Source organism: Polynucleobacter sp. (genome assembly GCF_040400325.1).
Taxonomy (GTDB): Bacteria; Pseudomonadota; Gammaproteobacteria; order Burkholderiales; family Burkholderiaceae; genus Polynucleobacter.
In genome coordinates this window covers 55,542-112,184 of sequence record NZ_JBBAQK010000007.1, presented here as the reverse complement: position 1 = coordinate 112,184, position 56,643 = coordinate 55,542, and the positions used below count along the sequence as shown (strand labels likewise).

Below are 56,643 nucleotides of genomic sequence, written 5' to 3'. Positions count from 1 at the left end.
TTGACGCCAGCGTCTGCTCCTGAAAACAAAAACACTCTAGTTTAGTAAAAAACTCTGTGGCACTCTTAGGTGCATAACTTGGAATTGCTTGCGCCCGTATTGGGCGATTGAGATTATTGGTTACTTCATAAACAATCTCAATCATTTCACCAGGATGTACTTCTAAAAAGTTCTTGACTGGCTTGAACGTAAAAGGCCCACGACTATTGGAATCAAATTCGATCGTTACTGTACGTGCATAGTTAACCTGAGTATTGCCAACCTTATTGGGGCTAAAAGCCCTGATACCGTAATTATTCTTGCTGGTAATCACATTAATTCCGGTGACCTCACACAATGCCTTATACAAAGGAACCAAAGCGTAGCCAAAGCCAAACATCATTACTGCTGCAATTAATAGCTTAAATAAAATTTGACGATTAAGCGCTTGAGTAGTAATCATCTCGATCCTTGGGATTAACCCAAAAAGCTCCGTTTGATCATAATGCCAATAAAAAAGACCAGCACAACACTCAAAAGAATAAAGCCCGTCCTGCGATTATTCGCAGAGAGGGCTTGTTTCTCGGAGGAATTAAATTCCTGCTTCACGTACTTGCTCTTTACTTGGTGGAGTTTCAAAAGTGTGATGTGGCGCTGGCGAAGGTATTGTCCACTCTAAGCCTTTAGCACCATCCCAAGGCTTCATCGCTGCCTTTTCTCCCTCACCGCGATACGCTGGCATGACAACAAAGAGTAAGAAATAAACTTGCGACAAACCAAAACCTAATGCCCCAATCGATGCAAAAGCATTGAAGTCGGCAAACTGAGTTGGATAGTCAGCATAGCGACGTGGCATACCCGCTAAACCCAAGAAGTGCATTGGGAAGAAGGTAATGTTAAAGAAAATCATTGATGACCAAAAGTGGATTTTTCCGCGAGTTTCATTCGCCATGTAACCAGTCCACTTTGGACACCAGTAATAAAACCCAGCAAACATCGCAAACAAGGATCCCGCTACTAATACATAGTGGAAATGTGCAACAACATAATAAGTATCTTGCACGCCAATGTCGATTGGCGCCAATGCCAGGATCAAACCAGTAAAGCCACCCATGGTAAAGACGAAGATAAAGCCGATCGCCCACAACATTGGGGTTTCAAAGGTCATGGAACCCTTCCACATTGTTGCAACCCAGTTAAAAATCTTCACGCCTGTAGGTACGGCAATCAACATCGTTGCATACATAAAGAAGAGTTGACCGGTTACTGGCATGCCAGTTGTAAACATGTGATGAGCCCAAACTATGAATGACAAGATTGCAATTGATGATGTTGCGTACACCATCGAGCTGTAGCCAAACAAAGTTTTTCTGGAGAATGTTGGAATGATTTCACTAACGATTCCAAATGCTGGAAGAATCATGATGTAAACCTCTGGGTGTCCAAAGAACCAGAAAATATGCTGGAACATCACTGGGTCACCGCCACCTACAGCAGAGAAGAAAGAGGTTCCAAAGTGGCGGTCAGTCAACACCATGGTAATTGCACCAGCTAAAACTGGCATTACGGCAATCAATAGATAAGCTGTAATTAACCAAGTCCAGCAGAACATCGGCATCTTCATCAAGCTCATGCAAGGAGCGCGCATATTCAAAATGGTGACGATGATATTGATTGATCCCATGATGGAAGAAGCACCCAATAAATGGAGAGCAAAAATTGCCATATCCATTCCAGGACCCATCTGTATACTCAATGGCGCGTAAAGTGTCCAACCGCCCGAAGGTGCTCCACCAGGAACCAAGAAGGTAGCAAACAATAACGATGCAGCAACCGGCAAGATCCAGAAGCTGAAATTGTTCATACGGGCAAACGCCATATCAGATGCGCCAATTTGCAAAGGCACCATCCAGTTAGCAAAACCAACAAAAGCCGGCATGATCGCACCGAACACCATGATCAGACCATGCATGGTAGTCAATTGATTAAAGAACTCTGGGCGCAAGAATTGCAAACCTGGTTGGAATAATTCCAAACGAATGCCCAAGGCCATCACGCCACCAGCTAATAAGCTGACAAAAGAGAAGATCAAATACATCGTACCGATGTCTTTGTGATTAGTTGCGAACAACCAACGACGCCATCCATGTGGCGTGTGATCATCGTGCGCATGATCGTGTGCGTGGTCAATGGTAGTAGAGACTGTGCTCATGGATTACTCCGGTTTCGTTTTATCTGTATTGATGAATGGATTACTTGCCGCCCCGTGCGGTAATAATTTCTTGGGTCTGAGTGACATCACCTGTTTTATTACCCCATGAATTACGGGTATAGGTCATGACTGCAGCGATATCGCCATCAGAGATTACGCCAGCCCATTTTGGCATTGCGCCCTTACCATTAATAAGAATATTGTATTGGGCGTCCTTTGGTCCTAAAACAAGTTTGCTACCATCTAACGCTGGGAATGCTCCAGCGCCTTTGCCATTTGGCTGATGGCAAGCAGCGCAGTTTGATGCATACACTTTAGCGCCACGCTCTTTTTGATCGTCAAGGGTATATACCATTGTAGGATCATCACTAGCTGCACTCATTTCCTTCTTCTTCTCATCTACCCACTTGGTGTAGTCTTCTTGCGAAACTACTCTCACAACGATAGGCATAAAAGCATGCTGAGCACCGCATAATTCTGAACACTGGCCACGAAAAGTTCCAATAGTCTCAGCCTTGAACCAAGTATCTCGAACAAACCCAGGAATGGCATCTTGCTTGACGCCAAAGGCAGGAATCGTCCAAGCATGAATAACGTCATTAGCAGTGGTGATCAAACGAATTTTTTTGCCAACTGGCACAACCATTTCGTTATCAACTTCCATCAAATAAGTATTTGATTTAGGCGCTAAGTTATTGATTGCTTCACGTGAAGTAGATAGCGTAGATAAAAAGCTGATGCCCTCACCCTCACCTTTGATGTAGTCGTATCCCCATTTCCACTGATAACCAGTAGTCTTAATGGTGATATCTGAATTTGTAGTGTCTTTCATTGCTACAACAGTTTTCGTTGCAGGCAATGCCATACCAATCACGATCAACAAGGGAATCACAGTCCAAATAATTTCAACTGTGGTGCTCTCGTGGAAAGAAGCAGACTTATGACCCAAAGATTTACGGTGCTTCAAAATGGCATAGAACATAACACCGAATACACCGACAAAAATCACCGCACAAAGTATCAACATCATCCAATGAAGCCAGTGGATTTCTTGCATAATTTTTGTTGCAGGTGCAGCAAAATTAAGTTGATTAACTGCAGGGCCCCCTGGCATGTTTTCAGCAGCATGTGCCAAAGCAGTGCCAAAGGCGGCAGCTATATAGAGCGAAGCCCCTGTGACTTTTCCAAATAAATTCATCATATTCTCTGTTTATTGTGGCGAGCAGATTAGCAAAAAAACTACCTAAATGCTCAAAATGCGGTGTCAAGCCAATACTTATTACCGTAATTATAGGGTTAATTGGGTTCAAGAACAAACCGCACGAACTCAGCCTCATTCAATCTTGGCAATGCTTAAAATGATAGTAAACACTTACTCTTAGGCAGAATCTCACCTAGACTTGCGTCCAATTTGATTAACATCAATATAGGCAACCTTATCCTGTACCCTAGCGAGCTGCTTTCCAATCGCCCAGGCGTGCCCATAAACCACCTCTAAAGTCAGTTTTTGAGGCAAAAGACCCTTTTCAAGCGTTTTTGTTGGAGCACTTTCAATTAACTTTAGTGCTCCTGCATCTGCTAGTAAAAGTACGTCTGATTCATAGCCCAGATTAAGGAACTCCATATCCATTACAGGATCTGAAAAGCGCTCACCCAATAAAGCGTCACCCATATCGTGCATATCCCATGGACTTAATAGATTTTTCAATTTGAGTATGTCCGCATCAACACTTCGTAATTCTTTTCCGGTATCAGGCCCTAAATAACTAAAACTAAACAAGCCGCCTTCTTTTAAGACGCGCCAGCACTCCTGAAGAAAATGGCGCGGGTCCGATAAATCCTGCAATAAAAGATCACTAAAAATGAAGTCCACCGAATTATCTGGGAGAGCTAACTTCCCAGACTTGAAATAGTCCTCTAAGGAGCAGTTCTGCGCACCATTGAATACACGTCGACGAAATAAAGATGCCTTAAAACTGAAAGAGCTTATGCCGGATAAATCCTCTTCATAAACACTATCAATCCGCACACCAGGAAAGCGTTTTGTAATGGCAGATAAATACTTTCCGGGAAATGCTGGGACTAGTAATGCGGCCTTTACATCTAACTTCACGATATCTAACTTTTGCAGCATGCGATCTGCAATTTCATCCTGTAACCATCTGATTGCTTGGGTCATTTGCTGAGTATACTCAGCGCCCCATGCAATTTCTAAAAAATATCTTTCAATCTTTTTGCTCGTATGCGCTTCCGACGGCATGTATTGTGTGTGAGCAATATCAAGGGGCTAGAGTTTGTGACTCTTGTATGAAAATTTGCATGAATGAAGCTTTATGTAACTACGAATGCTGCTTTCAATGTGGGATTCCAGTCACAAGCCCTGAGATGATTGGCCAGCAATGTAAGCTTTGTTTGGAAGATATGCCTTATTTTGATGAAACCTATTGTCTAGGGTTTTATAACGGCAAATTACAAAACGCTCTTCATCAACTGAAGTATCAAAAACGCCTATCCTATGCCCATGGACTCACTAGCATCTGGAATGATGTCATGCCTGAACATTTAAATGTATTACAAGCAGATTACTTGTTACCTGTTCCGCTGAGCGCGGAGAAACTCTGGCTGCGAGGATTTAATCAGAGCTGGGAGCTGGCAAGACGCATTAAGTGCAAGGACTCCATACACAAAATGCCTTACATCCTGAAACGACGGCACCATCAGAAACCGCAAGCGGGAAGCTCACTAAGCATAAGGCAATCTAATATTCGTGGGGCTTTCTACCTTGAAAAGGATGCGCTTGCACTTTTAAAAAATAAATCTGTCATTGTTTTTGATGATGTGATGACTAGTGGTGCTACCTTAGATGAAATTGCACGTATTCTGAAGGACAATGGAGTTTCGCGTGTAACCAATTGGGTATTGCTGCGAACAAGCAAAACATCCGTCAGATAATCAAAGAGCACAGCATGTTTAACATCGTTTTATTCGAACCTGAGATACCACCTAATACGGGAAACATTATTCGCCTATGTGCCAATACGGGGGCTAAATTACACCTCATTGAGCCTTTAGGTTTTCCAATGGAAGATGCTAAATTGCGCAGAGCAGGGCTGGACTATCATGAATTTGCAAAGGTGAAAGTGCATTCCAGTTGGGCAGATTTTTTAAAAGATGAAAAGCCAAGCCCACAACATCTTTTTGCTTTAACCACCAAGGGCAGCGGAAAATTTCATGAAGGTCAATATACGCCTAATGATTATTTTATTTTTGGGTCAGAGACTAAAGGTATTACTGATGAAGTCAGAAACTCAATCCCCCTTGCCAATCAAATGCGCTTAGCGATGCAAGATAGTTCTCGCAGTCTTAATCTATCCAATACCGTTGCGATTGTGGTGTACGAGGCCTGGCGTCAAAATGGCCTAACAGGCGGTAAATAATCCTAGGCTTCTATTTTGGGATCACGGCCCATCAGTTTTCTTATAGCATCTTGTACTGCCAACTTGCCAGATAACACTTCGCCCATCATTTCAGTAATAGGCATTTCAACCTTTAAGCGCTTTGCTAATTCGCCAATGGCTGATGCGCATAGCACCCCTTCAGCCACATGACCTAGGCTGCTTAATATCTCAGGCAGTGGCTTGCCAGCAGCAAGTTCAAGGCCTACACGTCGATTGCGCGACAAATCGCCCGTCGCAGTCAAAATTAAATCGCCTACACCCGTTAAACCCATACAGGTTTCTGATCGACCACCAGCTGCTTTTACTAAACGCATCATCTCTGCCAAACCGCGCGTCAAGACTGCAGCACGCGCATTCAAACCTAAGTGCAAACCATCCCCGATACCTGCTGCAATAGCCAGCACATTCTTTACGGCACCGCCTAATTCAACACCAATCAAATCATCACTGGAATAGATGCGCATATTACCGTGATGAAAAGCAGCTTGAATAATAGCGCACAGATCATTTGAGGTACTGGCAACAGTTAATGCGCAAGGCATTTCAGACGCTACTTCGCGAGCAAAGCTAGGTCCAGATAGGACGCCAAAGGAATGGCTTAAACCATGGCTGTGTAATTTGTTTTCACGCTCTGCAACTTGGTGTGGCAAAAAAGAAGTTTGAGGTTCTAAACCTTTGCACAACCAAATAATGTTGAGAGGGTGCTCTGCTTCTTTTAGAGCCAGTGTAATCGTTTCTGAAAGACCAGACATCGGTGTTGCCACTACTAATAAATCATTTTTTGATAATCTCTTAATAGCCTTAGAAAAATCACTCTCTAATTTCAAGCCCTGAGGCAAGGCAATACCAGGCAAGTAGAGGATATTCTCTCTATGCTCTTGCATCTGCGCCAACTGAGAAGCGTTACGAGACCATAAGCAGACATCATCCTGTTGCAGATGATGGGCCGCTTGAGCAGCCATCGCAGTTCCCCAAGCCCCAGCACCAAGCAGCGTCACCTTCATGATCTGTGGGCCTCTCCTGAGCTTTAGTTAGTAAGAGTTCCCTTGCTTTCCTCAGCAGCTGCTTGTTGAGCTTGCATCATACGATGCTCATACATGCCGTGGAAATTAATCTCGTTCAAATGAATCGGTTGAAAGCCTGCACGACTAATCATGTCGGCAATATTAGAACGAAGATAAGGGTACAAAATCGTTGGACAAGCAATTCCCAACATCGGATCAATTTGCTCAACAGGAATGTTGCTGAATTCAAAAATACCGGCTTGCTTAGCTTCTATTAAGAATAAAACCTTGGTATCTACTTTTGCAGTGATAGTAGAACTTAAAGCCACCTCAAAAATACCCTCTCTTAATGGCATTACTGCAATATCAACTTCCACCTGTATTTGAGGCTCGGAAGGGACCATCAGTATCTGTGGCGCATTAGGCTGCTCTAAGGATAAATCTTTCAGATAAATCCTCTGAATCCGAAACCCTGGCTCATTTGAGCCATCGATTCCACCTTGAGGTGCAGAAGATTGTTCAGTCATCAAAAACTTTCTTTTCTTTAAGTATTAAGACATTACATCAGCAAAGGATCTAACTTACCAGCACGATCCAAGGTCACTAAATCGTCATATCCACCAACGTGCGTCTCCCCAATATAGATTTGCGGAACAGTACTACGTCCAGTGCGAGTCATCATCAATTCGCGTTGTGCCGGGTCGCGATCAATTAAGATTTTTTCTAAATTAGATACGCCCTTTTTAAGTAATAGCTTTTCTGCCATCACGCAATATGGGCAAACCTGCGTGCTATACATTGTTACTTGAGGCATTACTTCTCCTACTTGATCAATGGAAGGGCCGACTCTTTCCACGCCTGAACGCCGCCATCGAGCGCGGCTACCTCTGCAAAACCTAACTTTTGCATTTCGGTTGCAGATTTACGAGAAAGAGTACCCGTTTCGCAAACTAATACCACTGGGTTTTTACGGTCTAACTTTAACTTTTCAACACTCGCTGAAAATCCAGCGGCATCGATGTGTTTTGCACCAGGCAAATGGCCCGCTTTATAAGCATCTAAAGGACGTAAGTCCAAGACGGCTGCCTTACGTCGATTAATCCAAATAGTGGCTTCGGTAGGCGACAAGCCTTTTCCGCCAATAAGCGTAGATAATGTGGGTAGGAAAAGTGCAGTGCCCGAAACCACTAAAAGGGCAATTAGCGCTAAATTATCAATTTGCGTGAGAAAGTTCATCATCAGATTATAGAATGCCTCTATGAAACAACTTGTCCTTATTCGTCATGGTGAATCTGCTTGGAACCTAGAAAACCGCTTCACTGGCTGGGCGGACGTTGACTTAACCCCCAAGGGTATGGATCAGGCCGTCATTGCAGGAGAAAGCCTTAAAAAAGGGGGGTATGAGTTCGATGTAGCCTATACCTCGGTTCTAAGGCGAGCCATTCGTACACTTTGGCACGTTCAAGATGCCATGAATCTGATGTGGATTCCAGTCGTTCATAGCTGGAGATTAAATGAGCGACATTACGGCGCCTTAACAGGGCTTAATAAAGCTGAGACAGCTGCTAAGTATGGGGATCAGCAGGTGCATATCTGGCGTCGTTCATATGATGTACGCCCCCCGCTTTTAGAGATCCATGATGAGCGTAACCCCCAAAAAGATCCCCGCTACTCCAAGCTGAGCTCTACGGATATTCCTCTGGGTGAGTGTCTTAAAGACAATGTTGAACGCGTTCTACCTTTATGGAATGAATCCATTGCTCCAGCCCTAAAAGCAAATAAACGTGTACTCTTAGTGGCACATGGCAATAGCATTCGTTCCTTAATTAAATATTTGGATCAAATGTCTAATGAAGCCATTATGGAAGTTAATATACCGAACGGCGTACCACTTGTTTATGAGTTGGATGACAACCTTAAACCCATTCAACATTTTTATTTGGACTAGGACATAAAGTATCTATGCGTCAATTTCTAAAAAACTTTGGTCTGATTACGGTCGGCTTAATTGCTGGGGTGGCTGCCACCATTCAGTTTTCAGCTAGCGCTCAACAAGGGAGCGTACTTCCATTAGATGAGCTTCGCACCTTATCCAATGTCTTTGCTCAAATCAAACGTGAGTACGTTGAGCCTATCGAAGATAAGCAATTACTAACAGATGCCGTTAAAGGCATGGTAAGTAGCCTAGATCCTCACTCTACCTACTTGGATAAAAAAGATTTTTCGGAAATGCAAGAACAAACTTCCGGAAAATTTGCAGGCCTTGGAATTGAGATTACCTCCGAAGATGGTCTTGTTAAAGTACTGAATTCAATTGAAGATAGTCCAGCTGCACGTGCTGGCCTACAAGCAGGTGATCTCATCACCCGCCTAGATGACAAACCGGTAAGAGGCATGTCACTTGATAAAGCAGTGCGTACCATGCGCGGCACACCAGGCACCAAAATTACCTTAACGATATTTCGTAAAAGTGAAGAGCGCAGCTTTCCAGTTACCATCACTCGCGCAGAAATTAAAGTTCAATCGGTTAAAACCAAAATCTTAGATAACGATATCGCCTGGGTTAGGATTACCAGCTTTCAAGAACGTACCATTCCAGATCTTGCTAAAAAACTGACTGAAATTGCAACCCAGAATCCTAAGCTAAAAGGGTTCATTCTGGATTTAAGAAATAACGGGGGCGGCCTTTTACAAGGCGCAGTTGGTGTGGCAGCAGCCTTCCTGCCTCCTGATGTAGTGATTGTAAGCACTAAGGGCCAAGCCCAGGATTCTAAGCAAGTATTTAATGCCTCGCCAGCAATGTATCGTCTTAGTGATCCTGGGGATCCATTGGCTGGAGTACCAGCCATGTTTAAGAAACTACCAATGGTAGTTTTGGTCAATGCTTACTCAGCATCAGCATCAGAAATTGTTGCCGGAGCATTGCAAGACTACAAGCGTGCCACCATTATTGGTAAGACAACGTTTGGTAAGGGCTCTGTACAAACCGTTCGGCCACTCACAAATGATTCAGCTCTAAAAATTACTACCGCTTACTACTACACACCAAGTGGAAAATCGATTCAGGCATTTGGTGTCAAACCCGATATACCGGTTGATCAAAATAAAGATGGTGATCCAGACGATGTATTAATTACTCGCGAGATAGACAGCGAAAAACATCTACGTAATAAGCAATCTGCTGAAGACAAGCTGATTAAAGATCGTGAGCAGCGTCGTCTTGAAGAGTTACAGCGCATAGAAGAGAAGAATGCGAAGAAAACTCCTGAGGATAAAGAGAAAGAAAAGAACAAGAAGCCGCCAGAACTAGGAAGTGCAAATGACTTCATGCTTTCTCAGGCAGTTGCCTTTATTAATGGTCAACCGGTGCAGCGCTCTTCGTCCAAGCTCGAGTAACTTCTAATAGATCTTGAACCTGCAGATGAATGACAAGCAGTTACTTCGTTACTCGAGACACCTACTGCTTGAAGAGATTGACGTAGCAGGTCAAGAAAAGCTGCTACAGTCGCATGCTCTAGTCATAGGAGCAGGTGGGCTAGGTAGCGCAGCAGCGCCATATCTAGCGGCTACTGGGCTAGGCTTCATTACTCTGATGGATCACGATCAAGTAGAGCTTACCAATCTACAGCGTCAAATCATGCATGCTGAAAATGGTATTGGCAAAAGCAAAGTGGCCTCTGGAAAAGAATTTTTGCAGAGACTGAACTCTAGCATTCAAATTGACACTATTGAAGCTAGAGCGACAACGCAACTACTTGATGAGCTTTTACCTAGTATTGATATTGTTTTGGATTGCACTGATAATTTTTCTACGCGTCATTTAATTAATGCAAGCTGTGTAAGACACTTGACCCCGCTAGTATCTGGTTCTGCTTTACGTTTCGATGGTCAAATTAGCGTGTTTGATCCCCGCAAACCAGCCTCGCCTTGCTACGCCTGTATTTTTTCTCCCGAAGAATCTTATGAAGAAGTCAGTTGTGCCAGCATGGGCATATTTTCTCCCCTTGTAGGAATCATAGGAGCGATGCAAGCCGCTCAAGCTTTACAAGTATTAATCGGCTTTGGGGAGCCTCTCGTCGGCCGTATGCTACTTTGGAATGGGCGCAATACCCAAATTGACGAAATCCATATTTCCCGCAACCCAGATTGTCTAGTATGCGGAAAAAGTCACTAAACTTTCAGGAGAGTAAGCGCTCTAGCGCTTTTGCTTGGTCCTCTGGTTCATAAGCCTTTAGCACTCTAGAGATACGCGCCTTTAAAAGGCCTACGTTTGCCTTCAATATCTCGCGTTTAACCAATAATAATTGACTGAAGTGCATAGAAAAATCAGTCAAACCTAAAGCCAATAAGAGCTTTGTCAGTGCGGGATCCCCAGCCATCTCACCACAAACAGCAATCGGAATATTAGCGCGTTTAGCTTGGCTAATAATACTATCGAGCAAAAACAAAATAGCCGGATGAAGCGGATCATATAAGTGAGCTACAGCATGATCTGAGCGGTCAATTGCTAGAGTGTACTGAATCAAATCGTTGGTGCCAATGGAGAGAAAATCAAAGCGATTAATGAATAATGGCAATACCAAAGCAGCCGCAGGAATTTCAATCATCGCGCCCACTTGAATATTGGGATTAAATGCTTGGCCACGTTGATGTAATTGCTGCTTTGCTTTTTCTATTAAGCGAAAAGTTTCATCAATCTCTTTAGCGTGCGCCAACATCGGAATCATGATGCGCGCCTGCCCATACGCTGATGCCCTCAAGATTGCCCGCAACTGGGTCAAGAAAATTTCTGGCTCCGTCAAAGACCAGCGAATCGCGCGTAATCCTAAAGGTGAAGTGCCGGTTTGAGAGAGATCAGCACCAGCACCTAGAGCTTTATCCGCACCTACATCAATCGTTCTAATATTGATTGGTAAGCCATGCATTAAATCAACCACTCGACGATATTCTACGTATTGTTGATCCTCATTTGGCATGGCTTGTTTACGATCCATAAATAAGAACTCAGACCTAAACAGCCCCACTCCAACTGCACCAAGCGCTACTGCCTGATTGGCATCTTCAGGTAATTCAATATTGGCAAATAATTCAATCTCAACACCGTCAGCAGTGGCTGTCCTAGAGTGCTTAAGCTGCTGAAGCTTGCGCGTCTCTTTGCTGGCTTGAGTTTGTAGTTTTCGATACTCTGCTAATAATTGCTCGTCAGGAGAAACGACCACCACTCCATGCTCACCATCTAACACCAACCAATCACCATGACGAATCATCTCGCTTGCATGGCGTACGCCCACTACTGCAGGAATTTCCATACTGCGAGCCACAATTGCGGTATGGGAAGTCTTGCCCCCAAGATCAGTTACGAACCCAGTGAAGGCATGCTCCTTAAAGCGCAACATATCGTGTGGTGCAATATCGTGGGCAACGATGATGGATTCAACACCCATATCACTTGGAGATAAAAGAGTCGCATTCTCTAAGACATCCTTCTTTTGAGCATTGAGAGCCTTAATGACTCTCTCTGCTACCTGACGAATATCGTGAGCGCGCTCTTTTAAATAGGGATCTTCAATTTCAGAGAATTGCTCGAGTAGATCATTTAGCTCTGTAGTTAATGCCCATGCTGCATTTAATCTTTGTGTACGGATCAGATGAATTGGCTTCTCAGCTAAGGCTGGATCAGCCAAAATCATACTGTGTACATCTAAAAATGCCGCCATTTCTGGAGGCGCATCTTTTGGCAATCCCAATCGTAATTGTTCGAGCTCCTGACGAACTTGATCAAAGGCATCTAATAATTTTTGCGCTTCGACTGCTTCTTTGCCAGACTCAACTAAATAATGACTTACCTCTAAAGCTGCACGCGAAATCAGTACCGCCTTGCCAATGGCAATGCCTTTCGATACTGGAATTCCATGCAAAGAGAAAGTCATCTTTACTCGCCTTCGCCAAAGCGGTTATTAATCAAATCAGTCAATGCCGTCATGGCCTCATCCGCTTGATCACCAACGGTCTCAAGCGTTACTTTGCTACCAATTCCAGCAGCCAACATCATCACACCCATAATGCTCTTAGCGTTGATTTGACGCCCGTTCCGTGACAACAATATTTCACATGGGTATTGAGCGGCAAGTTGGGAAAGCTTAGCTGAAGCTCGCGCGTGCAGACCTAATTTATTAATAATTTCTATTTCTGTAACGGGCATAGGTATTTATTTCATTCATTTTTTTCACTTACTTTGCTTCCAAGCCGCAAAATTCCATTCTGGCCACCTTGAAGCGCTTTGGCTGCTAATTGTTCAAGACCCTCGCCGCGATGCGTAATACAGCGCATCAACATTGGTAGATTAAGACCCGTTAATACAATGACACTACCCAATTCGGCAGCAAGTCCAGGAACATCTAATTTTGATGCTACGTTTGCGGGAGTTGCCCCCATTACATCAGTTAAAACTAATATTCCATTGCCACTATTAACCCCTTTAGCTGCCTCAAGAACGCGCTCAAAGCTTACTTTAATATCTTCATAGGGAGGAATATCGACTGCGCGAACACGTTCAGGCAAAACACCAAAAGCATGCTCGGCAAATCCAAGCATTGCACTGGCAACAGGTATATGGGCAACGATTAAGATACCGGTCATCTTATGACAATGCCTTCTCAAGCTGATTAAGCCAAAACTGAGGAACATCAAATCCGCTTTGATCAGTAATTTCTACAAAACAAGTGGGGCTCGTGACATTGATTTCAGTAAGATAAGCACCGATCAAGTCTAGTCCAACCAAGAATAGTCCGCGTGCATTGAGTATTGGCGCAAGATTTTGTGCGATCTTATTCTCCGCATCACTTAAGGGCATGGCAACACCCTTACCGCCCGCCGCCAAATTACCCCTAATCTCGGTGCCTTGAGGAATTCGGGCTAAGGCAAAAGGTACCACTTCGCCACCGATTAACAGCACCCGCTTATCACCTTTAGCAATCTCTGGTAGAAACTGTTGCGCCATCAGAGTTCTAGAGCCATTCTGGCCCAGGGTTTCAACAATGCTGGCCAAATTAAGTCCATCAGACCCCACCCTAAAAACACCCATACCGCCCATACCATCCAAGGGTTTAATCACAATATCTCGATGCTGCTTATGAAACTCTTCTATAGCACTTAATTCACGTGTAATCAAAGTAGGTGGAATTAAGTTTGAAAATTCAGTAATGGAAATTTTTTCAGAGTGATCGCGAACTGCTGCTGGATTGTTAAATACTTTTGCGCCCTGACGCTCTGCTGCAGATAAAAGCCAAGTGCTATTAAGATACTCAATATCAAATGGTGGGTCAGTACGCATTATGACTGCGGTAAAAGTGTTTACAGCACGACTCTCAAGATTTCCCAACTCAAACCAAGATGTTGAACTAGGCTTAATCATCAGCGTCTGGCAATCCGCAATCACCAGATGATCTTTCCACAAAAGATTGCGGCTCTGACAAAACCATAAGCGATGACCAGCACCCTGTGCAACCCGCATCATCAAAAGTGTTGAGTCCTTATGAATCTTAAATGATTCCAGAGGATCAGCAATGAATAAAAAATCCATAAGGACCTATTGAAAAATATACTCTAAATTAGGCGGATTCGGCATTAGGATCAGTACGCTCAAGCTCTAGAGATGAAGCTAATAGTGCTAGGCGGGCAACAACGCCATACAAATAAAAACGGTTTGGTGCCGCACTGCCAGGCTTGGCGCTTAAATCGGGCATAGAGTTCTGCTCAAAAGCCAAGGGTACAAAATGCATACCAGGAGCATTTAGATTTTCATCGGGACCACGATCAGTGTGCACTCGATAAAAACCGCCAATCACATAACGATCAATCATGTACACAACTGGCTCAGCAACTGCCTCATTTACCTTTTCAAAGGTATAGACTCCTTCTTGAATCAGAACATCGCTTACTTCTAAGCCCTCCTTCACTACGCTCATCTTATTGCGGTCTCTACGATTCAAGTCTTTCAGTTGCGAAGGATCACTAACTACCATGATGCCCATGCCATAGGTTCCAGCATCAGCTTTGACTACAACATAAGGCTTATCTTTAATTCCATACTCACGATATTTCTTGGCGGTCTTCTTTAAGATTTGCTCAACTGCAGCCTGAAGCTCATCCTCGCCCTTGCGCTCATGAAAATTCACATTTGAGCAGTGGGTGAAGTAAGGGTTAATCATCCACGGATCAATATCGACTACCTTAGCAAACTTCTTAGCGACCTCTTCATAAGCAGCAAAGTGATTAGACTTACGGCGCATATGCCAGCCAGCGTGTAATCCTGGCAATAAATATTGCTCATGAATATTTTCCAAAATAGGAGGAATGCCGGCAGATAAATCGTTATTCAATAAAATAGAGCAAGGATCGAAATCTTTTAATCCTAAACGCTGCTTTTTCAAACCGAGACGAGATAAAGGCTCTAGTAACAGTCGATTGCCTTCAGGTAATTCAACCCAAGTAGGCTTTTTGATTTCCTCAGAAAAAGTGCCAAGGCGAACATTCAAACCAGCTTGACGCAAGATTGAAGCCAAGCGCGCAATATTTTGTAAATAAAAAGTATTACGCGTATGTCGCTCAGGTATCAGTAATAAATTTTTTGCTTCGGGACAAATCTTCTCAATTGCAGCCATTGCAGCTTGTACAGCCAACGGTAGCATTAGGGGGGAAAGATTGTTAAAGCCCCCGGGGAATAAATTGGTGTCTACAGGGGCTAGCTTAAATCCAGAATTTCGGAGGTCAACCGAGCAATAAAAGGGCGGGGTGTGCTCTTGCCACTCCAGCCGAAACCAGCGTTCGATTGTGGGGGTTGCTTCTAGTACCTTGGACTCTAATTCGAGCAAGGGGCCACTAAGGGCTGTGATGAGATGTGGGACCATTTCACCATTGTAAGATTATTAAAAGAAAGACGCGGAATCCAGGGATCCCGCCCTAGAAACCAGGCAGCCCAATAAAGCCGCCTGGTGAGGGGAAAATTGACTAATTAAGACTCGTATGCAGACTCACCATGTGAGCTGATATCCAAGCCCTCGCGCTCATCATCTTCCTTAACCCGCAAACCAATCACCATATCGATCAATTTAAAGGCAATGAAGGAAACTACGCCAGACCAGATCAAGGTAGTGATAACGCCTTGAGCCTGAATCCACAATTGGCCGCCCATAGAGTACTCAGGGTTGGCTGCATTGCTTACGTAATCCCAGATACCTGTGCCGCCCAAAGCTGGATCAGCGAATATACCCGTCAATAGCGCACCTAAAATACCGCCTACGCCGTGAATACCGAAGACATCCAAACTGTCGTCTGAGCCTAAGAGTCTCTTGAGACCTGTTACACCCCACAAGCAAACAATACCAGCAGCAATACCGATTGCAAGAGCCCCCATTGGACCAACAAAACCAGCGGCAGGAGTAATTGCAACCAAGCCTGCTACACAACCTGATGCTGCACCCAACATAGATGGCTTGCCCTTCAGTACCCATTCTGCAAATGACCAACCCAAAACAGCAGCTGAAGTTGCGAGAAGAGTGTTGACGAATGCCAAGGCGGCACTACCATTTGCCTCAAGAGCGGAGCCGGCATTGAAACCAAACCAACCAAACCACAAGAGTGATGCACCAATCATGACAAACACAAGGTTGTGTGGCTTCATCGCTTCTTTACCATAGCCAACCCGCTTACCAACAACATAAGAGCCAACTAAACCAGCGATCGCTGCGTTGATATGAACAACGGTACCGCCAGCAAAGTCGAGAACGCCCTTCTGCCATAACCACCCAGCACGAGCAGTAATTGCATCAAGTGATGCGGCATCTTTGATGTCATCAGGACCAGGCCAGAACCAAACCATATGAGCAATTGGTAAGTAGCTAAATGTGAACCACAAAATAATGAATAACAAAATTGCAGAAAATTTAGCGCGCTCAGCAAATGATCCAATAATCAAACAACAAGTAATCGTGGCAAATGCGGCCTGGAATGCCATAAAGACATATTCAGGAATCACAACACCTTTACTGAAGGTTGCTGCTACTGAATCCGGTGTCATACCTGCCAAGAACAATCGATCAAGACCTCCAATAAATGCCCCTCCTTCAGTGAATGCAAAGCTATAGCCATATATCGACCAAAGCACTGTAATCAAAGAAAAGACGACCATACATTGAACTAGCACTGATAAGATATTTTTGCTACGCGTTAAACCGCCGTAGAACAAAGCCAAACCAGGCAGTATCATCAAAATGACCAAAGCTGTACAAACTAATAGCCAAGCAGTGTCGGCTTTATTAGCAACGGCGACAGGTGCCGCAGGAGCTGCAGCAGCAGCCATGGCTACTGCTGGGGCAGTAGCGACTGGCTTTGCTTCATCCGCCGCAAAAGCTGGTGAAGCTTCCATAACACTGGTTGAACCAATGGCCAAGGCCATTGCTCCGCCAGCAAGGAGTTGTCTCATCCAAGTTAACATTTTGAACCTCTCTTTAAAGTGCTGACGCACCGGTTTCACCGGTACGAATACGAATGACGTGTTCAATTGATGAGACAAAAATCTTGCCATCGCCAATCTTTCCGGTACGTGCTGATTTTTCAATTGCTTCAATCGCACGCTCTAAAATGCCATCTTCAACAGCAGCTTCAATTTTTACTTTAGGTAAAAAATCAACAACATACTCAGCGCCGCGATACAACTCGGTATGGCCTTTTTGACGACCAAAGCCTTTAACTTCAGTGACGGTAATGCCCGAAACCCCCACTTCCGAGAGAGCTTCGCGCACTTCGTCAAGCTTAAATGGCTTGATGATTGCGGTAATTAATTTCATACGTTTCTCCGTTCAGAGGTGGAAATTAGAAAGTTTTGGTGAGTGAAATTAAACCTGTAGCACCGCCCAAGTTTTTGCCTGATGGGCTGACATATGCATAGCTGCTACCAACAGTTTTAGCATTAGTGTCAACATATGAAACTGCACCAGATAAACCGCCGCCAAAGTCCTTAGTTACACCAATCTTCCAGTCTGTATAGCTATAAAGACTTGAGTTTGAAGTTGAACTACCATTTGGAGTTCCAGCAATGTACTGATATCCAACGTGTGCATTCAGTGTTAAGCCCCAAATTCCAGTATCGTAATTAAGAGTCAGATCTGGATAGTAAGAACCGCTAGAGTTTGCAAATCCGAAGGTATTTGTTGCTGAATATGAAAACTTAGCAAAGCCTGTCACAGGGCCAAAAGTAAAGTTTTGGGCTGCGTAGATCTCCGTTGTATTTGGATTGGTTGCGCTACTTGGCAAGCCTGAAGTTGGATAGTAGTACTGCAATACTCCAAGGTCAGATGCAAAACCTGCGCCGATCAACTCTTTCTTAATACCAGCATAGAAATCCATCTCAATTGGAGCGGAAACATTATTAGCACCGCCTTGACTTGCTGCATCAGAGATCCAGCTAATGGAGCTATTCCAGTTGCCGATGTAGAAACCACTCTCGTGAGCGTAATCAAAACCGCCTTGAATGGCTGGCTTAAAGTTTGATTGAGAAATACCACGATAGCGGTAATCATTAATCACTGTAACGTTTGCAGTGATTGGGCTGACTTCAGGGGCCTCTGGAGCGGCAGCAGGCGCTGTCTGCGCAAAGGCTGCTGTAGCGAACATGCCAGATGCTGCGAGAGCTATGGCTGATTTGTGTAGTGTTTTCATTTGCAACTCCTTGCTGTTTTGAAATAAAAGGGGTGAATGCTTAATGCATGGAGTGATCATGAAGGTCGGGTCATGGTGGATTTCTATGTAATTCCCCTTATTGATGCTGATGCACCTATTTGGTGCTTATTATTGCCCCATGAATGTGAATCTTTAGCCTTTTTCCCCATTTTTAGCTGATTCCCCCCTGTTTTCCTTGCCCAACATAAAATATCAGATATATCTTTTATGCACCTTCACACAGAAATACGGAACCCTATCATGCAAAAACCAGGCGAAATCCTCGAGCAAATTCAGCGCATCGCAAACGATATGCAAAATAAGGTTGGGGATGCCATCCGCAACTCACCGGCTCAAGAAATTGAGAAAAATGTGCGCGCCATGATGAACCAAGGATTTCAGAAGATGGACTTGGTAACCAGGGAAGAATTCGAATTGCAATCAAAGGTACTGGCAAAAACGAGGGAAAAATTAGAAGCCCTTGAGTCTAAAGTTGCGGCCCTTGAAAAGTCTAATTAATTTTTAGACTTTATTCTGGATAGAACTCATCAAAAAAATTTGCATAGTCTTCTTTTGATAGAAAAGTTTTTGCATTATTTGGTATAGCCTTGGTATGCAATACCGATATTTGATAAATCCAAATACTTCCATCTGTAGCAAATCGAGTGATCCACCGAACACGCATCCACTGCTCATTCGTTCCACTAGATTTAAATTGAATTAAATAATCTTTACTAACCTGCTTTTGTCGTGCGCTAGTTTGATAAACAACATCTTCAATTATTACCTGGCCACCGGTATCTTTTGCCCTGCTTAATAAATTAGCCTGTAATTGTGACAATAATTTTGGGAGCAATGCAGATTGGGCCATAGGTAATTGAGTGGCGCTAATGGAGTAAATATCATCTTCGATTTTCAAGGCCTCAAGCGTTTGTAATAACTCTTGATCTTGATATGCAATGCGTCTCTGAATTTTCTCTGGCTTACCTGGAAAAAGAGCCGTATATCTCTCTTGCGGAGACTGAACAACGCGCCAATCTAATTTAGGACTACAAGCAGCCAGAAAAAAAATGGCTGCAAAGGAAACGGAGCAGCCTTGTAAAGTTTTTTTAAAGAATGCCGGCGTCATGTGCCTGTTGATCAGCGTGATAACTAGAGCGAACCATTGCCCCTACAGCAGCATGGGAGAAGCCCATTGCATATGCCTCTTCCTCGAAATACTTAAAAACGTCTGGGTGAACATAACGCCGAACAGGCAAGTGATGGCCAGAAGGTGCAAGGTACTGTCCGATGGTAAGCATGTCGATATTGTGCTCGCGCATATCACGCATGACTTCTAAAATTTCTTGATCAGTTTCACCAAGCCCTACCATCAACCCACTTTTTGTAGGGATATGAGGAAAGCGCTCTTTGAAATCTTTCAATAATTTCAAAGAGTGTGCATAGTCTGCGCCTGGGCGTGCCCCTTTATACAAACGAGGGACTGTTTCAAGATTATGGTTCATGACATCTGGCAAGCCATTAGGTGCATGCTCAGCAAAGACATTCAGCGCTTTATCTAAACGCCCTCGGAAATCTGGTACTAATACTTCAATCCGAGTGCTAGGTGATGATGTACGTGACTGAGATATGCAGTCAACGAAATGCATCGCACCACCATCGCGAAGATCATCACGATCAACGCTCGTGATCACAACGTAATTTAATTTCAGCGCAGCAATCGTTCGCGCTAAGTTGGCTGGTTCTTTTTCGTCCAAAGGGTCTGGTCTTCCGTGCCCTACATCACAAAAGGGGCAACGACGAGTGCATTTATCGCCCATGATCATGAAAGTGGCCGTCCCCTTACCAAAGCACTCTCCGATATTGGGACAACTTGCTTCTTCACATACGGTGACCAATTCATTTTCACGCAAAATCTTTTTGATTTCGGAAAAACGAGAATTGACAGAGGCTGCCTTAACGCGAATCCAATCAGGCTTCTTGAGTATCTCCTGAAGTGGCACGATTTTGATCGGAATACGCGCAGTTTTTTCACTCGACTTTTGCTTACGTGTAGCGTCGTAATGAAGGTCTTGGCGAGCCTGACTAGGCTTTTCTGTATCGGTCTTGTTTATGGTCATGGTGACATCAGTTGCTTTTGTAAATGCTCCAAAAGCTTTTGGCTAATGATATCTATATTGTCCTTGATCCCAAGAGTTTGCATATCAACCGTCCTTAAACCCTCATAACCACAAGGGTGGATCCGATCAAATGCCGCCAAATCAGTTGCTACATTCAATGCTAGGCCATGATAAGAGCAACTTTTACTCACTTTAAGGCCTAAAGCAGCTACCTTGGCACCAAACCATTCTTCAGCAACGCCAGGCTGATTTGCAATATAGATTCCCGGTGCGCCTTTGAGTCTTTGAGCCTGCAAACCATAACCCCCCAAAGTATCAATGACTGCTTGCTCAATGTGCAACACCAGCTCTTTAACAAAAATTTTCAGGCGCTTGAGATCAAGCAAAAGATAAACCACGATTTGCCCAGGGCCATGATAAGTAATCTCACCCCCACGATCGACTTGGATTAGTGGGATTTGCTGACTCGGTGAATGTAAATGACTAGCATCTCCTGCAAGACCTAAAGTAAATACGGGCCGATGCTGCAATACCCAAACTTCATCGGGGGTATTGGCATCACGCTGTTTGGTAAAAGTGCGCATTGCCTCATAAGTGGCTACATAATCCACTAGCCCAAGATGCTTCACTAAGAATGGCATGTGATTTGAATCAAAGAACGATACTTACCAAGGGATGTGTAGAGAGAGTTCTATATAGCTCATCTAGCTGTTCACGACTGGTAGCCGTTATGGGTAAAGTGATTCCTAAATAATTTCCATCTTTAGAGGGTCGTTGCTCAACCTGGCTTTCATCAAACGTCGGGTCAAACTGTTTTGCAATATGAATGATGGCTGGTAAATATTCAGGGTTTGCCTTTCCCATTACCTTAATTGGAAACTGGGAAGGGTATTCAATCAGCGATTTTTCTTCAGTCGTCATTTTGAAAAAGACCTTTTAAGAGTTACGGTGGTCTGGCATACCCAACCAAGCGCCAGTGATGATGTTGCGTATGCAATGCAATCTACGGTGGAAAAAATGATCCGCTCCAGGCACCACTTGAACCGTTAGCTCTTGAGGACGTGCCCAATCAAATACATCTACTAAAGGAATAGTCTCATCTACTTCACCATGAATCACAATGGTATCAGCAGCGACTGTAGCTAAGTCCCACTTCCCTGCTGCACTCCCGACCATGACTAAACGTTCTGCTGGGCGACCTAATTCAGCCAATTTTTGCACTAAATGACTTCCTACATAGCTGCCAAATGAAAAGCCAGAAACGACCAAGGGAAGGGTATTTGCATTTGCCATCCAAGCTTGATGAGCGGTAATTTCACTTTGACTCCAGCTTGAAGGTGTCCTCATCCAATCGGTGATATGCAACAAATCGTCTAACTCACCGACGCCATCATCGTGCACCCCCTCGGTACCTCCCACCCCGCGAAAGTTTGGGCGCACACTCACATAACCCAGCTGATTAAAAGCGCGTGCCATCGTCTGAGCCACCTTGTTATCCATCGCCCCCCCCATTAATGGATGTGGATGGGCAACCAAAGCTAAGCCACGCACTACATATGACGGGTCACTTTTTAGCTCATCAGGTAGATCAATAGACATCTCTATCAAACCAACGATGCCATTAATTTGAATTACTTTGCTACGACTATTCATGAAAAACTTTCAACTAAGACTAAGTCAACTGCAAGCGTTCAACAGGGAGACCTTTAATTAAGTGGGACTGAATAATTTCTTCTACGTCTTCGGTATCTATTAAGGTATACCAAACGCCATCTGGATAAACCACCATGACTGGGCCATCAGCACAGCGATCTAAGCAACCCGCCTTATTGACACGCACTTTTCCAGGCCCTGAAAGCCCGAGCTGTTTGACCCTGCTCTTGGCATATTCAAACAAAGCAAATGCGTTATGGCGATCACAACAGTCTTCGCCATTGCTACGTTGATTTAAGCAAAAAAATAAGTGGTGAGAAAAGCTCATAAAAAAATTATCTTCATTAATCCTTGGGTTTAAATTCTAAGGCACTACGAATCATCCAAATCAAAGCTAATGGCAACCATACCACTGAAACCCACTGCATTAATTCATTAAAGTGCAATAAGCGTCCTTGATGCCAATGTCTCAGCGTAAGAATGAAATAAGGATTATCCGGCAAGACATTGATCGCTATCGTTGCGCAGATCAAGCAACATAAAGCTAAGGAAAACTTCGTTATTTGGCTTAAGCGCAATGCCCATCTCAATAATAGGCTGCCTAAAAGCATGCCCCAAAAAGCTCCTGCGGTTAACCATAAGAGCCCGAGATCACTTCCAAATTGAAGTGCTGTAAACACCGTTTTAATCACAATGGTAAAACAGAGTAGCCCATTCAAAATACGCCATTGCGGGGCCTTAGTTCGCATACCCAAAGAAAGTAATAAGGCAACGCCCAGCCAGCAAAGTACCGTAATAATGGTTTCCTGGGCAACATGATTGATGACGATGGTTCCCCAATCAATCGAAGCAAAAATGGCATGCCCCCAGACCCCAGTGCCAAGCCAAGAGCTTTGTGGATAAATCTGTGACCAAGGAAATAATAAAAATAGGGCGCAAGCGGCCCAGTTCAAACCAAACCATTGATCAAAGCGGCGGCGAATAGCGCTTCCTGACAGCCATTGAGGGCCCAAAGGAATGGCCAAAAGCGCGCCTAGTAAGCCACCCAGAACATTGGCCCCCCAGTCTATTTGGCTTGGAATTCTGGTAGGAAGCCATGATTGCAGGGTCTCAACGCTCAATGCCAGTAGGCCACATAAAGCGAGAGCAATTCCCAAGGCCACAAAATTGCGCCATCGAGGATAGGCGGCAAACACAATCAAAAATCCAAAAGGGATATAGGCCAGAATGTTGACTAATACATCAAACAGCGTAATAAAACGGGGAGTTGGTGCATCCAACCAAGCCCATAGAGCAATGCCGTTATGAAAGTCAAAATCAAAGGGATTCAGGCTGACATAGACAATCAGAAGGGCGTAACTTAAGCCCATGGCTCTTGCCAATGGCATGGCCTGTAGTGGCCATGCCAATTTACGGGGGCGCAGTTCTTCTTGATGCATTCCACAATTCTAGGTCAGACCTTTCTACAATGGTGAAATGACTGCCAATTGCATCCTTGAACGTGTTGCCGAAACCAAATCGACCAATGATGATCTTTTAGCTCGCTGGAGAGCGGGTGAACTGATTGATCCTGTTGCTCGAATCGCCCACAATCAAACGGCTGGCAAAGGCCGGTCAGGCAGAAAATGGCTAGCAAAACCTAAAGATTCGATCTGCTTTTCCCTCGCCTTTCCATTTCGTAGAGGCCCTGCAGAATTAAGCGGCCTGAGCTTATTAGTTGGTCTAGCCGTTATTTCGGGAATTGCACAGGCCTGCAGTCTCAATGAGGCTTCCCTTCACTCACTTGGCCTTCGTCTCAAATGGCCTAATGACTTACTACTCAATAACACTAAATTGGGCGGCATCTTGATTGAAGGAGGGCAAACAAAAGTGGGTGAGCCAACCTGGATGGTGATTGGTATTGGCATCAACTTACGCAATGCCAAATCATTTGAAATAGATTTGGGTGTTGATGCTATGCAAAAAGTAGGTTCGCTAGACCAACTCATTCCTCCATCATCCTCACTGCCAGATAAGGACTTTATTTGGCTCAAACTGATCGAATCCTTAGAGCGTTATCTTGCTGACTTTGACCAATCTGGATTTGCCCGCTACCAACACCAGTGGGCGCATTGGGATGCTTATAGCGAGCAGCATGTGTGCATTAGTGGTGCGAACAAAGATCCTATTGATGGAATCACAAAAGGAATTGATGAATATGGCGCCTTACTCTTGCAGCAAGATCATCAAACGATTGCCATTCATGCGGGCGATGTTTCTTTACGGGTTCAAGCATGAGTCTTTATCTGCTCTTTGACGTAGGCAATACTCGCCTAAAATGGGCGGCGGTTGAATCCTCTTTGCACCCATCCGATCGTCAAAAAAAATTGTGGGCTTATTCAGGATCTATCAGCAGTAAAGCTTTGGAGTCTGCAGAGGCACGAACCGAGCTAGCAGATTACATCGCTAAAACTTTACCAAAACCTGATGCTATTGCTTTTACCTGTGTTGCAGGCTCACAGGCCATGAGTAATGTTCAATCCCTTTTTCCACAATGGAGTGATCTCACATGGAAACAGCTGAATGGAGATAGTTCATACACGGGTGTTCGCACCCTGTATCAAGATCCTAGTAAGCTAGGGGCAGATCGCTGGGCAGCAGTCATTGGTGCTCGCGCCCTATCTAAGACTAATACTCTGATTATCAATGCTGGCACTGCCACCACGATTGATCTATTGGGCGCAAATGGAGTGCATTATGGTGGCTGGATTGTGCCGGGCCTTAGCCTTATGCAGCAAAGCCTCCAAAAACATACTGCACAACTGCCTTTAGCAGAGCGACAAGATACTCCGTTGGGCTTTGGTATTAATACGAATGATGCAATAGTTAATGGATGTGATGCCGCACAAATCGGTGCAATCACACAAGCTATTCAACTCGCAAAAAAGATGAATAGCCCTGTAGAAAAAATTTGGCTTGATGGCGGGAATGCCAAAGTTTTAGCCAAGATCATGACGCAATTTGATATTCAATCTACCGTGTCAGTTGAAACGATCGAAGGGCTTGTGCTACGTGGCTCATGGGCGTGGTTGCTAGAGAATCTCTAAGAACGAATTTTTTCCAGCAGGCTTGTTGTTGAGCGCTCGTATAAAAATGGGATCGCTATCGCTTTACCGCCCCAACTGTTGACTGCCTTAGTTTCTGCCAAGACATCAATTTCATAATCGCCACCCTTAACGTAAATATCGGGGCGGATTTTTTCAATCAGGCTTACTGGAGTTTGCTCAGTAAACAAGATCGTCATATCGACACTTTCTAAAGCAGCTAATAAAGCCTGTCGATCTGCTTCAGAATTAATTGGCCTGTCATCACCCTTACCCAGCATCTTGACTGAGGCATCCGAATTCACGCCAATAACCAAGCTTGCACCTAAGGCGCGTGCCTGAGCCAAATAACTGGCATGGCCCCGATGAAGAATATCGAATACGCCATTGGTGAAAACAAGTGGCCTTGGAAGATTGGCAATGCGAGCGGCCAGCTGCTCTGGGGAGCAAACCTTAGACTCAAAAGAAGGGGGTGGCAAATTTGACATAGCTCAATCTTAATAGCAATGGATCGGAGCCTGTGATATTACCTAGAATGTCTTAAACTTGTGGACTACTGACCCCGTTATATAAGGCGCAAAATGATTCGCTCGTCGTTTGTATGGCTTTTGACCCTGTTTGCTTTTGCAATGGGCGCTCACACTGTCAATGCCGCCACTAGTTGCAGCCCCTTGCTATCTCAAACCTTTCCGCGCCTGCAAGACGAAGCGCCACAAAGCCTATGCCAGTACCAAGGAAAGGTCATTTTGGTAGTCAATACAGCTAGCTACTGTGGGTTTACTAGCCAATATGATGGCCTTGAAAAGGTTTATGCCAAATATAAAGATAAAGGGTTGGTGGTATTGGGCTTTCCTTCAAATGACTTTGGCCAGCAAGAACCTGGTAGCAATAAAGAAATTGCTGACTTTTGCAAAAATACTTATGACGTCAAATTCCCAATGTTTGCCAAGAGCGCAGTTTCTGGCAGTACGCCTAACCCCCTCTTTAAGGCATTGATTGCCAAAACAGGAACTACTCCAAAATGGAATTTCTACAAGTATCTGATTGACCGAAATGGCAATGTAGTGGACTCCTTCAACAGCATGACTAAACCTACCAGCAACAGTATCACCAATGAGATTGAGAAACTCCTGAAGGAGAAGGTGTAGTGAGTAAAAAAAGAATTGCCATTATTGGTGCTGGCATTTCTGGCCTAGGATGCGCTTATGCCCTGAGGCAACGCCGAGATTTAGACATAACAGTTTATGAGGGTGGCGCCCACATCGGCGGCCACAGTAATACAGTCAATTTCAAGCATAAGGTAGGTAAGGAAGAAATTGTGCATGGGGTTGATACAGGCTTCTTAGTATTCAATCGCAAAACATATCCACGACTAGTAAGGCTTTTTGAAGAAATTCAAGTGCCCATTGCGCTCTCGGAAATGTCATTCTCAGTTTCGATAGATGCCTCAGAAAAATCTCATAAACCTAAAACAATTGAATGGGCAGGTAATGATCTCAACTCCTTCTTTGGTCAAAGATCGAACCTCTTATCTTTCTCTTTTTGGAGGATGGCTTTTGATATTCTGCGTTTCAATCGTCTGGCTACTCAATTAGCAAATGACCAAATTGAAGCTGGCCACCTTTACGCCGAACCAGATGAATCCATTGCCAATTTTCTAGATCGCAATCGGTTTTGCCAAAGCTTTAAAGAAAATTATTTTTTACCGATGATTGGTGCAATCTGGTCTTGCTCTGTCGAGCAGATGCTGGAATTTCCGATTCAGACAATGGTGCGGTTTTGCCATAACCATGGCTTACTACAAATCCAAAATCGCCCTCAATGGCTAACTATTCAAGGTGGGTCACGTGAGTATGTAAAACGGCTTGTAGCAGCTCTGGAAAAACATCATGTCGACATTGAACGTAAAACGGTTCTACGAGTCAATGCTAGCAATGACAGCACCGTGCAATCTGAAGTTATCACAGAGTCTGGATCAGCCTGGTTTGATGAAGTAGTGATGGCCTGTCATAGCGACCAATCTCTCGAGCTATTGCATGGTATACATCAGGATGCCAAAAATATTCTTGCCGCCATCCCCTATCAAAAAAATCGGGCGATCCTACATACAGATATCCGGTTTTTACCCTCGGTAAAGCGTTGTTGGGCTGCCTGGAATTACACCGCTAAATCGGGCGCAATGCCCTCAGCAAAACAGCATGTCAGCGTAAACTATCTCATTAATCGTTTGCAGCCTCTTCCTCCTGAATTGAAAGATCTACAAATCATTGTCAGCCTCAATCCATTAACCGATCCTGATCCAAAGTTAGTACATCAAGAAATTCGTTATGCTCACCCCGTATTTGATATGGGCGCTATTCAAGCGCAAAAAGAGTTGCCCCTGATACAAGGGAACTCATCTATTTGGTTTTGTGGCGCTTGGACTGGATTTGGATTTCATGAGGATGGATTGCGTTCGGGCGAGTTGGTTGCTGAGGCCCTATTAGAAAGTCTACGCTCACCAGTGAAACATAGCCACAAACAAGATGCTCAATAAATGAATCAGCCAAAGATTAATTTTGGGGTAGTAAAGCATAGCCGCTTTCGTCCTGCGCGCAATGCCTTTGGATACGGTGTATTCACCGTCTCAATTCCTATGCGGGCTAGAAGTGTAAATCCTAGCCTACTCAGCGATTGCGGCCTCAAGGATAACCGCCGAGGATTAATCTCCTTCTTTGACAAAGATCATGGTCAGGGAAAAACAAATAGTCTTGCGTGGATTGAAAACCTTTTGCATGAAAATCAGGTGCCCAATGTTGATGGAGAAATTTGGTTACAAACCTTTCCCAGAGTTTTAGGCTACGTATTTAATCCTGTCAGCTTTTGGATCTCTACTCGCACCAATGGACAGGTACAAGCAGTACTTGCAGAGGTGAATAATACTTTTGGAGAACGGCATTGTTATTTACTATATAAGGATTCCGGTGAGGCCCTGCATTCTGGAGAGACACTGACCAGCAAAAAAGTATTTCATGTTTCTCCTTTCTGCGAGATCCGCGGGGAATACCACTTCCGCTTCCTATTTCCCAATGAAAGTAACTCTGGCCGCCACTCTGTTTACCGTATTGAACTCCATGAAGATGGACGCCCCTTGATCAACACCAGCATTAGTGGGCAAAGCCGCCCGCTTAGTCGTGCTAATCTCTATTTAGCTTTTATCAGGTATCCCTTAATGAGCTTGGGTGTAATTTTCCGTATCCACTGGCAGGCATTGAAACTGTGGTTCAAAGGTGTACCCTTCATCTCGAAACCTAAACCTCCTGAATTTGAAATTAGCCGATGAATCGCCCCGGACAATCATTACTCTCTCGTTTAAATTTTGCTCGACCAAAAGCAAAGTCATCCAAACAATACCGATTTAGCGTTCAAGCTCTATTGAAATTACTGTCACAGTTGCGTAGCGGCCATCTGAAAATCATCTTGCCAAATAACGAAAGAAAAGAGTTCGGCAACCCTTCCGATGCTCTACATGCAGAAATTCAGATTATAGATTGGTCAGTATTTAAGCAAGTCATGTCTCATGGCGATATCGGCTTTGCTGAAAGCTATATCCGCGGGCAATGGAATACTCCCGACCTGAAGGCTCTCCTAGAGCTCGCAATTCGCAATCGGACTATTCTAGAAAAAGCCATTTATGGAAACTGGTATGGCTCGATTTTCTATCGCCTCAAACATTGGCTGCGAGATAACACCAAATCGGGTAGCCGCAAGAATATTCAAGCACACTACGACTTAGGGAATGCATTCTATACTTTATGGCTTGATCCCACAATGAGTTATTCGAGCGCTTGGTTTTCCGAAAGTGAAAATCAGTCGCTTGCAGAGGCACAGCGAGCAAAAATTGGACGTATTCTCGACTCAATTGGCTCAAAAGAATCAGAGCACATTCTGGAAATCGGGTGTGGCTGGGGCGGGGTGATGGAGGAGGCACTACATAGCAATATTGCCATCACAGGTTTAACTCTTTCTACTGAACAAAAAGCGTTTGCGGATTTACGCTTAAAAAATATTCAAGCGAGTCGTGAACAGGCTCCAGCATTTGAAGTTCGTCTACAAGACTATCGAGACTGCCAAGAACAGTTCGATGGAATCGTCTCTGTTGAAATGTTTGAGGCCGTTGGCGAAAAGCATTGGCCAGAATATTTTCAAACTATCGCTAAACGCCTAAAAGCCGGCCGTAAAGCTTGTATTCAAACTATTGTGATTGCTGAAGAATTTTTTGAACGCTATCGACATAGTACTGACTTTATCCAGCAATACGTATTTCCAGGCGGAATGCTTCCTTCACGAGTCAGCTTCCGAGAAAGTGCCGCGCAAGCTGGCCTCAAGGTAGAGGCTGAATTTGCTTTTGGTACTGATTACGCTAAAACGCTCTGCATCTGGAGAGATGACTTTAATCGAAAACTGCAAGAGGTACGTCAACTCGGATTTGATGAAGCTTTTATTCGACTTTGGAATTTCTACCTCATGTATTGCTCCGCAGGATTCTCAGAGCGTAGTATCGATGTGGTGCAATTCACTTTGAGCCATGACGCTCCCACAAACTCGGGTAAGGCCCTCAGCGCATGAAACAACTAGGTATCGATCACTTCTCTGGCAAACGTGTTTGGATCATTGGCGCTTCGAGCGGCATTGGTGAAGCATGTGCCAAGGCTTTAATTCAAAAAGGGGCCAAGGTGGCACTTTCGAGCCGCAGGGTTGAGCGCCTCCAAGAGATAGCAAACCTTGCGCCCGCAGAGCAGACATTAATTCTTCCTGTCGATGTAACCCAAGATGATCAAATCAATACTGGCTATCAAAAGATGATTCAAGCTTGGGGTGGCATTGATTTGCTACTTTTTGTTTCAGGGGTTTATGTGCCCTTGCGTGCCGATAACTTTGATATCAAAACTGCCGAGCAGACGATTGACGCTAATCTTTTAGGCCCCATGAGAGCGGTAGCAGTTGTTCTACCTCGTATGCTTCAAGAGTGCGCTGGGCACATTGCTATTGTAGGGAGTGTTGCTGGTTATAGCGGACTACCAAAGGCCTTAGCTTATGGGCCGAGCAAAGCTGGAATTATTAATTTTTGTGAAACCTTGTATTACGACTTATTACCCCAGGGTATCAGTGTGCATATGATCTCACCAGGGTTTGTTGCTACTGAAGCCACCGCTCAAAATGATTTTGAAATGCCAGCATTAATTACTGCTCAAGAGGCTGCAAGCGAAATATTATCTGGCATTCAAAAAGGTGAGTTTGATATTCACTTTCCGAAACGGTTTTCAGGATTCTTAAAATTTCTCAGAATCCTACCGTATCCACTGTACTTTTGGATTATTCGTCGCTTTGTAAAAATCTAAGTAGGTTTGTAAGTCAACAAGCGCTACTTGTATTTATCTTTACGAATCTTTTCTTCAAGGAAATCCATCACTCCAATAGCTTTAGCCTTAGTGCCAGCAATAGATGGGGAAGTAACGTATTTACCTTGCATCACCATGGTTGGCACGCCATCAATGCGATAGGCGTCAGCTAACTGCCTAGCCGCACGGGCTTTTGAAGTCACTGCAAATGAGCGATAGGTGGCCAAAAAAGTATTGCGATCAATGCCCTGAGAAGCGGCCCAATCAGCAATTTCTGATTCTGTTAATAAACGCTTATTTTCTTTATGCATGGCGTACATCACTTTTTCATGCAGGGCGTCGCCTTTACCAAGAGCTTCCAGCGTATAGAAGAGTTGGCTGTGGGGCATAAAGTCATCCCGAAAAGCAACTGGAACTCTTTTGAAAACAACATCTTTAGGCTGACGCTTCACCCAACCAATCAGCTCAGGCTCAAAGTCATAACAATGGGGGCATCCATACCAAAAGAATTCAATGATCTCTACTTTTCCCTTAGTTTCAACTGGCTGAGGAGTCGGAAGAATACGGTAATCAAAACCTTCTTCAATTTTTTGACCTTGTGCAAGCACAGCGCCACTTAAACAGATGAAGGCGAATAAGGTAAAGATTCTTTTGCTAAATGAAATCATGGTTTACTAGATTTAATAAGGGTTGGTTTGATACCCATGCCATTTAACTTATCACGCATGGAATTTGTTTCTTCAGAACTACCATAAGGCCCAATACGTACTCGCCACAAGGTATTACCTTCGCTCGTGACTTCGCTCAACAGAACCTGAATACCTTGCATTGCCAAAGTCGCTTTTTGTGCATCAGCATCAGCTCGCTTCACAAATGCGCCAATTTGAAGATAGTACTGCGCATCTGATTTTCCTGCTGGCGCTGATGAAGTCTCAGCTGACTTCTTACTATTCAGTAAATCGCTAATAGTATCTGGCCCAGAATTGGTAGAAGACTTACCCTGCAAAGGCTTATTCAAATCTATAGGTTCGGTAGGAATTGTAGTTTCTCCTTCAGCAGGAGGAGGGGCAGGTTTAATAATGTTGAGTGGCAAATTAGGTGCGCGCATCCCAGGTCTTTCTTGGGGGGTATTTTTAGAAAGATAAAAAGCAATCACAAAAGCAATTCCTAAACCTACACCTAGGCCTAGAATAAAACCCAGAATAGTACCGCCGAATTGAGTATTACTACTCACGCGCTTACTGAAGCCATTTTGCTGATTCGGTTTTTTCATGATTTCCTCATCTTACATGTCACTTCATAAGTAGTCACTACATCTTAGCTGGTGCGGATACACCTAATACTTTTAAACCATTTTGTAAGACTTGGCGAGTCGCTGATAGAAGGGCTAGCCGCGCTAATTTCAAATGCTGATCATCAACCAATACTCGATCGGCATTGTAGAAAGTGTGGAAATCACCCCCCAAATCACGCAAATAGAATGCCAATGCATGTGGCGCTAGATCAGCAGCTGCATCAGTCAGTAGTTCTGGATACTCTGCTAAACGTCTTAATAAATGGTCGGATGCTTTACTATCCAAGAGCGATAAGTCGACCACCGCCAAATCACTTGTTTTTCCACCCCATTGGCTCAGGATTGAGCTGATACGAGCATGAGCATATTGCACATAGAAAACGGGATTCTCGTCATTTTGCTGTAGCGCTAAATCAATATCAAATACAAATTCTGTATCCGCCTTACGAGAGATTAAAAAGAAGCGTACAGCATCACGGCCTCGCTGCAATGCCAAATCTCGTTCTTGCGGAGTCATCTCAGGGGTGACGCCACCTGACCACTCAACTAAATCTCGCACAGTCACATAAGATCCTGCACGTTTTGAAATTTTGACTTCCTCGCCGTGACGCATCACCGTCACCATCTTGTGAAGAACATAATCTGGATAAGTTTTCGGAATATCCCATCCACGCTTTTGGGCTACTCCCTGCAAGCCTGAGCGAACGCGAGCAATCGTGCCATGGTGATCGCTACCCTGGACATTAATTACTTTTTCAAAGCCACGCTTCCACTTACTCGCGTGATAAGCCACATCGGGAACAAAGTAAGTAAAACTACCGTCGGATTTGCGCATGACACGATCTTTATCATCACCGTCAGCTGTCGTCTTTAACCATAAAGCACCTTCACCCTCATAGGTTTTTCCGATACTCTGTAGATCTTCAACAATTTGAGCAACGCTACCATCGGTGTACAAAGAGGACTCTAGGTAGTAACAATCAAATTGGACGCCAAACGTTTTTAAATCGATATCTTGTTCATTCCGCAAATACGTTACTGCAAATTGACGAATCGCCTCAAGATCATCCTTAAACTGAGGTGATGCTTTAAAAGCAGTAGCAATCTCAGCAATATATTCACCGTTATAGGCCTGCTCTGGCCATGCGGTATCGCCAGGCTTTAATCCATTTAATCGAGCCTGTACCGATAGCGCTAGATTGGCGATTTGCACTCCAGCATCGTTGTAATAAAACTCACGATGCACTTTGATGCCTTGGGTTGCCAAAAGATTGGCTAATGCATCACCTAAAGCAGCCTGTCTACCATGCCCCACATGCAAAGGCCCAGTTGGGTTTGCTGAAACAAACTCAATCATGGCACTAGTAACAGGACCAGCCCCCAGAGATATTTCTCCATACTGAGAACCCGAGGACAAAATTTCTTTTACTACTGAAGTTTTAGCCGCATTGCTCAGTCTGAAGTTAATGAAGCCTGGACCAGCAATTTCACAAGCAACGATCAGTTGGTCAAAGCCAGATTGTTTTTGTAAGCGCTCCACAAGCGTCTGAGCCAACTCTCTTGGGTTCAGTTTCCAAGCTTTAGAAAGCTGGAGAGCGATATTACACGCCACATCTCCATGATCAGCAGACTTAGGGCGCTCTAGCCGTACTTGCGGCACCTCACCCAAGCCTCGCTCATCAGCTAAGCCCTGTAAAGCCTTAGTCAGCATCTCAATTAGGTGGTTTTTATTAGTCAACAACATAGGATAGTGAGTTTATCAGGTGGTAAGCTATCAAAATGATCTATCAATTTCGATCCAAAGCAGGGGCAGATGTCATCATGCTGGCGGATTTAAGCAAGCGAATTTTTGACATCTTGGGCCGTCCATTGGAGCCTAGGGGAATTTTCACAATCGAACAACTTCCAGGCCTGATTAGCACCCTAGAAACTGCCATCCTAAAAGATTTGGAAGAGCGGTCACAGATCAAGACAGGAAATCAAGAAAACTCAGAAATACCCAAACTGGCAGATCGGCTAGGCCAAAGAGCGTATCCCTTTCTTGAGCTTTTAAAGCAAAGCAATGCCAAAGGTGAGCCTGTGATGTGGGGCGTTTAATCCAGAGAGCTAGATAATTGACGACGCACGTCGTCAATAGATTCGCCGCGACGTTGGGCCAAGTCCTCTATCTGGTCAGTAGACAACTTACCAACATTAAAGTAACGAGCTTGCGGGTGAGCCAAATAGAATCCGCTCACGCTCGATGCAGGGTTCATTGCCATCGACTCAGTCAAAGTCATCCCAATATCTTCTGAGCCTATCACGCGTAATAAATCCTTTTTGACTTCATGTGCAGGACAGGCAGGATATCCAGGCGCCGGTCGAATGCCACGATATTCTTCATGGATCATTTCGTCATTTGTCAAAACCTCATCGACAGCATAGCCCCATAAATCGGTTCTCACGCGATGATGCATCAGCTCAGCAAAAGCTTCCGCTAAACGATCAGCCAAAGCCTTCAACATAATAGCGCTGTAATCATCATGCTTTGCTTGAAATTCTGCGACCTTTTTCTCCACGCCATGGCCTGTTGTCACCGCGAAGCAACCTAGATAATCAGAGACCCCAGATTCCTTTGGTGCAACATAGTCTGCCAAACAACGATTTGGTCTACGCACGCCATCAATCACTGGACGCTCAGCTTGCTGACGTAAGTTATGCCACACAAATAATGAATGCTCGCGTGCTTCATCGCTATATAAAATAATGTCATCACCGACAGCATTCGCAGGGTAAAAAGCAACTACCGCATCTGCTTGTAACCATTGGCCCTTAATTAATTTATCTAACAGGGTTTTAGCATCTTCAAATACCTTACACGCTTCCACGCCCACCACTTCATCATCTAAGATGGCCGGAAATTTCCCAGCTAAATCCCAAGTCTGGAAGAAGGGGGTCCAATCAATATATTGAGCAATATCGGCTAAGGCAAAGTTTTTAAAAACTCGGCGGCCAATAAACTTTGGCTTCTCAGAAACATAGTTAGCCCAATCGATTAACTCGCGATTTTTGCGTGCCGCCTGCAGAGAAATGGTAGGCGCTGCTTTTTTATTAGCGTGTTGCTCACGAATACGAACATAGTCGTCACGAAGGTCCTGAATGAATTTTTTGGCGCTCTCATCCGAAAGCAGACTGGAGGCAACCGAGACAGAGCGCGATGCGTCAGGCACATAAACAACTGGACCATCGTAATGAGGAGCAATCTTTACAGCAGTATGTACTCGAGAGGTGGTAGCGCCGCCAATCATTAGTGGAATTTGTCGCTCACGGAAATAGTCATCACGTTGCATTTCTTGGGCAACGTAAGTCATCTCCTCAAGGGAAGGTGTAATTAAGCCAGAAAGGCCAACTATATCGGCCTTCTCTTCCTTAGCGCGCTTGAGAATTTCAGCACAGGAAACCATCACCCCCATATTAGCTACTTCAAAGTTATTACATTGCAACACTACAGTCACAATATTCTTACCAATATCATGCACATCGCCCTTAACGGTAGCCATGACAATCTTGCCTTTAGCTTTCGCCTCACCGCCGCCAGCAATGTGTAAGCGCTTTTCCTCCTCAATATAAGGAATGAGAATAGCCACAGCCTGTTTCATTACCCGCGCACTCTTTACTACTTGTGGCAAGAACATTTTGCCCTCACCAAACAAATCGCCAACCACATTCATACCGTCCATGAGTGGGCCCTCGATTACTTCAATCGGCCTACCACCCCCACCCATAATTTGTGCACGAAGCTCTTCAGTGTCTTCTTCGATAAAAGTAGTAATACCATGCACTAAAGCATGCGTTAGGCGCTCACGCACCAACTCTTCACGCCAGACTAAGTTTTCAACTTGCTTAGCTCCGCCACCCTTAAATTGGTCAGCAATATCCAATAAGCGCTCTGTTGGTGTTTTTCCGTCTTTTTCTTTAAAACGATTCAGTACAACGTCTTCAACGCGCTCACGAAGTTCTGAGTCTAGATCTGCATAGACTCCAAGCTGTCCTGCATTCACGATACCCATATCCATGCCTGCCTTGATGGCGTGATAAAGGAATACTGTATGAATCGCCTCGCGGACACGGTCATTACCGCGGAAAGAAAAACTAACATTAGAAACGCCACCACTTACTTTGGCGCCTGGAAGATTTTCCTTAATCCAACGAGTGGCATTAATAAAATCTACTGCATAGTTATCATGCTCTTCAATTCCCGTGGCAATAGCAAAAATATTCGGATCAAAAATAATATCTTCAGCTGGAAAACCGATTTCATTCACTAAGATTTCGTAACAACGCTGACAAATTTCCGTTTTGCGCTTGAACGTATCAGCTTGCCCAACTTCATCAAAGGCCATTACTACTGAGGCGGCCCCATAGCGGCGAATGAGTCGAGCTTGTTTTCTAAATAACTCTTCGCCTTCCTTTAAAGAAATAGAATTAACAATCGGCTTACCTTGAATACACTTTAGCCCGGCTTCGATCACGGTCCATTTAGAAGAGTCGATCATGATCGGTACACGAGCAATATCCGGCTCTGAGGCAATCAAATTCAAAAAGCGCGTCATCGCTGCTTCTGAATCTAACATTGCCTCATCCATATTGATATCAATCACTTGGGCGCCATTTTCAACCTGTTGACGGGCCACTACGAGCGCCTCATCAAATTGGTTATTCAGAATCATGCGAGAAAACGCTTTAGATCCCGTAACGTTTGTACGCTCGCCAATATTGACAAAGCCCACAACTGGCGTGACATTAAATGATTCAAGCCCAGACAGCTTCATTGCAGGTTTCGGTTGTTGATTTTCTATGGTGCTCACGCCACTGCCCCCGCATCTTCACGATAAAAAGCACGGGGTTTACGCTTGGAAACCGCATTTGCAATTGCACGAATATGTTCGGGTGTGGTGCCGCAGCAGCCGCCTACAAGATTGACCAAGCCATCTTTAGCAAATCCATCCATTAAGCTCGAAGTAATTTCTGGCGTCTCATCAAAGCCCGTATCGCTCATAGGATTAGGTAGGCCTGCATTGGGGTAGCAGGAAACTGCTACATTACAAATACGTGCCAATTCAGCAATATATGGGCGCATGAGTGCAGCACCTAAAGCGCAATTTAATCCAAAAGTAAGTGGCTTAATATGACGCAAGCTATTCCAAAAGGCCTCAACCGTTTGACCAGACAGAATACGGCCTGATGCATCTGTTACTGTTCCAGAAATCATCACTGGCAAACGTTCGCCTGTCTCTTCAAAAAATTCATCTAAAGCAAACAAAGCGGCTTTAGCATTGAGCGTATCAAAGATCGTCTCTACTAAAAATAAATCTACGCCACCAGCAAATAGGCCCTCAATTTGCTCGCGATAAGATGCTCGCAACGCATCAAAAGTAATGTTTCGTGCACCAGGGTCATTTACATCAGGAGAAATGCTTGCAGTCTTTGGTGTTGGTCCAATCGCGCCAGCAGCAAAACGTGGCTTATCAGGCGTGCTGTATTTTTCGCATGCGGCCTTCGCTAGCTTTGCTGAAACTTCATTCATTTCACGGGCCAAACCAGGCATTTTGTAATCGTCTTGCGCTACGGAAGTAGCACCAAAGGTATTGGTTTCAATAATGTCTGCACCAGCATCTAAGTATTGTTCATGAATCTTGCTAATAGTTTCTGGCTGGGTCAGCACTAACAATTCATTGTTGCCTTTTAAGTCACCAGGATGATTTAAAAAACGAGGATTTCCAGGAAGGCCTCGGTAATCTTCTTCTGAAAACTTGTACTGCTGAATCATGGTTCCCATTGCTCCATCCAAAATGAGGATGCGCTGCTTCAGCAGCTCAGGAAGCGCCTGACCACGGGTGTACGGCTGGGATAAACCTTTAAATAACATTACTTAACCGGGAATAATCTCTAGAATCCCTTATTCTATTGGAAAAGCCACTTTTTATTTACTTGGAGCCTTATATGTTCGGAACTATTCCTGAATTTAATCAAAGCCTTGATATGTTCAAAACCATGTGGGGACAAGGTGCGGCAGCTCAAGCCGGGCAATTTCCCTTTACTACAGACGCATCTAAGGCTGCTGGCGGCTTTACTTCCGCCTTTCCAGGCCTAGATGTAGAGGAATTAGAAAAGCGCATCAAGGATCTCAAGAGCGTTGAAAGCTGGCTAAATCTCAACCTCAATATTCTTAAATCAACCATTCAAGGCTTAGAGGTTCAGCATGCCACCATGATGGCCTTAAAGTCTTTTGGTGAAGCTGTTTCTGCCGCTGGTGCAACAGCCTCTAAAACCGCTGAAAATTCAAAAACCAAAACCAGTGCTAAACCACGGAAAACCGCAACACGCCGTCGTCGCAAAGCTGGCGATGCAACTTACCTCGACGAAGTAGGTAATTCAGATGGGCAATAGCCTCGCCCATGGCAAAAGTAAGCTGATGAATATCTAATTCGCGCTTAAACAAAACCGGCACGATCTCTCTAGCATGTGCCGGTTTTTGACATGCGCCCAAGGTATCGGCTAAACGCTCATCATGGTGTGTCTTAAGCTGAGTAATCCGTATCTTCATTCCTGTAAAAGGCTTACCGTGTGAAGGCAGCACTAAGGTGTCATCTGGCAGTGGCAAATATTCATCTAGAGAGTCTAGATAGAGCCCCAAAGGATCTGCATCAGGGTCCACATCAAAGACACTGACGTTAGTGGAAATTCGTGGCAACAACATATCTCCAGAAATTAATACTCCAAGATCTTTGCAAAAAAGCGAGGCGTGCTCTGGTGCATGACCGAAGCCCATAATGACTTGCCACTCTCGGCCACTGATCAGAATGTTTTCACCATTAATAATCCGCCGATATTGTCTTGGAACACCGGGAACCAGATTGCCATAGTAGTTAGAGCGGCCCCGAATCTTTTCTAAATCCTCCGGTGTAGTCAGACCATGTTTTTGAAAATGGTCTGCAGACCCGTCGCCGCCAGCCCTTGAGCCAATGGCTGCACCACCCTCTTTATGACTTAACCATTGAGCAGTTAAATAATCTGTCATCGAAATCCATAAGGGCGCCTTCCATTTTTCACATAACCATTGTGAAAGCCCCACATGATCAGGATGCATATGCGTCACAATGACTCGCAATACTGGTAATCCATTGAGTTCATTTGCAAATATTTTGTCCCATGCAGCCTTAGTTTCATCATTGGCTATACCGCAATCGACGATGGTCCAGCCATCCACACCATCAATTTCATCGCGCAAGAGCCATAAATTAATATGGTCCAAAGCAAATGGCAGTTTCATTCTGAGCCAACGAACTCCTGGGGCTACTTCAATGCTACTACCTAACTCTGGAAGCTGATCTCCAAGGGGGTAATGAAGAGCGCTTTCAGAAGCTAACGGAGGTTTATTGTTCATATATTTATTTAACCGATTATTGATTGACGTTGACAATCACCCGCCCTCGGATGTTACCTGCCATGAGCTCTTGTGCATATTTTAAGGACTCCTCCAAATTAATTTCATGAGAAATCTCATCAAGAGTTTTTAAATCAATCAGCTTACTTAATTGCTCATAAGCAGCAATTCTTTTTGCACGTGCCACGGTAACACTATTGATACCATATAAAGTGATGCCACGAAGAATAAATGGTGCCACACTAGAAGGAAAGTCCATGCCTTGCGCAAGGCCACAAGCAGCAACTGCGCCATCACTCTTCGTTTGGGCGCAGGCGTTCGCCAAGGTATGGCTTCCAACGCTATCCACTACAGCAGCCCAACGCTCTTTCGCCAAGGGCTTTCCAGGGGCAGATAAGGCAGTGCGCTCAATGACCTCTGAGGCACCAAGCTGCTTTAAATAATTCTCTTCAGATAAACGCCCAGTACTAGCGACCACCGTAAATCCCAATTTACTTAAGAGCGCAATCGCAAAGCTACCGACGCCACCTGCCGCACCAGTGACTAAAACTTCACCATCACTTGGCTTAAGACCATGAGATTGCAGCGCCATCACACATAGCATGGCGGTATAACCTGCAGTGCCAATGGCCAAAGCCTGCTTGGCTGTAAAGCCTTTAGGCAATGGAATGAGCCACTCGGCCTTGACCCGCGCCATTTGACTTAAACCACCCCAGTGACCTTCTCCAACGCCCCAACCATTAAGAAGGACCATATCGCCAGCCTTAAAGTCGGGGCTACTGCTCTCTATTACTTCCCCCGCGAAATCGATCCCCGGCACCATCGGAAAGTTGCGTACGACAGGGCCTTTACCAGTAATGGCTAGACCATCTTTGTAATTGAGGGTGGAGTAAAGCACCCTCACCTTTACATCACCTTCGGGCAAGCTAGCCTCATCAAGCTCTGCCAGCTCAGCGCGATAGCCCTGATCATCCTTTTTTACCAAAATAGCCTTAAACATGCATCTTCCTTTTAGATCGAAGCTTTTCCCCGCAACAAATGCGTAATAGGTTTATCCTAGCGAGCATTGATGATTATGGGGGTTTCCATGAAAAAAATTCTACTATTAACTGCGCTTTCTAGCTTACTACTAGCTGGCTGCTCCTCAACCCAACTCGGCATGTCTATGGGCAATATGCGCCTGATTAATTCTAGCGCTCCCCCTCAAGAGGTAATGGACTTTGCTACAAACACTTGCCGGAACGACTTTTACCAAGGAGCAAGCTTTCTCTCCAAGGCTAACAAGGAGTATCGCTTTAAATGCGTCAAAGCCGAAGAGAATGAAATCTTGATGCCTATTCCTGGAACCACTATTACTCCTGTAAGCAAGTAATTCATAGTCAATGGCCCCATTTACCTCCCAGGAGTTACGCAAAGGATTCGCCTCATTCGCAACAGGGGTTACCGTCATTACTTGCCTTGATGAACAGCAGCAGCATCATGGCATCACCATCAGCTCATTTAATACGGTTTCCTTAGAACCCCCACTGATTCTTTGGAGCCTAAAAAAACAGTCGCGCTTCATGCCTTGGATGGGTCTTGGGAAAAAACATCTGATTCATGTACTTGAACGCGCACAAGAAGATTTAGCCATGCACTTTGCAACTGTTAAGCATGATCAGTTGATCGGTGTGGATCATCAAATTGCTGATAGTGGTCTTTGTCAGATCAATGACTGTGTTGCTTATTACGAATGTGAAACTGTTTACGTCCATACCGGTGGGGACCATAACATCATCGTTGCCAAAGTAATAAGCCTAACAAATCATCCAGAAAAAGAACCGCTCATTTTTGCACGCAGCAAATTTGTTGGTCTTGATTTCGCCGAACTTAAAACAATTTAATTCAAGTAAATACAAATGAAGGAAAAGTCATGATGCGTTTATGGGGCCGTAAAAGTTCGATCAATGTACAAAAAGTTTTGTGGTGTCTGGCTGAACTTGGAATGCAAGAAGGTAAAGACTTCGAGCGAATTGATGCAGGACTTCACTTTGGAGTGAATCGCACTCCTGAGTTTCTCAAATTAAACCCTAATGGGCTGGTCCCAACCCTGGAAGATGGTGATATCGTACTTTGGGAATCGAATACCATCATGCGCTACCTAGCGCGCCAATACGATAAGCAGGGCCGTTATCCAAGTGACATTGCCAGTCAATATGGTTCAGAAAAATGGCTTGATTGGCAAGTTGGAACTTTATGGCCAGCTTTACGTGCACCATTTTTAGGCTTAACTCGCGTACCTGAAAACGAACGTAAGTACGATGCCATTAAAAAAGGGTATCAAGACACCAATAACTTGTTAGAACTACTGGATACTACTCTAGCAAATCAAGACTATTGCTCTGGTAAGCAATTTCACATTGGCGATATTGCTCTAGGGCTCTGCGTTGCTCGTTGGATATTGGTAGATGAAACCTTTCCAGAAAAAACTGGCGGTCGTATCAAGCTAAAAAATATTGATGCATGGCTGAAGCGCTTGGAAACAGAAACCTTATTTAATGAAATTGTCGAGAAACAGCTCAACATCATCAAATAAGGAAAGCTTACGGTTGCTTAAATTTATTTTTATGGTGGTCAGCGCCTAGCAATAGATACATTGCTGGAACAACAAATAAGGTGAAGAGGGTGCCGATTGATAATCCGGTAAAGATCACGATACCCATTGACTGACGACCTGCAGCACCTGCTCCTGAGGCAATCACCAAAGGAACCACTCCCAGAACCATCGCCGCAGTAGTCATTAGGATGGGTCTTAAACGTACGCTACTTGCCTCGACAATAGCATCGAGCTTACTGCGACCAGCCCCTTGTAATTCATTAGCAAATTCCACAATCAAGATTCCATGCTTACTAATTAAGCCCATGAGAGTAACTAAGCCCACCTGGGTATAAACGTTTAGCGTAGTGAATCCTAAGTTGATAAAGATAAGCGCACCAAATAAGGCAAGGGGAACTGAGACCAAGATCACAATGGGATCGCGAAAGCTCTCAAATTGAGCAGCTAGCACCAAGAACACGATCAAAATCGCAAAGAACATGGTTACCAAGAAACCACCAGATTCAGCCATAAACTGACGTGAGGGTCCAGCGTAATCCATGCTATATCCGTTTGGTGCGACCTCTTTCAAAGTCTGACGCATGAACTCCAATAAATCTTCCTGTGAAATAAATGGTGTATTCACACCAGCAATGGTGGCTGAATTCAATTGCTGAAAGTGATTGATTGATTGGGGTACTACTCTTTTCTTAATAGTTGCAATAGTGCGGGCTTGAACCATTGCACCACTGGGAGTACGAATGTAGTAATCCAAGATTTGATCGGGGTTTAATCTATCGACTTGCTTGACCTGAGGAATGACTTTATATGAGCGCCCTGAAACAGAAAAATAATTCACATAACCACCGCCTAAGGCTGCTGACAATGCTGCGCCAACCTGCTGTTGCGTCATTCCTAGGGCCGCTACTTTCTCGCGATCAATCACTAAAACATCTTGCGGTTTATCAATTTTTAGATCTGAATCAACATAGAAAAAGTTTCCGCTACGACGTGCCTTATCTAATACTGCTTGTGAAACTTCATTCAACTGATCATATGGCTCTGTTGTAGTAATGACCACTTGAACTGGGAATCCTTGAGCTCCAGGCAATGCAGGGAATTGGAATGCTGCAACCCGAACACCAGCAATTGAATTCCACTTCTTTTGCATATCCTCTTGGAACTTGGTGGCATTGCGGCTTCGTTGAGTCCAATCTTTTAGCAAGACGCCACCAAAACTACTGGTAGGGCTGGTAATTTGGAACATTTGTTCATACTCGGGTTCCGCGCTAGATATCTGATAAATCTGATCAGCATAAGTCTGCATTTGATTTACCGTACTGTTAGGCGGTCCGGAAGCCTGCATCAATACAATGCCCTGATCTTCAGTAGGCGCTAATTCTGCACGTGCAGTTGCATATAAATATGCAACACCCCCCAATAGAATGGCACCCATCACAATAATGACTTGCCATGTACTTAATAAATCTCGTAGGGTACTTTGATAGCTGTGGTGAACCTTATCAAAGATGCGATCAATCTTTTGTACAAATGGAGAAGCCTCTTGCTCTTCAGTAAAAATGCGAGAGCACATCATTGGCGAAAGTGTTAACGCAATCAGGCCCGAGACAGCTACGGCACTAGCCAAAGTAAAGGCAAACTCAGTAAACAGAGCGCCCGTTAAGCCTCCCTGAAAGCCAATTGGGATATATACCGCGATTAAAACGATCGTCATTGCTAAAATCGGACCACCTAATTCTCGGGCAGCAATTAAAGAAGCCTCTAATGGCGACTTGCCTTCTTTCATATGACGATCAACGTTCTCCACCACAATAATGGCATCATCAACCACCAATCCAATTGCTAACACTAAAGCCAAGAGCGTTAATAAATTAATTGAGTAGCCTAATACCTGCATCATGAAGAAGGTGCCAATTAATGAGAGTGGCATCGCAATTACTGGTACCGCCACAGCACGATAACTACCCAAAAAGAGGTAGATGACTACCGTCACAATTAATAAAGCTTCTAGTAAAGTGATTATTACTTCATCAATCGAACTAGTAATAAACATAGTTGAGTCATAAACCACCTTACCAGTCATACCGACTGGTAATTGCTTTTGGATCTCAGGAACAATGTCCCGTATACGTTGCGCGACATCCAATAAATTGGCTTGGGGGGCAACTTTAATAGCGATGAACACTGACCGCTTACCGCTAAATGCAACGTTGGTGTTGTAGTCCTCAGAACCAAGGGTTACATTGGCAACTTGGTCTAGATAGACTATATTCACGCCATCTTTTTTGATCACTAACTTACGAAACTCTTCAAGAGTATGTAAATCTGTTCCGGCAACCAGATCAACGGCCACCATATCACCTTTCGTGCTACCTACCGCAGATAAGTAATTATTCGCTGCCATGGCGTTATAAACATCGTCAGCCCCAACACCAAGACCAGCCATCTTTTCGCGATCTAACCAAGCACGCAAAGCAAATTTTCTACCACCAGTAATTTCTGCGTTTTGAACACCGTCAACAGAGTCTAGTTTTGGCTTTACTACTCGGAGCAAGTAGTCAGTAATCGCATTATTCGGAATCTCATCACTGTAAAAACCCATATACATTGCCGCAGTAGATTGCCCAACCTGTACAGTCAATACAGGCTGCTGAGCCTGCGGGGGCAATTGGTTTCTGACAGCACCAATCTGGGTTTGAATTTGGGTTAGCGCTGCATTGGAGTCGTAATTTAACTTCAAAGTAGCAATGATGGTGGAAACGCCACTCACGCTTGCAGAGGACAAGTAATCGATGCCTTGCGCCTGTCCAATAGAAGCCTCTAAGGGTTGCGTAATAAACCCTGCGATTGTTTCAGGATCAGCGCCAAAGTAAGCAGTGGTAATGGTGACAATCGCATTTTGAGTTTGGGGGTACTGATTAACAGGTAGGCTACCAACCGCCTTCAAACCAAATACCAGGACAAGCGCACTGACTACCAGTGAGAGCACCGGTCTTCGAATAAATATGTCAGTCCAATTCATCTGCTACTTATTCCTGAGGCTTTGGATTAGGCGAATTAGCTGGCTGCACCTTGTTATTAATAATCAAAGGGGTACCGTTCTTTAACTTCAGCTGTCCACTAGTAACAACTGTTGCACCCTCTTCAACCCCTTTCAGGATTGCCACTTGATCACCGCGGGTTGCGCCCGTAGTGACGAAGACTTGTTGTGCCTCCAAAATATCTTTACCTTGTTTATCTTTCTTGCCAGTAGTCTTAGCAAGGAAGACTGTCGAGCCATATGGGTTATAGGTCACAGAAGTTTGCGGTAAAGTTAGTAACTTCACTTGATCACCCAACTTAATATTGACATTAGCAAACATGCCGGGAAGAATTTTCTTGTCAGGATTCGTCAGTCGAGCTTCCACTTGAATGTTTCGAGTGTTGGTATCCACTTTGGGGCTCACAGCAGTAATCTTGCCGGTAAAGCTAGCGTCCTTAAAGGCATCTGTGGTGACCTCCACTTCCTGGCCCACCTTAATTTGCTCAGCATTATTTTGTGGCAAATTAAAATCTACAAAAATCGGATCTAAAGTTTGTAAAGTCAGCAGCTTGTCACCTGAGTTCACATACTGCCCAGGGTTGATCGAAACAATACCGATGCGCCCCGAGAATGGTGCTTTGAGGTTTTTCTTGGCAACCAAAGCTATTTGCTGCTCTACTTGTGCCTGCTTTGATTTCGCATCAGCTGCACTGGTATCAAATACGTTTTTACTAATTGCCTGAATGGCTAGCTGCTGTCTATCACGCTCATTAATCACCTTAGCTAAATCAGCCATGGCCATCAATGAATTTAACTGGGCGACATCTGATGTGTCATTTAGCTTGATGAGCAGTTCGCCCTCTTTAACATCTTGACCTGATTTAATCGGTACGGCTGCAACCAATCCAGCAAGTTCTGTACTCAGCTCAACACCCCTAAAGGCACGAATATTTCCAACACTACTTAACTTGGGCTGCCACTCAGATGTGCCAATCTCCATTGTTGAAACGGTTGCTGGCGGTAAACCCATGCCTGAAATGAAATACTTAATCAGGATGGTCTTAGATTGATTAAAGGCAAAAATCAATCCTAACAACAGAAAAACACCACATAACATGATGATCATTCGACGTGGCAGTGGCTCCATCGCCATCAATTTTTTATGTAACTTTGTATTACGCCATTTCTGACCCATGCGAGTCCAAAGAGCATGCACCCTATCACCCATCGCCTTGAGATTTAGCCATGACCATACGGCCACAATGACAGCAAGCAACTTAGTCTTAATTTTTTCCAGAAGTTTCATTGTGATCTTTATTCGCTATGTCTTTTGGTTGAAAAGCAGGGCCAGTACGATTCCACCAACCACCACCTAATGCTGCAAATAGTGCTGCGGTATCAGCAAAACGTGTCGCTTGTGCAGAGACTGATTTCACCTTAGCCAATTGATATTGATTTTGGTAATACAGAACTGCTAAATAACTTGCAGTACCTAGTTTGTATTGCTGCTGAACTAGATCTAGTGTTTCATAAGCATAGCGCTCTGCATCCGAAGCAGATTTTAAAGCTTGTGAGCCCGTTTCAAGAGCGCGCAGTGCATCAGCCACCTCCTGAAATGCCTTAAGAACTGTTGCCTGGTACTGGTAAACCGCTTGTTCGTAATTTGCAATCGCACCACGACGCTGCGCCAATAGTTGCCCACCCTGGAAAAAAGGCTGAAAAATTCCACCTGCAATTGCCCATAAGCTTGCATTTGGCCCAAATAAAGCGCTGCTAGTTAAAGCGGCTGAACCAATTGCACCCGTAATATTCAATTGTGGCAATAAGTTAGCTGTTGCCACCCCCACTAAGGCATTCGTTGACTTTAATTGAGCCTCTGCTGCACGAACGTCAGGGCGCTGACGGACTAGGCTAGACGGTACTGAGAGTGGTAATTTCTCTGGCAAGCGAAGCGTACTTAAATCAAACTTGGTGATATTAGCGTTACTTGGTAATTCACCAACCAATACTGCCAATTGATTTCGAGCAAAGGCGAGATTTCGTTCGTAATTCACTAAATCTACTTGTGAGCTAGAAACTAATGTTCTTTGTGAAGTGACATCCACCTTAGAAACAGTTCCAATGTCTAACTGTCTTTCAGTCAACTCAGCTAAGTTAGTTTGGGCTTTTAAAATTTCTTCTGTTGCCTGCATCTGGGCACGCAAGGCAGCCTCACGAACGGCCCCAGTAACAATATTGGCAGTTAAAGAAAGGTAAGCGCCCTCTAACTGAAATTGTGTAATTTCAGCTTGTGCCCTAGCACTTTCGACAGCACGGCGTGCGCCACCGAATACATCTAACTTATAGCTGACATTGACAGAGGTGTTATAGACGTTATAGATATCAGAGCCATAAGGTAAGCCAAAAATTCCTGCTGGCTGAAGCTGCCTAGCTGCGCTACCATTTAAACCAATGGCTGGAAAATATTGCCCGCCAATTTGCGCATTGACATTTTCTTGAGCAGAGCGCAATGCAGCATCAGCAGCACCAAGGCTAGGATTTTGTTGAAGTGCTTTTTTAATTAATACATCTAGCTCGGGTGATTTATAGAGCTCCCACCACTGCGCCTCAATATCCGCTCCGGCAACAAACTCTTGCGCGGTTCCACCAGGCACTCCAGGGGCAGTTGTGAGTTTTTGAGTCAGAGAACTCTCTGTATAACTTGAGGCCTTAGGTAGATCAGGTTGTTTAAAGTCTGGCCCTACTGCGCACGCAGACAATAGTCCTGCAGAAATCAGCAGAAAAAAATGAAGTCGTGATGGCAGGTGTGTTTTTGAAAAAAACATGACTTGTAACAAATATCCCCTTATAGAAGAGTTATTTGAACACAGTTTTGAAATCATAGCCTTGTAACACTCTGATTTTATAGCTAAATTTGTTCACAACTATAGGTAAGAGTCAAGCCCAGAAAAAAACTATTCTACTGTGACACTCTTAGCTAAATTTCTAGGCTTATCCACATCAGTACCACGCGCGCAAGCCGTGTGATAAGCCAAGAGCTGCAATGGAACAACGTGCAAAATTGGCGAAAGGTTGCCATAGTGCTCTGGAAGGCGAATCACATTAATACCTTCGCTATTCACGATCTCGGTATCTTGATCAGCAAATACAAAAAGCTTGCCACCTCGTGCTTTGACCTCTTGCATATTTGACTTTAACTTTTCCAATAAAACATCATTGGGGGCGACTGTCACTACTGGCATTTTGTCGGTGACTAAGGCTAGGGGGCCATGTTTTAACTCGCCGGCAGGATAGGCTTCTGCATGAATATAGGAAATTTCCTTGAGCTTTAATGCGCCCTCTAAGGCGATTGGATAATGCAGGCCACGGCCTAAGAACAGGGCATTCTCACATTTAGCAAACGCATCACTCCAAGCAATGATTTGTGGCTCAAGTGCGAGTACAGCATGGAGTGCCTTAGGGAGGTGACGTAATTCGCGAAGCAACTCTTTTTCTTTTTCAGGAGAAATCTTGCCCGCTCGTTTTGCAATAGAAACTGCTAAAAGGTAAAGGGCGAGTAATTGTGTAGTGAATGCCTTTGTAGAAGCAACTCCAATCTCTGTGCCTGCCTTGGTCAAAAAATGCCAATCGGTTTCACGAACCATTGCGCTACTTGCGACATTACAAATTGCTAAAGTGTAATGATGGCCTAGGGCTTTTGCATGACGCAATGCGGCCAAGGTATCTGCAGTTTCGCCAGACTGTGAGACCACCACAATCAGGGTTTTAGGATTTGGCACTGTAATGCGATAGCGATATTCGCTCGCAATTTCCACTTGCGTTGGAATGCCAGCAATATCCTCCAGCCAATATTTAGCAACACAGGCAGAGTAATAACTCGTCCCACATGCCAGAATCAGAATTTGATCGAAAGCCTTCCAATCTTCGGGGTTCGCTTCAAATAATTCGGGACCAAAAGCTACAATATTGGCCAAGGTATCGCCAATTGCTCTTGGTTGCTCAAAGATTTCTTTTTGCATGTAATGCTGATAAGGCCCAAGATCAACTGAGTCTGCTTGCGCAGGCATTACCTTACGATCACGCTGCACAGGCTTACCACTCTGATCAATAATCTGCACACTTTCTGCTTGCAGGATGGCAACATCGCCCTCCTCCAAATACATCATCGACTGGGCGCGGCCTGCTAATGCAAGAGCATCTGAGGCTAAAAAGTTTTCATGATCACCAAGGGCAACTACTAAGGGGGATCCAACACGTGCACCAACTAAAGTCTTAGGACTATCTTGGGCAATCACACCAATTGCATAGGCGCCATGTAATTGTGGCAATACTGAACGCACTGCGGCTGGCAAATCTTGCTTGCTTTGTGCAACATATGCTTGATGAATTAAATGCGCAGTGACTTCGGTATCCGTCTCAGAAGTAAATATATAGCCGGCACTCTTTAGTTCATTTCGAAGATTTTCATAATTCTCAATAATGCCGTTATGCACCACTGCAATCAGACCATTAGAAACATGCGGGTGAGCATTTTGTGTATCTGGCTTCCCATGGGTCGCCCAACGGGTATGAGCAATACCTAAGGTGCCATGGAAGTCTTTGCCCTGCTCAGCCAACTCTGAAACTCGCGCAGTAGTCCGCGCTCTTTCGATTAGATGTTGAGCATCATCACCATTGATGACAGCAAAACCGCAGGAGTCATATCCCCGGTACTCTAAACGGCGCAGGCCCTCAACCAAAACTTCCACAATATTTTGATGTGATGCTGCGCCTACAATGCCACACATTATTTTTTACCCTTTACGGATTTTGGTGCGGATTTCCTAGACGATACTTTCTTCTTTGCTACCTTTTTAGCCACAAGCTTTTTTTCTTTTTTAAAAGGGCGCTGCCACTGTAATGAAATTTGCTTTGCTCGAGATATGGTAAGTTGATTTGGTGGTGCATCTTTCGTGAGCGTCGTACCGGCTCCAAGGGTTGCGCCACGGCCTACGCGCACCGGCGCAACCAATTGCGTATCAGATCCAATAAAGACATCATCTTCAATAATAGTTTGATGTTTATTTACACCATCGTAGTTACAGGTGATCGTACCAGCACCAATATTGACTCTTGATCCAACAATTGAGTCGCCTATATAAGCTAAGTGGTTGGCTTTGCTATTGGCTGCAATTTTGCTATTCTTCACTTCAACGAAATTGCCAATATGAACATCATTTGCTAAATCTGCACCGGGTCGTAATCGAGCATAAGGGCCGATGATCGATTGCTGCCCAACCTTGGCACCATCGATATGGCTATAGGCATGAATCACCACATCTTTACCAATCAGGCTGTTACGTATTACGCAATAAGGCCCAATCTTAGTACCGGATGCCACAGTAACGCTACCTTCGAATACGCATCCCACATCAATCAATACGTCTGTGCCACACTCAAGCAAGCCGCGCACATCAATACGCGCAGGATCAGCCAGTAATACACCCAAATCCATTAATTGATTGGCAATATTGAGTTGATGAAGCCTTTCTAGTGCAGCTAACTGATCGCGACTATTCACACCAATTGTTTCAAATTCATCATCAGCCTGAGTGGTACGAATCGGTACACCGTCTTTTACTGCCATCGCAATCACATCAGTTAAGTAGTACTCACCTTGTGCATTACTAGAGCTCAATGCCTTCAACCATTTCTTCAAAGAGTTGCTTGGTAGCACCATGATGCCGGTATTGATTTCTTCGATCACTTTTTGGACAAGCGTGGCATCTTTCTCTTCAACAATCTCTTGTACTGAACCATCAGCATCTCTCACGATACGGCCATATCCGCTGGGATTACTCAGATTTTGCGTCAGAAGTGCCAGGGCACAATCTTTGGCGCGTGCACCATCGGCTAACTTTGCCAGCTTATTTAATGTTTTCTTGCTCGTGAGCGGAACATCCCCATAGAGAACTAAGGTTGGTTCTTGTAGATCTAATTTAGGAAGAGCCTGCAATAGCGCATGACCCGTACCTTTTTGCTCAGCTTGAAGTACGGTACTAACTTTGCTAAATAGAGGATCTACCTTGCTGACATTTGCCAAAAATTCTTTAACGTCCGCCGCGCCATGACCAACTACAACGATAGGACCCTGTTTAGACGCCTTCCCCTGGATCGATAAAGCAGTGTTCAACACATGCTGAAGAAGGGGTTTCCCAGCCAAAGTTTGCAGAACCTTTGGCAATGCAGACTTCATCCGCTTTCCTTGCCCCGCAGCCAATATGACGATATTCATAAAGGAAGATTATAAATCCTCGGGGTAAGGGTTCCACAGGCCAGCTCATCTAATTCAGCCTCATCAATTGCCTTATCTCCAGCAGATCTAGCGGCAATCCCTGATAGCTGCGTGGAAACCTCTAAGTTTTGGAAATCAAAGGCCTCACCATCCATTAGATGGGATGGCACGATGTGATGCATCGATCTAAAGAGATTCTCAACCCGCCCTGGGTATTGCTTCTCCCAATCCCGCAACATTTGCTTCATAGCCTGACGCTGTAAATTAGGCTGACTACCGCACAGGTCACAAGGAATGATGGGGAAATTCATGTCAGCTGCATAACGCTCTAGTAGCTTTTCCGGGACATATGCCAATGGACGAATCACAATGTGCTTTTCATCATCGGAGCGCAGCTTAGGCGGCATGCCCTTTAATTTGCCAGCATAAAACATATTGAGCATCAGCGTTTCCAGAATGTCATCGCGGTGATGTCCCAATGCAATTTTAGTGGCGCCTAACTCATCAGCAACACGATACAAAATTCCACGCCGCAAACGTGAACACAGTCCACAAGTTGTTTTTCCTTCTGGAATAACGCGTTTCACAATACTATAAGTGTCTTGTTCTTCAATATGAAATGAGACGCCCAAGCTCTTTAAGTAGTTTGGAAGGATTTCAGCAGGAAAGTTAGGCTGTTTCTGATCTAGATTGACTGCCACAATCTTAAAGTTGATTGGCGCACGCTCACGTAACTTGAGCAGGATATCGAGCATGGCATAACTATCTTTTCCACCTGAAACACAAACCATCACTTTATCGCCATCTTCAATCATGACAAAATCGCCGATGGCTTGACCTACTAAGCGACAGAGTTTTTTCTCAAGCTTGTTTTCTTCGAAAATAACTTTACGAATATCGCCCATGATTTCTAAATTCTTTTCTTTTTTCTGAATTAAGCCGACTTGATTCGAAATACCTCAACTCCCACTGAATGGCAGTCTGGATAAACATCTGGTTTAGCGGTGCTGACGCGCGCAGCCAATACTTTTGGATGCGTCAACATTGCTGCAACAATATCGTCACAAAAGGTTTCTTGTAAATGAATATGTCCCTGAGAAGCTAAATCCTTAATGGTTTCCCGCATAAAGTCGTAATCGACTACCTCATCTAGTTGATCATTATTCGGCGTATTCATTGATAGTGGTACATATAAATCAACATTCAAGATAACGCGTTGTTCAGCCTTCTTCTCAAAATCATGTACGCCGATATTGATATAAATTTCATAGTCTCGTAAAAATAAACGGCGGCAGTCAGTTAGGGCAGGATGTGAAAGGATGGTATGCATGATTTATTAACTTTATTATTTTTATGAATTGGTTTTAAACATCACATCGCGGGTAGAGGGCAAAAGATGCTGCCCACCATCTACATACAAAGTCGTTCCTGTAATAGCACTGGCTTGCGCCAAAAATACTGCGGCCTTGGCAACGTCAATCGGTTCAGACGATCTTTGGAGTGGCGTCATTTGATGTGCTTTTGAAAAACCTTCTTCAGTTTGATCGCCAGAGGGCAAAGAAATGCCCGGCGCTAAACCTACAACTCGAAGAAGTGGGGCGAAGTCTAAGGCTAACATTTCGACTGAGCTTGAAAGTGCTGCCTTAGATAGTGTGTAAGATAAATAATCGGGATTGAGATTAATGAGTTTTTGATCCAGCAATTGAATAACGGATGGCAGTGAGTCATCTGTTATTTTTTCTAACTTATTTTTCTGATGACTTTTTTGATACTCAAACATCAGTTGCGAAAGCAACATTGGAGCAACTAAATTGACCTGCATATGCTCTTGCAAGCTTTTTTGACTCAACGGACTTGCAGAATTAGCGCGATCGTATTCAAAAATAGACGCACTATTGACTAAGCAATGTAAATCCACAAATTGCCCAATGACAGCTTGAAATAAGCTCGCAATAGCGCTCTCATTACAAAGGTCTGCCTGAAAAGCGTGAGCCTTGCGCCCAAGCCCCTGAATTTGACTCACGGTTTCTTGGGCATCCGCTTCAGATCGCCCATAATGAACAGCAACATCCCAGCCCTGACGTGCGAACTCTAAGGCAATTTCTCGACCAAGACGCTTGGCGGCGCCAGTCACTAAAACGGCTTTATTTTGCTGGGATGATGGTGTTGAACTAGGGTTCAATTAAATTCTCTTAGACTAGCGAGCTATGGATATTACCTTGACCAGCCTTGAAACGGAGCATAGCCAGCTTCTAAGCAACAAAATAGCTACACAAATCGCCCTAGAAGGCGGTTGGATAGGCTTTTCTCGCTTTATGGAGATGGCCCTCTATGAGCCAGGTATGGGCTATTACAGTGCTGGGGCACATAAATTGGGGGCTGGTGGTGATTTCACGACTGCGCCTGAACTGAGCCCACTCTTTGGTGCTGCCATCTGCTCAACCCTTTTGCCCGTGCTTGAGGGCTTAAAAGCACAAGGTTTGCCTACTCAGATTTTGGAGTTTGGGGCAGGAACTGGCAAGCTGGCCCAATCTATACTGATGCGCTTGGATGCCCTCGGCTTTTCATTAGATCGTTACGACATTATTGAAATTTCACCAGACTTGGCTGAGCGCCAAAAAGAGCTTTTAACAGCGAGTCTATCTAATTTGAAATCCACCACTCAATGCAATTGGTTAAACGCCTTGCCTGATAATTACAAGGGCATTATTTTGGCAAATGAAGTCATTGATGCGATTCCCTGTGATGTGATTATTTTTCAAGACGGTTTTTGGTATTGGTATGGGGTTGCTTACGAAAATGAAAAATTTATCTGGAAGGCAGGAAACCCTGTTAAGCAAGACTTGCTACCAGAGAGCTTGTTGGCTGGAAATTTCTCAGAGGACTATGTCACTGAATTACATACTCCTGCTAATGCCTGGATGCATCAAGTGACTCAGCATTTGCATATAGGTTTATTTTTAACTTTTGACTATGGCTTTACAGAGAATGAGTACTACCACCCTCAAAGACATCAAGGCACCTTGATGGCACACCATCGTCATCATGCCATTCAGGATCCCTTTTATTTACCTGGCTTATGTGACATCACTACTCATGTCGAGTGGTCACAAATTGCTCGCTGCGCCCTTGCTCAAAATGCAGATGATGTTTATCTATCAAACCAAGCGGGCTACTTACTTAATGCAGGGATTGGAGATATTGCACTAGAGATAGGCAATCCTGAAAATCCAAAAATCTTTTTGCCTATTTCAAATGCATTACAAAAGTTATTATCTGAAGCCGAGATGGGTGAATTATTTAAAGTCTTTGCATTCTCTAAAAATATTGGTCATTTTCTGCCTGGATATTCCTTAGAAGACCTGCCTGGCTTGGGCAGTAGAAATAGGCTCTAATTCGCCAAAGATAGAAGGGCGCTAGTAATTGCAGCCAATCTTGCAGACTCAAAAGCACTGCCTATGCGCTCACCATTTGAACGATCTTGTACCGCAATGCCAGAAATAATATCGGCAGTACTTAATGCTTGTGCATGACGCATCGCTGCGATTAAAACAGATACTTTAAATCCAAGCCTCTTAGCAAGATCTAATAGCATCTGTCCGCGATCTGGCTTGCGCCAAATATCAGCACGATTAAACCAAGCCAAGACATCGACTGCAGGATATTGACCATCAGGATATTGATTGACTAGCTGCCCAAGATCACTAAAGATTTCACTAAAGTCACGCACTTCAATTGGCATACGAATGGCATCGGCCCATGAGCGAATTTCACTCGCCGACAAACCCATTAAAGTGATTGCGCAACGCTCTTCTAAATGATTGCTTGCCTTGTCATAATGCTCTATTAACCCCTCACGAAATCCCTCTTTTGCTAAGAGAGCAGTTAAGTTAGATGGCAATATAGTTTTAGCTGCACTCGTATTGAGCAAGACTTGAAACATCTGCATTGGTTTGCTTGCAACTAAACCGCGGGCAAGCTCTTGCCAGATACGCTCTGCAGACAATGCACTCAATTCATCTGAATTCATAATCGCCTTGAGTGCCAGCAAAGTTTCCTCAGCAACTGAAAACTCCGGAAAGCGCGCGGAAAAACGTGCTACGCGTAGTAAGCGCAATGGATCCTCAGCAAAAGCATCTGAAACATGACGAAATATCTTCGCAGCTAAATCTGCTTGCCCATTAAAAGGATCAATAATCGGGCCGATCCATTTGCCATCAGCCCCCACTTCCTGAGCCATTGCATTGATGGTTAAATCCCGGCGCTCTAAATCTTGCTCAAGACTAACCGTTGGATCAGCATAAAAATGAAAGCCTTTATATCCGATGCCTGATTTACGTTCGGTCCTAGCAAGGGCATATTCAGCCTGAGTCTGCGGATGCAGAAATACTGGAAAATCTTTACCAACAGGGCGATAGCCGTTTGCGGTCATCTCTTCTACAGTGGAGCCTACTACTACGTAATCAACATCATTTATAGGCAGGCCCATCAGGGTATCCCGCATGGCACCACCTACGGCATACACCTTCATTACTGCATGCCCTCTAAGGTACGCCGACTGACTTTAAAGACCTCTTTCAATGCATCTCTACCACCAAGAGGAAGAGTATTAGGCTGCTGCATAGATGCAATATTGTCACGCGACATTAAAGTTGGGCCAGGTAAAAACTCAAAAGCTAAGGCCTGAATATACCCAACAAATGCAGGCACTGGAATGATGAGGCAAGAGGCTCCGACCTTATGTTTAGCTAACTCCACGATCTCTTTCATGGTGTAAACCGTAGGGCCCACTAAATCATATGACTGATGAATCGTTTCTGGCATCGTAAGAGAATTTAGAAAAGCACTAGCAACATCATCGACGCTAACTGGCTGAAATCGGGCGGTATGGTTAGCTAACGGCATTACCGGAAATAACTTGGTTAACTTAGCAAATAAATTAATGAATTGATCTTGTGAACCAAAAATAACCGAGGGTCTAAAGATGGTCCAATCTAAATGACTTGCTTTAACAGCGGCCTCCCCGTCGCCCTTACTTCGCTGATACATTGAAGGTCCATGAGAATCCGCGCCTAATGCGCTCATATGCAAATATCGCTTTAAACCATGCATCTGCATTGCAGTAAGAATATTTTTTGGTAAATCGACATGCGCAGCTTTAAATACTTTGCCATAAGGCTCTGCAGGCTTGTCATGTAATACGCCAACCAAATTGATTACTGCACCATTTGCTTCAATCCGCGAGCATAAATCTTGCAACACATCAAACTCATGGACATCTGCATCTTCTAAATGCACTTTTGGCAGAATACGCAATTCTCTCGCAGCAGCCAAATGACTAGTAGGGATTAAAACTGAATAGCCTGCAGCCTGTAATTTAGCTGTTAAAACACGGCCAACAAAACCGTTGCCGCCAATCAGAA

Annotated in this window: 60 protein-coding genes and 1 pseudogene (2 of these 61 running past the window's edge); 19 read left to right on the top strand and 42 right to left on the bottom strand. The window is 44.4% G+C overall.

Annotation, left to right across the window (positions count from 1 at the left end):
• The 5 genes from ABWP14_RS07245 to ABWP14_RS07225 form a co-directional block, all read right to left on the bottom strand.
• Positions 1–442: the 5' portion of a cytochrome c oxidase assembly protein gene (locus ABWP14_RS07245; RefSeq protein WP_353202299.1), read on the bottom strand. The gene continues 143 nt to the left of window position 1, outside the view; the window shows 442 of its 585 coding nt (coding positions 1–442); the start codon lies at positions 440–442; its stop codon lies beyond the left edge, outside the window.
• A 14-nt stretch (positions 443–456) separates the two neighbouring features.
• On the bottom strand, positions 457–588 hold the full coding sequence (locus tag ABWP14_RS07240; protein ID WP_353202298.1) for a cytochrome oxidase small assembly protein: 132 nt from the start codon (positions 586–588) through the stop codon (positions 457–459).
• Complete coding sequence (gene ctaD / locus ABWP14_RS07235; protein WP_353202297.1) at positions 572–2,191, bottom strand: cytochrome c oxidase subunit I; 1,620 nt, start codon at positions 2,189–2,191, stop codon at positions 572–574. Before ctaD ends, ABWP14_RS07240 begins: the two co-directional genes overlap by 17 nt.
• A 40-nt stretch (positions 2,192–2,231) precedes the next feature.
• The gene (gene coxB, locus ABWP14_RS07230; protein ID WP_353202296.1) at positions 2,232–3,389 is read right to left on the bottom strand and encodes a cytochrome c oxidase subunit II; all 1,158 of its coding nucleotides are present in this window, start codon (positions 3,387–3,389) and stop codon (positions 2,232–2,234) included.
• A 192-nt stretch (positions 3,390–3,581) separates the two neighbouring features.
• Positions 3,582–4,370: a methyltransferase domain-containing protein gene (locus tag ABWP14_RS07225; protein ID WP_353202295.1), complete on the bottom strand. Its 789-nt coding sequence runs from the start codon at positions 4,368–4,370 to the stop codon at positions 3,582–3,584.
• A 140-nt stretch (positions 4,371–4,510) separates the two neighbouring features.
• On the opposite strand from ABWP14_RS07225, the gene ABWP14_RS07220 reads away from it, so the two are divergent.
• Both ABWP14_RS07220 and trmL read left to right on the top strand, forming a co-directional pair.
• The gene (locus ABWP14_RS07220; protein ID WP_353202294.1) at positions 4,511–5,143 is read left to right on the top strand and encodes a ComF family protein; all 633 of its coding nucleotides are present in this window, start codon (positions 4,511–4,513) and stop codon (positions 5,141–5,143) included.
• Positions 5,144–5,157: 14 nt separating this feature from the next.
• Positions 5,158–5,628: a tRNA (uridine(34)/cytosine(34)/5-carboxymethylaminomethyluridine(34)-2'-O)-methyltransferase TrmL gene (gene trmL / locus ABWP14_RS07215; RefSeq protein WP_353202293.1), complete on the top strand. Its 471-nt coding sequence runs from the start codon at positions 5,158–5,160 to the stop codon at positions 5,626–5,628.
• A 2-nt stretch (positions 5,629–5,630) separates the two neighbouring features.
• Here the strand turns inward: trmL and ABWP14_RS07210 are convergent, their stop codons facing one another.
• Genes ABWP14_RS07210 through ABWP14_RS07195 form a run of 4 tightly spaced genes read right to left on the bottom strand, consistent with a single transcriptional unit; the run spans position 5,631 to position 7,889 of the window.
• Positions 5,631–6,653, bottom strand: coding sequence for an NAD(P)H-dependent glycerol-3-phosphate dehydrogenase (locus ABWP14_RS07210; protein ID WP_353202292.1), 1,023 nt, complete (start codon positions 6,651–6,653; stop codon positions 5,631–5,633).
• Between the two features lie 23 nt (positions 6,654–6,676).
• Entirely contained in the window at positions 6,677–7,180 is a 504-nt protein-coding gene (secB, locus tag ABWP14_RS07205; RefSeq protein WP_353202291.1) for a protein-export chaperone SecB, read from the bottom strand.
• A 32-nt stretch (positions 7,181–7,212) separates the two neighbouring features.
• Complete coding sequence (gene grxC, locus ABWP14_RS07200; protein WP_353202290.1) at positions 7,213–7,467, bottom strand: glutaredoxin 3; 255 nt, start codon at positions 7,465–7,467, stop codon at positions 7,213–7,215.
• Between the two features lie 8 nt (positions 7,468–7,475).
• The gene (locus ABWP14_RS07195; RefSeq protein ID WP_353202289.1) at positions 7,476–7,889 is read right to left on the bottom strand and encodes a rhodanese-like domain-containing protein; all 414 of its coding nucleotides are present in this window, start codon (positions 7,887–7,889) and stop codon (positions 7,476–7,478) included.
• 22 nt (positions 7,890–7,911) lie between these two features.
• Here ABWP14_RS07195 and gpmA point away from each other — a divergent pair, with 22 nt between their 5' ends.
• Genes gpmA through ABWP14_RS07180 form a run of 3 tightly spaced genes read left to right on the top strand, consistent with a single transcriptional unit; the run spans position 7,912 to position 10,827 of the window.
• Complete coding sequence (gene gpmA / locus ABWP14_RS07190; RefSeq protein WP_353202288.1) at positions 7,912–8,601, top strand: 2,3-diphosphoglycerate-dependent phosphoglycerate mutase; 690 nt, start codon at positions 7,912–7,914, stop codon at positions 8,599–8,601.
• Between the two features lie 14 nt (positions 8,602–8,615).
• On the top strand, positions 8,616–10,049 hold the full coding sequence (locus ABWP14_RS07185; RefSeq protein ID WP_353202287.1) for a S41 family peptidase: 1,434 nt from the start codon (positions 8,616–8,618) through the stop codon (positions 10,047–10,049).
• A gap of 25 nt (positions 10,050–10,074) precedes the next feature.
• Complete coding sequence (locus ABWP14_RS07180; RefSeq protein WP_353202286.1) at positions 10,075–10,827, top strand: HesA/MoeB/ThiF family protein; 753 nt, start codon at positions 10,075–10,077, stop codon at positions 10,825–10,827.
• 4 nt (positions 10,828–10,831) lie between these two features.
• Here ABWP14_RS07180 and ptsP read toward each other — a convergent pair whose 3' ends face one another.
• From ptsP to ABWP14_RS07140, 8 genes are all read right to left on the bottom strand, one after another.
• Positions 10,832–12,583 (bottom strand): phosphoenolpyruvate--protein phosphotransferase, encoded by a 1,752-nt coding sequence (gene ptsP, locus ABWP14_RS07175; protein ID WP_353202285.1) that lies wholly within the window; start codon positions 12,581–12,583, stop codon positions 10,832–10,834.
• A 2-nt stretch (positions 12,584–12,585) separates the two neighbouring features.
• Positions 12,586–12,855, bottom strand: coding sequence for an HPr family phosphocarrier protein (locus ABWP14_RS07170; protein WP_353202284.1), 270 nt, complete (start codon positions 12,853–12,855; stop codon positions 12,586–12,588).
• Between the two features lie 11 nt (positions 12,856–12,866).
• Entirely contained in the window at positions 12,867–13,292 is a 426-nt protein-coding gene (locus ABWP14_RS07165) for a PTS sugar transporter subunit IIA (protein ID WP_353202283.1), read from the bottom strand.
• Position 13,293: 1 nt separating this feature from the next.
• Entirely contained in the window at positions 13,294–14,235 is a 942-nt protein-coding gene (gene gshB, locus ABWP14_RS07160; protein ID WP_353202282.1) for a glutathione synthase, read from the bottom strand.
• A gap of 28 nt (positions 14,236–14,263) precedes the next feature.
• Entirely contained in the window at positions 14,264–15,562 is a 1,299-nt protein-coding gene (gshA, locus tag ABWP14_RS07155) for a glutamate--cysteine ligase (RefSeq protein ID WP_353202281.1), read from the bottom strand.
• Between the two features lie 104 nt (positions 15,563–15,666).
• Positions 15,667–17,148: an ammonium transporter gene (locus tag ABWP14_RS07150; RefSeq protein WP_353202280.1), complete on the bottom strand. Its 1,482-nt coding sequence runs from the start codon at positions 17,146–17,148 to the stop codon at positions 15,667–15,669.
• A gap of 13 nt (positions 17,149–17,161) precedes the next feature.
• The gene (locus ABWP14_RS07145) at positions 17,162–17,500 is read right to left on the bottom strand and encodes a P-II family nitrogen regulator (RefSeq protein ID WP_028818896.1); all 339 of its coding nucleotides are present in this window, start codon (positions 17,498–17,500) and stop codon (positions 17,162–17,164) included.
• Between the two features lie 25 nt (positions 17,501–17,525).
• Positions 17,526–18,371, bottom strand: a complete 846-nt coding sequence (locus ABWP14_RS07140) for a TorF family putative porin (protein ID WP_353202279.1) — start codon at positions 18,369–18,371, stop codon at positions 17,526–17,528.
• A 261-nt stretch (positions 18,372–18,632) separates the two neighbouring features.
• Between ABWP14_RS07140 and ABWP14_RS07135 the strand changes: the two genes are divergently transcribed.
• Positions 18,633–18,890, top strand: a complete 258-nt coding sequence (locus ABWP14_RS07135) for an accessory factor UbiK family protein (RefSeq protein ID WP_353202278.1) — start codon at positions 18,633–18,635, stop codon at positions 18,888–18,890.
• A 10-nt stretch (positions 18,891–18,900) separates the two neighbouring features.
• Here ABWP14_RS07135 and ABWP14_RS07130 read toward each other — a convergent pair whose 3' ends face one another.
• The 7 genes and pseudogenes from ABWP14_RS07130 to ABWP14_RS07100 all read right to left on the bottom strand — a co-directional run bounded on the left by ABWP14_RS07130 (position 18,901) and on the right by ABWP14_RS07100 (position 23,583).
• Positions 18,901–19,500 (bottom strand): hypothetical protein, encoded by a 600-nt coding sequence (locus tag ABWP14_RS07130; protein ID WP_353202277.1) that lies wholly within the window; start codon positions 19,498–19,500, stop codon positions 18,901–18,903.
• A pseudogene (gene lipA, locus ABWP14_RS07125) lies at positions 19,481–20,434 on the bottom strand (lipoyl synthase); the annotation flags it as partial. The gene ABWP14_RS07130 and the pseudogene lipA, both read right to left, overlap by 20 nt.
• Positions 20,435–20,487: 53 nt before the next feature.
• Positions 20,488–21,132 carry a lipoyl(octanoyl) transferase LipB gene (lipB, locus tag ABWP14_RS07120; RefSeq protein WP_353202276.1) on the bottom strand — a complete coding sequence of 215 codons (645 nt, stop codon included), beginning with the start codon at positions 21,130–21,132 and terminating at the stop codon, positions 20,488–20,490.
• 10 nt (positions 21,133–21,142) lie between these two features.
• Positions 21,143–21,412, bottom strand: coding sequence for a YbeD family protein (locus ABWP14_RS07115; protein WP_353202275.1), 270 nt, complete (start codon positions 21,410–21,412; stop codon positions 21,143–21,145).
• A gap of 15 nt (positions 21,413–21,427) precedes the next feature.
• On the bottom strand, positions 21,428–22,144 hold the full coding sequence (locus ABWP14_RS07110; protein ID WP_353202274.1) for an alpha/beta hydrolase: 717 nt from the start codon (positions 22,142–22,144) through the stop codon (positions 21,428–21,430).
• A gap of 19 nt (positions 22,145–22,163) precedes the next feature.
• Positions 22,164–22,472 (bottom strand): (2Fe-2S) ferredoxin domain-containing protein, encoded by a 309-nt coding sequence (locus ABWP14_RS07105; RefSeq protein WP_353202273.1) that lies wholly within the window; start codon positions 22,470–22,472, stop codon positions 22,164–22,166.
• 16 nt (positions 22,473–22,488) lie between these two features.
• Positions 22,489–23,583, bottom strand: coding sequence for a VanZ family protein (locus ABWP14_RS07100; RefSeq protein WP_353202272.1), 1,095 nt, complete (start codon positions 23,581–23,583; stop codon positions 22,489–22,491).
• 37 nt (positions 23,584–23,620) lie between these two features.
• Between ABWP14_RS07100 and ABWP14_RS07095 the strand changes: the two genes are divergently transcribed.
• Positions 23,621–24,421, top strand: a complete 801-nt coding sequence (locus tag ABWP14_RS07095; protein WP_353202271.1) for a biotin--[acetyl-CoA-carboxylase] ligase — start codon at positions 23,621–23,623, stop codon at positions 24,419–24,421.
• On the top strand, positions 24,418–25,230 hold the full coding sequence (locus tag ABWP14_RS07090; protein ID WP_353202270.1) for a type III pantothenate kinase: 813 nt from the start codon (positions 24,418–24,420) through the stop codon (positions 25,228–25,230). Before ABWP14_RS07095 ends, ABWP14_RS07090 begins: the two co-directional genes overlap by 4 nt.
• Here ABWP14_RS07090 and rfaE2 read toward each other — a convergent pair.
• Positions 25,227–25,715, bottom strand: a complete 489-nt coding sequence (rfaE2, locus tag ABWP14_RS07085) for a D-glycero-beta-D-manno-heptose 1-phosphate adenylyltransferase (RefSeq protein WP_353202269.1) — start codon at positions 25,713–25,715, stop codon at positions 25,227–25,229. The two genes, ABWP14_RS07090 and rfaE2, sit on opposite strands and share 4 nt — an antisense overlap.
• Positions 25,716–25,856: 141 nt before the next feature.
• Here rfaE2 and ABWP14_RS07080 point away from each other — a divergent pair, with 141 nt between their 5' ends.
• Genes ABWP14_RS07080 through ABWP14_RS07060 form a run of 5 tightly spaced genes read left to right on the top strand, consistent with a single transcriptional unit; the run spans position 25,857 to position 30,608 of the window.
• On the top strand, positions 25,857–26,375 hold the full coding sequence (locus tag ABWP14_RS07080) for a glutathione peroxidase (RefSeq protein WP_353202313.1): 519 nt from the start codon (positions 25,857–25,859) through the stop codon (positions 26,373–26,375).
• The gene (locus ABWP14_RS07075; RefSeq protein ID WP_353202268.1) at positions 26,375–27,763 is read left to right on the top strand and encodes an NAD(P)/FAD-dependent oxidoreductase; all 1,389 of its coding nucleotides are present in this window, start codon (positions 26,375–26,377) and stop codon (positions 27,761–27,763) included. Before ABWP14_RS07080 ends, ABWP14_RS07075 begins: the two co-directional genes overlap by 1 nt.
• The gene (locus tag ABWP14_RS07070; protein WP_353202267.1) at positions 27,764–28,549 is read left to right on the top strand and encodes a DUF1365 domain-containing protein; all 786 of its coding nucleotides are present in this window, start codon (positions 27,764–27,766) and stop codon (positions 28,547–28,549) included.
• A complete protein-coding gene (locus ABWP14_RS07065; protein ID WP_353202266.1) occupies positions 28,546–29,835 on the top strand; it encodes a class I SAM-dependent methyltransferase in 1,290 nt (429 codons plus the stop codon). Before ABWP14_RS07070 ends, ABWP14_RS07065 begins: the two co-directional genes overlap by 4 nt.
• A complete protein-coding gene (locus ABWP14_RS07060) occupies positions 29,832–30,608 on the top strand; it encodes an SDR family NAD(P)-dependent oxidoreductase (protein WP_353202265.1) in 777 nt (258 codons plus the stop codon). Before ABWP14_RS07065 ends, ABWP14_RS07060 begins: the two co-directional genes overlap by 4 nt.
• A 23-nt stretch (positions 30,609–30,631) precedes the next feature.
• On the opposite strand, the gene ABWP14_RS07055 is transcribed toward ABWP14_RS07060, so the two are convergent.
• Genes ABWP14_RS07055 through argS form a run of 3 tightly spaced genes read right to left on the bottom strand, consistent with a single transcriptional unit; the run spans position 30,632 to position 33,646 of the window.
• Positions 30,632–31,276 carry a thiol:disulfide interchange protein DsbA/DsbL gene (locus ABWP14_RS07055; RefSeq protein ID WP_353202264.1) on the bottom strand — a complete coding sequence of 215 codons (645 nt, stop codon included), beginning with the start codon at positions 31,274–31,276 and terminating at the stop codon, positions 30,632–30,634.
• Positions 31,273–31,881 carry an SPOR domain-containing protein gene (locus tag ABWP14_RS07050; RefSeq protein ID WP_353202263.1) on the bottom strand — a complete coding sequence of 203 codons (609 nt, stop codon included), beginning with the start codon at positions 31,879–31,881 and terminating at the stop codon, positions 31,273–31,275. Before ABWP14_RS07050 ends, ABWP14_RS07055 begins: the two co-directional genes overlap by 4 nt.
• 37 nt (positions 31,882–31,918) lie before the next feature.
• A complete protein-coding gene (argS, locus tag ABWP14_RS07045) occupies positions 31,919–33,646 on the bottom strand; it encodes an arginine--tRNA ligase (protein WP_502930154.1) in 1,728 nt (575 codons plus the stop codon).
• A 35-nt stretch (positions 33,647–33,681) separates the two neighbouring features.
• On the opposite strand from argS, the gene ABWP14_RS07040 reads away from it, so the two are divergent.
• The gene (locus tag ABWP14_RS07040) at positions 33,682–33,999 is read left to right on the top strand and encodes a DUF1840 domain-containing protein (RefSeq protein ID WP_353202262.1); all 318 of its coding nucleotides are present in this window, start codon (positions 33,682–33,684) and stop codon (positions 33,997–33,999) included.
• Here the strand turns inward: ABWP14_RS07040 and metH are convergent.
• Both metH and ABWP14_RS07030 read right to left on the bottom strand, forming a co-directional pair.
• On the bottom strand, positions 33,996–36,749 hold the full coding sequence (metH, locus tag ABWP14_RS07035) for a methionine synthase (RefSeq protein ID WP_353202261.1): 2,754 nt from the start codon (positions 36,747–36,749) through the stop codon (positions 33,996–33,998). The two genes, ABWP14_RS07040 and metH, sit on opposite strands and share 4 nt — an antisense overlap.
• Positions 36,746–37,810: a homocysteine S-methyltransferase family protein gene (locus ABWP14_RS07030; RefSeq protein WP_353202260.1), complete on the bottom strand. Its 1,065-nt coding sequence runs from the start codon at positions 37,808–37,810 to the stop codon at positions 36,746–36,748. Before ABWP14_RS07030 ends, metH begins: the two co-directional genes overlap by 4 nt.
• Positions 37,811–37,884: 74 nt before the next feature.
• Between ABWP14_RS07030 and ABWP14_RS07025 the strand changes: the two genes are divergently transcribed.
• A complete protein-coding gene (locus tag ABWP14_RS07025) occupies positions 37,885–38,331 on the top strand; it encodes a PhaM family polyhydroxyalkanoate granule multifunctional regulatory protein (protein WP_353202259.1) in 447 nt (148 codons plus the stop codon).
• On the opposite strand, the gene ABWP14_RS07020 is transcribed toward ABWP14_RS07025, so the two are convergent.
• Together ABWP14_RS07020 and acuI are read right to left on the bottom strand one after the other, a co-directional pair.
• A complete protein-coding gene (locus tag ABWP14_RS07020; RefSeq protein ID WP_353202258.1) occupies positions 38,243–39,328 on the bottom strand; it encodes an MBL fold metallo-hydrolase in 1,086 nt (361 codons plus the stop codon). The two genes, ABWP14_RS07025 and ABWP14_RS07020, sit on opposite strands and share 89 nt — an antisense overlap.
• Positions 39,329–39,344: 16 nt before the next feature.
• On the bottom strand, positions 39,345–40,328 hold the full coding sequence (acuI, locus tag ABWP14_RS07015) for an acrylyl-CoA reductase (NADPH) (RefSeq protein ID WP_353202257.1): 984 nt from the start codon (positions 40,326–40,328) through the stop codon (positions 39,345–39,347).
• Positions 40,329–40,415: 87 nt separating this feature from the next.
• On the opposite strand from acuI, the gene ABWP14_RS07010 reads away from it, so the two are divergent.
• The 3 genes from ABWP14_RS07010 to ABWP14_RS07000 are packed head-to-tail and all read left to right on the top strand — an operon-like array spanning position 40,416 to position 41,903.
• Positions 40,416–40,700 (top strand): hypothetical protein, encoded by a 285-nt coding sequence (locus ABWP14_RS07010; RefSeq protein WP_353202256.1) that lies wholly within the window; start codon positions 40,416–40,418, stop codon positions 40,698–40,700.
• Positions 40,701–40,710: 10 nt separating this feature from the next.
• Positions 40,711–41,211, top strand: coding sequence for a flavin reductase family protein (locus ABWP14_RS07005; protein WP_353202255.1), 501 nt, complete (start codon positions 40,711–40,713; stop codon positions 41,209–41,211).
• Between the two features lie 29 nt (positions 41,212–41,240).
• Positions 41,241–41,903: a glutathione S-transferase family protein gene (locus ABWP14_RS07000; protein ID WP_353202254.1), complete on the top strand. Its 663-nt coding sequence runs from the start codon at positions 41,241–41,243 to the stop codon at positions 41,901–41,903.
• A 7-nt stretch (positions 41,904–41,910) separates the two neighbouring features.
• On the opposite strand, the gene ABWP14_RS06995 is transcribed toward ABWP14_RS07000, so the two are convergent.
• The 8 genes from ABWP14_RS06995 to ABWP14_RS06960 all read right to left on the bottom strand — a co-directional run bounded on the left by ABWP14_RS06995 (position 41,911) and on the right by ABWP14_RS06960 (position 53,402).
• Positions 41,911–44,946, bottom strand: coding sequence for an efflux RND transporter permease subunit (locus ABWP14_RS06995; protein WP_353202253.1), 3,036 nt, complete (start codon positions 44,944–44,946; stop codon positions 41,911–41,913).
• A gap of 7 nt (positions 44,947–44,953) precedes the next feature.
• Positions 44,954–46,093 carry an efflux RND transporter periplasmic adaptor subunit gene (locus ABWP14_RS06990; protein WP_353202311.1) on the bottom strand — a complete coding sequence of 380 codons (1,140 nt, stop codon included), beginning with the start codon at positions 46,091–46,093 and terminating at the stop codon, positions 44,954–44,956.
• 136 nt (positions 46,094–46,229) lie between these two features.
• Positions 46,230–47,771, bottom strand: a complete 1,542-nt coding sequence (locus ABWP14_RS06985) for an efflux transporter outer membrane subunit (protein ID WP_353202252.1) — start codon at positions 47,769–47,771, stop codon at positions 46,230–46,232.
• A gap of 129 nt (positions 47,772–47,900) precedes the next feature.
• Entirely contained in the window at positions 47,901–49,733 is a 1,833-nt protein-coding gene (gene glmS, locus ABWP14_RS06980) for a glutamine--fructose-6-phosphate transaminase (isomerizing) (RefSeq protein WP_353202251.1), read from the bottom strand.
• On the bottom strand, positions 49,733–51,220 hold the full coding sequence (gene glmU / locus ABWP14_RS06975) for a bifunctional UDP-N-acetylglucosamine diphosphorylase/glucosamine-1-phosphate N-acetyltransferase GlmU (protein WP_353202250.1): 1,488 nt from the start codon (positions 51,218–51,220) through the stop codon (positions 49,733–49,735). Before glmU ends, glmS begins: the two co-directional genes overlap by 1 nt.
• Positions 51,217–52,125 carry a tRNA 2-thiocytidine(32) synthetase TtcA gene (gene ttcA, locus ABWP14_RS06970; protein ID WP_353202249.1) on the bottom strand — a complete coding sequence of 303 codons (909 nt, stop codon included), beginning with the start codon at positions 52,123–52,125 and terminating at the stop codon, positions 51,217–51,219. Before ttcA ends, glmU begins: the two co-directional genes overlap by 4 nt.
• 29 nt (positions 52,126–52,154) lie before the next feature.
• A complete protein-coding gene (locus ABWP14_RS06965) occupies positions 52,155–52,550 on the bottom strand; it encodes a dihydroneopterin aldolase (protein ID WP_353202248.1) in 396 nt (131 codons plus the stop codon).
• 21 nt (positions 52,551–52,571) lie between these two features.
• Entirely contained in the window at positions 52,572–53,402 is an 831-nt protein-coding gene (locus ABWP14_RS06960) for an SDR family oxidoreductase (protein WP_353202247.1), read from the bottom strand.
• Between the two features lie 25 nt (positions 53,403–53,427).
• Between ABWP14_RS06960 and ABWP14_RS06955 the strand changes: the two genes are divergently transcribed.
• Positions 53,428–54,615, top strand: a complete 1,188-nt coding sequence (locus ABWP14_RS06955) for a class I SAM-dependent methyltransferase (protein WP_353202246.1) — start codon at positions 53,428–53,430, stop codon at positions 54,613–54,615.
• Here the strand turns inward: ABWP14_RS06955 and ABWP14_RS06950 are convergent.
• Positions 54,612–55,751, bottom strand: a complete 1,140-nt coding sequence (locus ABWP14_RS06950) for a tRNA nucleotidyltransferase/poly(A) polymerase-related protein (RefSeq protein WP_353202245.1) — start codon at positions 55,749–55,751, stop codon at positions 54,612–54,614. The two genes, ABWP14_RS06955 and ABWP14_RS06950, sit on opposite strands and share 4 nt — an antisense overlap.
• On the bottom strand, positions 55,751–56,643 hold the 3' portion of the coding sequence (locus tag ABWP14_RS06945) for a complex I NDUFA9 subunit family protein (protein WP_353202244.1). The gene runs 16 nt beyond the window's last position; only the last 893 of its 909 coding nucleotides appear in the window; its start codon lies off the right edge, out of view — the gene reads right to left on this strand; it ends in the stop codon at positions 55,751–55,753. Before ABWP14_RS06945 ends, ABWP14_RS06950 begins: the two co-directional genes overlap by 1 nt.

Coding starts and splice junctions, on each gene's coding strand:
- acuI (WP_353202257.1), bottom strand. CDS start 40,328: ATGTTTAAGGCTATTTTGGTAAAAAAGGATGATCAGGGCTATCGCGCT.
- ABWP14_RS06990 (WP_353202311.1), bottom strand. CDS start 46,093: ATGGAGCCACTGCCACGTCGAATGATCATCATGTTATGTGGTGTTTTT.
- ABWP14_RS07100 (WP_353202272.1), bottom strand. CDS start 23,583: ATGCATCAAGAAGAACTGCGCCCCCGTAAATTGGCATGGCCACTACAG.
- ABWP14_RS07105 (WP_353202273.1), bottom strand. CDS start 22,472: ATGAGCTTTTCTCACCACTTATTTTTTTGCTTAAATCAACGTAGCAAT.
- ABWP14_RS06955 (WP_353202246.1), top strand. CDS start 53,428: ATGGATATTACCTTGACCAGCCTTGAAACGGAGCATAGCCAGCTTCTA.
- ABWP14_RS07185 (WP_353202287.1), top strand. CDS start 8,616: ATGCGTCAATTTCTAAAAAACTTTGGTCTGATTACGGTCGGCTTAATT.
- trmL (WP_353202293.1), top strand. CDS start 5,158: ATGTTTAACATCGTTTTATTCGAACCTGAGATACCACCTAATACGGGA.
- ABWP14_RS07210 (WP_353202292.1), bottom strand. CDS start 6,653: ATGAAGGTGACGCTGCTTGGTGCTGGGGCTTGGGGAACTGCGATGGCT.
- ABWP14_RS07220 (WP_353202294.1), top strand. CDS start 4,511: ATGAATGAAGCTTTATGTAACTACGAATGCTGCTTTCAATGTGGGATT.
- ABWP14_RS07150 (WP_353202280.1), bottom strand. CDS start 17,148: ATGTTAACTTGGATGAGACAACTCCTTGCTGGCGGAGCAATGGCCTTG.
- rfaE2 (WP_353202269.1), bottom strand. CDS start 25,715: ATGTCAAATTTGCCACCCCCTTCTTTTGAGTCTAAGGTTTGCTCCCCA.
- ABWP14_RS07020 (WP_353202258.1), bottom strand. CDS start 39,328: ATGAACAATAAACCTCCGTTAGCTTCTGAAAGCGCTCTTCATTACCCC.
- ABWP14_RS07000 (WP_353202254.1), top strand. CDS start 41,241: ATGATGCGTTTATGGGGCCGTAAAAGTTCGATCAATGTACAAAAAGTT.
- ABWP14_RS07095 (WP_353202271.1), top strand. CDS start 23,621: ATGACTGCCAATTGCATCCTTGAACGTGTTGCCGAAACCAAATCGACC.
- ABWP14_RS07090 (WP_353202270.1), top strand. CDS start 24,418: ATGAGTCTTTATCTGCTCTTTGACGTAGGCAATACTCGCCTAAAATGG.
- ABWP14_RS07005 (WP_353202255.1), top strand. CDS start 40,711: ATGGCCCCATTTACCTCCCAGGAGTTACGCAAAGGATTCGCCTCATTC.
- gpmA (WP_353202288.1), top strand. CDS start 7,912: ATGAAACAACTTGTCCTTATTCGTCATGGTGAATCTGCTTGGAACCTA.
- ABWP14_RS07170 (WP_353202284.1), bottom strand. CDS start 12,855: ATGCCCGTTACAGAAATAGAAATTATTAATAAATTAGGTCTGCACGCG.
- secB (WP_353202291.1), bottom strand. CDS start 7,180: ATGACTGAACAATCTTCTGCACCTCAAGGTGGAATCGATGGCTCAAAT.
- ABWP14_RS07225 (WP_353202295.1), bottom strand. CDS start 4,370: ATGACCCAAGCAATCAGATGGTTACAGGATGAAATTGCAGATCGCATG.
- ABWP14_RS07040 (WP_353202262.1), top strand. CDS start 33,682: ATGATCTATCAATTTCGATCCAAAGCAGGGGCAGATGTCATCATGCTG.
- ttcA (WP_353202249.1), bottom strand. CDS start 52,125: ATGGGCGATATTCGTAAAGTTATTTTCGAAGAAAACAAGCTTGAGAAA.
- ABWP14_RS07140 (WP_353202279.1), bottom strand. CDS start 18,371: ATGAAAACACTACACAAATCAGCCATAGCTCTCGCAGCATCTGGCATG.
- ABWP14_RS07060 (WP_353202265.1), top strand. CDS start 29,832: ATGAAACAACTAGGTATCGATCACTTCTCTGGCAAACGTGTTTGGATC.
- glmS (WP_353202251.1), bottom strand. CDS start 49,733: ATGTGTGGCATTGTAGGCGCAGCATCACATCAAAATATTGTGGAAGTT.
- ABWP14_RS07110 (WP_353202274.1), bottom strand. CDS start 22,144: ATGAATAGTCGTAGCAAAGTAATTCAAATTAATGGCATCGTTGGTTTG.
- grxC (WP_353202290.1), bottom strand. CDS start 7,467: ATGCCTCAAGTAACAATGTATAGCACGCAGGTTTGCCCATATTGCGTG.
- ptsP (WP_353202285.1), bottom strand. CDS start 12,583: ATGACTTTCTCTTTGCATGGAATTCCAGTATCGAAAGGCATTGCCATT.
- coxB (WP_353202296.1), bottom strand. CDS start 3,389: ATGAATTTATTTGGAAAAGTCACAGGGGCTTCGCTCTATATAGCTGCC.
- ABWP14_RS07165 (WP_353202283.1), bottom strand. CDS start 13,292: ATGACCGGTATCTTAATCGTTGCCCATATACCTGTTGCCAGTGCAATG.
- ABWP14_RS07135 (WP_353202278.1), top strand. CDS start 18,633: ATGCAAAAACCAGGCGAAATCCTCGAGCAAATTCAGCGCATCGCAAAC.
- ABWP14_RS07025 (WP_353202259.1), top strand. CDS start 37,885: ATGTTCGGAACTATTCCTGAATTTAATCAAAGCCTTGATATGTTCAAA.
- ABWP14_RS06950 (WP_353202245.1), bottom strand. CDS start 55,751: ATGAAGGTGTATGCCGTAGGTGGTGCCATGCGGGATACCCTGATGGGC.
- gshB (WP_353202282.1), bottom strand. CDS start 14,235: ATGGATTTTTTATTCATTGCTGATCCTCTGGAATCATTTAAGATTCAT.
- ABWP14_RS06985 (WP_353202252.1), bottom strand. CDS start 47,771: ATGTTTTTTTCAAAAACACACCTGCCATCACGACTTCATTTTTTTCTG.
- ABWP14_RS06965 (WP_353202248.1), bottom strand. CDS start 52,550: ATGCATACCATCCTTTCACATCCTGCCCTAACTGACTGCCGCCGTTTA.
- glmU (WP_353202250.1), bottom strand. CDS start 51,220: ATGAATATCGTCATATTGGCTGCGGGGCAAGGAAAGCGGATGAAGTCT.
- ABWP14_RS07130 (WP_353202277.1), bottom strand. CDS start 19,500: ATGACGCCGGCATTCTTTAAAAAAACTTTACAAGGCTGCTCCGTTTCC.
- ABWP14_RS07070 (WP_353202267.1), top strand. CDS start 27,764: ATGAATCAGCCAAAGATTAATTTTGGGGTAGTAAAGCATAGCCGCTTT.
- ABWP14_RS07180 (WP_353202286.1), top strand. CDS start 10,075: ATGAATGACAAGCAGTTACTTCGTTACTCGAGACACCTACTGCTTGAA.
- ABWP14_RS07050 (WP_353202263.1), bottom strand. CDS start 31,881: ATGAAAAAACCGAATCAGCAAAATGGCTTCAGTAAGCGCGTGAGTAGT.
- argS (WP_502930154.1), bottom strand. CDS start 33,646: ATGTTGTTGACTAATAAAAACCACCTAATTGAGATGCTGACTAAGGCT.
- lipB (WP_353202276.1), bottom strand. CDS start 21,132: ATGCCATTCTTAGTGAAGCATCTTGGGCTAGTGGATTATGTAGCCACT.
- gshA (WP_353202281.1), bottom strand. CDS start 15,562: ATGGTCCCACATCTCATCACAGCCCTTAGTGGCCCCTTGCTCGAATTA.
- ABWP14_RS07080 (WP_353202313.1), top strand. CDS start 25,857: ATGGGCGCTCACACTGTCAATGCCGCCACTAGTTGCAGCCCCTTGCTA.
- ABWP14_RS07030 (WP_353202260.1), bottom strand. CDS start 37,810: ATGTTATTTAAAGGTTTATCCCAGCCGTACACCCGTGGTCAGGCGCTT.
- ABWP14_RS06995 (WP_353202253.1), bottom strand. CDS start 44,946: ATGAATTGGACTGACATATTTATTCGAAGACCGGTGCTCTCACTGGTA.
- ABWP14_RS07115 (WP_353202275.1), bottom strand. CDS start 21,412: ATGACGACTGAAGAAAAATCGCTGATTGAATACCCTTCCCAGTTTCCA.
- ctaD (WP_353202297.1), bottom strand. CDS start 2,191: ATGAGCACAGTCTCTACTACCATTGACCACGCACACGATCATGCGCAC.
- ABWP14_RS07065 (WP_353202266.1), top strand. CDS start 28,546: ATGAATCGCCCCGGACAATCATTACTCTCTCGTTTAAATTTTGCTCGA.
- ABWP14_RS07195 (WP_353202289.1), bottom strand. CDS start 7,889: ATGAACTTTCTCACGCAAATTGATAATTTAGCGCTAATTGCCCTTTTA.
- ABWP14_RS07145 (WP_028818896.1), bottom strand. CDS start 17,500: ATGAAATTAATTACCGCAATCATCAAGCCATTTAAGCTTGACGAAGTG.
- ABWP14_RS07010 (WP_353202256.1), top strand. CDS start 40,416: ATGAAAAAAATTCTACTATTAACTGCGCTTTCTAGCTTACTACTAGCT.
- ABWP14_RS07055 (WP_353202264.1), bottom strand. CDS start 31,276: ATGATTTCATTTAGCAAAAGAATCTTTACCTTATTCGCCTTCATCTGT.